Source organism: Sinomonas atrocyanea (genome assembly GCF_030811715.1).
GTDB lineage: Bacteria > Actinomycetota > Actinomycetes > Actinomycetales > Micrococcaceae > Sinomonas > Sinomonas atrocyanea_A.
Map to the genome: position 1 here is coordinate 1 of NZ_JAUSRH010000012.1, position 56,620 is coordinate 56,620.

A 56,620-nucleotide genomic window follows, 5' to 3' on the forward strand; every position below is an offset into this window, starting at 1 on the left:
ATCCGCACCACCACCGACGAAACCAGCGGCTAAACTGCCTGCACCCGTTCACTTTTCAAGCGCCGAAAGCGTCCAAGATTCAAGCGCCGCCGACACGGAACCTACCGCTTGCGCCGAGCGACCAGGAACACAACGACCAGGACCACGAACAGTGCTGTGAAGACCGCGACTAAGGCTCCGGCACTGATTCCCATCCGTCCTCCTTCCGAAGTCTCGCAAGACGACAGTATCGGAGATCATCGTTCGAACCTCGAGCCCCGCTGGGGAAGCGCGCGAGACAGGTCCTCGTCTACGCCGTCGCTGCATTCACGGTATGGAGGCCGCGCTGATTGGGCCGATGCCGGTGGCGGCACTGAGCGAGTCGAACGGCGTCGCCTCGCTGATACCCGAAGTCCCTCCCGATCTGCTTGTGCGGCGCGTCGCCCTTGGTGCAGCCACGGCACCTCGAATCCTCTCGAGTCAGGAGTGGACCGAACCTTCAGCCGGCCCTGTGGGCCTGAATCAAGCTGCTGTGGTCACGGGGCGCTGTCGGGCTGCGTGTCGGCCTCAGCCGGTGGCGGGGTTCTGGCCGGTGGGAACGTCGATGGCGGCGGCGGCCAGGACTGCGAGGCTTTCGGCGATGCTCAGCAGTGCTGCGATGCGGGCCTGTTCGAGGCGCCCGGCCGTTTCGATGGAGCTCGTCCTCTGGGTCTGGGAAGCCTCGAAGTAGGCGAACGCCAGCTCTAGTGGGTCGTGTGGGATGGGGTGCTCCTCTGATCGGTTCTGCCCTTCCGATACCCGCCCGGGTTCCCTTCAACCGGTCCGGACGGCCCCGGTCCGGCCCCGCGCCCCCTGCTGTGCGTCCCCGGGGTGCGGTAGGCGGCCGCGGCTCTCCGTCTCGCGGGATGGGTGGCGGGCGGGCTGGCCGGTGTCGGGACTTGCGCCACTGCCGCGGCGGGGGTGAGGGCTGCATCCTTGGAGTGGGCGCACACGCCCATGTTCCTTCCAGTGAGGGGAGGCCGGTGGTGGCTGATGCCGGGGGTGGGGAGGCTTCGCGGGCGAGGGTGTTCGTGTTCGAGGCCCATGACCTGACCCGGGAGGGCCTGGTGGGCCTGCTGGAGGAGGAGGGGTTCGAGGCGGTGGGCGCCTCGGGGAGGCCGGCCGAGGCGGTGGAGGCCATCGTTGCCCTGCGTCCGGATGCGTGCGTGCTCGGCCTGGGCCCCGGGGACTGGGGCGGCATCGGCGTCTGCCGGGCTGTCTGCGGCCTCGCCCCGGACATTCCCTGCATCATCCTGGCCACGCGCGATGACCCTGCGGCGGCGGCGGAGGCGTTCCGGGCCGGCGCGCGCGGGTACGTCCTCCAGGCGCTGCGGGGGGACGGGCTGGGCTCGGCGCTCCGCCGCGCCGTCGCCTCCCGCCGGTAGGCGGCGGCCGCTGCTGCGGTGCGCGGACCCGGCCCGCGCCGGGCGCTGGCCGGGCAGAGCGGCTCCGGCGTCGTCGAAGGAGCGTGCCGCAGCAGTCCCCGCCGTGCGTGCGGCGGCGACCATCGGGGGGATGGGCGCAGGGCGCCGGGCGGCGTAGAGTGAGGGAGGGCGACCGGCAAGCGTGCCTCTGGCTCCACCGCAGCTGATTGCGCCGGAGGGCGCGGGCAGCCTATAGAACGGTCAGCTCATCCTTGGAATCCCCAGCCTCTCCCCACCGTCCGGGGGCCCCGCACGCCGGGGCTGCCCCAGCGCGTCCCTGATCACCGGGATGGCCTTCCGGTCCGCGTCGCCCGGGGCGGCGGGGCGTGTGCCGGACACGGGGAGGCGGGGGCGCAGATGACGAGCAACTACGTCCGGGGCGCCTCGGTCACGGCCCTGGAGTCGCAGGCCGAGATCGGAGCCATGCTCGCAGGCTCGGGCGCCACCGGCTTCCGCTGCACCTGCGAGGACGGAAGGGCAGCGGTCGCCTTCGCGTGGGGGGCGCGCCGGTACCGGATGGTCCTGGACCTGCCGCGCGCGGCGGAGTTCGCCCTGCACGGGCACCCCACGGGCCCGAAGACGGCGCAGGAGAGCGGCCGGCAGCGCTGGCGTGCGCTCTCGGCACTGGTCCGGGCCAAGCTGGAGGCGGTGGACGCCGGCATCGTGGCCTTCGATGACGAGTTCCTCGCCTACGCCCTCGAGCACGGCGCAGGCATTGCGGACGGCGTCCAGCCGGCGCACTCCTCCGGGAAGGACGGGGCATGAACGAGCTCGAGGCCTCGCTGGTCATCAGGGCAGGGGCGGACCAGCTCATGGCCGCCTCGACCGACCCCCGCTCGGCCGAGGGGTACACCGCGGTGAAGGCGAACCTCTCCGCCGCTCTGGAGGACATCGCCGAAGCCCTGGGGAACTTCGAGTCCGGGGCCCCGCAGCCCAACCGCTCCACCGGCTGGACCCAGGACCTGCACCGGGTGGCGGACGACCTTGCCGAGCACTAGCATTCCGGGCCAGGCCGCCGGCAGCGCCGGCTGCCCCGATCCCGCCGCCCGGGGCCAGGACGCAGCGGAGGAACCCCACGCCGGTGCGGCCGCGGCTGCAGGAGGGGAGGGCGCGGGGGCCGGGGCGCTGTACGAGGAGATCCGCCGACGCCACCGCTGGCTCGAGGAGGGGATGGCAGCCAGTTCGTCCCTGCTCGCCGAGGACTCATCCTCCCCGGAGGGCGATCTGGAGGTGGTCGCCCAGCACGCACTGCGCGCCGCGGTCGCCGTCCTGGCCGTGATCGCATCGCCGGCAGGGGGGACGCTGCAGGTCCTCGCTCCAGCCGGGGCGCTCCTGTTGACCCCGGCCGAGGGCGTCCCCACCCCAGGCGGACTCCGGGCCCTCCAGGGGCGCGGGCAACCGGCGGTCCTGGACGACCCGGCACAGCTGTTCGGCTCCGCGGCCGCTCGGAAGCTGGGTCAGGTCCTCTCGTTCCCGCTCGGGCCTGGGAGGGCCGGGGAGAGGCTGGTGCTGCTCGCCCGCCCGGCCGGCAGCGGCCCCTTCACCGAGGCGGACCTGGCGTCGGGGGCGGGCTACGGCTCGCACGTCGGGCTGGCCCTGGACCTGGGGCTGGTCCAGCGCCGGCGCGAGGACGCGCTCCTGTCCACCGACCGCGACCGGATCGCCGCCGGGCTGAACGACCTCGTCATCCGGCGCCTGTTCGCCGCCGGGATGAGCATGCAGAACCTCGGCCGCGCCGCCCCCGACCCGGCCATCCGGGCAGGGATCGCCACGCTCACCGGCGAACTCGATGCGACGATCAGGGAGCTGCGCAGCACCGTCTACTCCCTCCGGCAGGGCCCCCGCGGCCAGGGCCTCGCGCACGCCCTGGTCGACGCCGTCCACGACGCCGTCCGGGGCACCGGCCTCGTCCCCAGGGTCAGCGTGGACGGCATTATCGGGGAACTGCCCCCAGCCTTGGCGCGGGGGATCCTGGCCATCGGACGGGAAGCCATCGGCGACGCCATCGCCCGCTCCGCGGCAGAGCTCACAGTGACCCTCACCGCCATCGACGGCGTCCTCGCGCTGACCGTGGAGGACGACGGCACAGCCGCCACCGCCGACCAGGACCGCAGAGCAGCACGCCTCGTCGAGCACGCAGCGGCCCTCGGCGGCACGGCCAGCACTGAAGGAGTCCCGGGCGGGGGCACCAGGGTCACCTCCACCGTGCCCCGGCGCTGACCGCACCAGCCAACCCTCTGCGGCTCCGACGCGCGCCGCTGTCGGCACGGGCTGCCGGCACGGGACCCGTAGCGGGGGGCCGGACCTCCCCAGCCCCGCACGGCCTGCCCAGGGGCGAGACGCGTTCCGGCGGCCCCGGCGGGGCCGGCCGTGGTGCGCTTCCCCCATCCATGCTGGACAGGGGCAGCAGCTGCTCCTAGCGTCGGAAGTGCACAGGCGGCCCCGCAGGGGCCGCCGACGTGGCGTGAGGGCCAGGAGCCCCTCGCGCCCCGTCCCCGCTCGCTCCGGTCAAGGAGGCCAGCCGCAGTGGACACCGCATCCCCCCACCCCCCAGCGCCCCAGCCCCCGCCCGGGAGCACGCCGGGCCCCCAGGCCCCGCAGCAGCCGACGAACCGGATCGGAGCGGCCGGCCGCGGCCCGGTCGAATACCTCAGCGTCGCCGACGCCCTGTCCCGCGCGGCGCTGGATCCCCGCGGACAGGTCCCGGCAGAACCGCAGGACCCGGCAGATGCCGCCCGCCCCGGCCCCGCACCATACGCGCCACCCCCCGCGGCGGGGGAGGCCCGCCGCTACCTCCGGGGCCCGTCATGGGCCATCGGACGCCCGCGCGGGATCCGGCCGCGGAGGGGCGACCCCCCAGGCCCCGGCGTCAGGGCGACCCGGGTGCGCCTGCGCAGTCCCCGCCGGACCCCTAGGCTCCCGGCGGGGGATCGATGGGCGCCGGCGCTGCACCGCCTCCGCCGCAGCGCGGCGCCGCTGCAGGCGTCCCGGGCGCGCCGCGCCCTCGCCGCCGCGCTCACCCGGGCCCTCGGACGAGGTGGCCTCCTCCTCCGGCTGCGGTCCGCCCGCCCGGCCCGGGACGGGACCGACGACCGCCGCGCCTGAACCCGTGTCCCCCGGCGCTCAGGGCGTCGGGCCTGTGGTCTTCCTCCCGCTCGGATTCGGGGCGGCCGGGGTGCCGGGGCGGTGGAGGTCGATGAGGGCCCGCGCCAGGCTGCGGGCGCGGGCGGCGGCCCGCTGGTCGCCTTCCATGGAGGCGACCATGGCACCCTTGGTGAGGATGTGGAAGGACCAGGCGAACCCGACGGGGTCCTCCAGCCCTGCCGCCTCCGCGAGGGCCGCGAGGCGGTCCCGGATGTCCGCGAGGTGCGCCATGGCCGCCCGGCCGAGGGGGTGGCCCGGACCGAACTCGATCACCACATGCAGGAACGTGTTGACCTCGTCCGCGCCGCGCGCGAACCACTCGTCCAGAACCGTGAACGCGGCCAGGATCGCATCGTCCGGGTTGTGCGCGTGGGCGATGGCCTCCTCGATCGCGTCGTGGCGCACTTGGTGCCAGCGGTCCATGTACGCCAGGACGAGGGCTTCCTTCGAGGGGAAGTGCCGGTAGAACGTCGCCTTGGCGACTCCGGAGTGGGCGATGATCTCGTCGACGCCGACGTCCCTGACCCCCCGCCTAGCGAAGAGCCCATAGGCGGCCTCAAGGATCCGCTCCCGGGCAGGCCTTCTCGCGGCGGCCCCTGAGGCCGGTGTCTCCTCTGTGCCCGTCATTGCCCCAGCATAGCCCTCTGGACAGACAGGTCTGTCTACCTATATAAACGTTCTGACGGAACAGACAGGTCTGTCTCGTTGAGAAGCGTAGACGTTGCCAGCATCAACACCGGCAGCCGCCGCAGGGCGGTGCAGAGAGGGTAGGTCGCTGTGAGTGAGTCAGCTGTGATGGAGCCCGAGTCGGCTGCGATGGAGTCCAGGGGCCAGTTGACGGTCCTGGCGGGCGGCCTGGCGGAAGAGCCCGCCGACGCGGTGCGCGAGGGCGCGGCCCGCAGCGGTGCCGCTGCGGGCGGTGCCGCGGACGCGGGGGCGCTGGTCGTGGAGCATCTGGGGCTGGCGGACGCCCTGGCGCGGCGGCACCGGGTGCCCGGGCATGATTTCGAGGACATCCGGCAGGTGGCGCGGATGGGCCTGGTGATGGCGGCGCAGCGTTACCGGGAGGGTGCCGGGCACGGGTTCGTGCAGTTCGCGGTGCCCACGATCTCGGGCACGATCAAGCGCTACCTGCGGGACCAGTCGTGGGTGGTGCGGCCGCCGAGGTCGCTGCAGGAGCTGCGGCTGGGGGTCAAGGAGGCCCGCGGCCGGCTGGTGCAGGAGCTGGGCCGGGAGCCGTCCCTGGCCGAGCTGGCCTCGGCGACCGGGGCCAGCGCCGAGCAGGTCGCCGAGGCCCGCTCGGTGGAGGCCGCGATGACCGCGGCCGCGATCGAGCCGCTGGACACCTCGGGGGAGGCCGACGGGGAGCGCACCGCGCACCTGGTCCCGGTCACCGACCCGGGGTTCGAGCAGGTCGAGCTGCGCCAGATGGTCGCGTGCGCGCTCGAGGGCGCGAGCGAGCAGGACCTGCGCCTGGTGAGGCTGCGGTTCGTGGAGGAGATGAGCCAGTCCGAGATCGCCGCCGAGCTCGGCGTGTCCCAGATGCAGGTCTCCCGCCTGCTGCGCAGGCTCCTGGACCGCATGCGCCGCAAGATGGCCGCCTGACACGCATTCCCGGTCGGGCTTCCCGACAGATGCGCCCGCGACGCTGGGCCCCAGACATCGGGGCAGCGGACGCAGCGCAGGCCGGTCATGCTTGAGCTGGGCGGACGACAGGTACATCCGGCGGGGGTCGATCGGGTGGACGCTGCCTTCAGCCCAGCTCGTTGAGGGATCCCTGACCGCACCTGATCCCCGAAATGGGGCTTGCCCGAGGTCGGTTCCGTGTTCAGAGCTCCCAATTGTGCTGCGGGCGTGGGCGAGGCTGTGGAAGTAGGTTTCTCGCAGCGTCGGCCCGGGTGCCGGCCGCCGGCCCCAGAGCGGAGGATGGACACGGCCGCCGTACCCCCGCGGATCCAGGGCTGGTCGCCTAGCATGCACACCATGGACAGCCCCATCGACCGCGTCGTCGGACAGGTCTTCATCCCGGTGCGTGACATGCGCCGCTCCGCAGAGTGGTACGCCCGGCTGCTCGGTTTCGAGCAAGGCGATCCCAGCCACGGGGGCACCATCTTCGACATCCCCACCGACGGTGGCACCCGGCTCGCTCTTGACGCCACCCAGCCGGACTTCATTCCGTCAGGGCCGCCGCGCTTCTTCTTCTGGACCGCGGACATGGCGGCAACGCTAGAGCACCTGCGACGCCTCGGGACCGTGGTCACCTCCGATGTGGAGGACATCGGGAGCGTCTTCTTCGTCCAGTTCGAAGACCCAGACGGGAACCCCCTCATGGTCTGCCAGCGCAAGCCATCGCAAGGGAGCGACCCTGTGGGCTGAACGGCCGTGTCCTCGTCGCATCCCCCAGCGCGGCTGGAGGTTCGAACTATGATCTCCGATACTGTCGTCTTGCGAGCATGCGCAAGGAGGAAAGATGGGAATCAGTGCCGGAGCCTTAGTCGCGGTGTTCACAGCACTGTTCGTGGTCCTGGTCGTAGTGTTCCTGATCGCTCGACGCAAGCGGTAGATTCCTCGGCGTTGGCAAGTCGATCGTCTACCGCTCGGCAAGGACGAAGCCCTGAGGGTGTCGTTCGCTCTCGCGTGGAGCTCGTTCTAGGCGTGCAACGATCCGGAACCCGAGGGCCTCGGCGGCGCCCGCGACGTCCTCAACTCGGTGGAGGAAAGCGCGCAGGTCGACCTCGTGTCCGTACGCGCGAGTGCTCGATCTTTCCCCCGTGCCCGACTGGAACCCGGCGAGCAGGACGCCGCCCGGCCTGAGGACCCTGCGGAGCTCGCTCAGTACGGCTTCGATCTCGTGCGGTGGCGTGTGAATGACGGAGTACCAGGCAAGCACCCCGTCAAACTCGGCGGCCGGGTAATCCAGATCAGCCAGCTCGCCCACGACGATCTTGAGGCCCGGATGGGTGGTGCGCGCCTGGGCGACCATAGCTGGCGACAAGTCGACACCTTGGAGCCGCAGCGACGGGCTCAGAGCCGTGAGATGGGCGAGCATCCTGCCCGCGCCGCAGCCGGCATCCAGAATGCTCGCGTTTGTGGAGAGCTGCGCGACGAAGTAATCGATCATCGCCAGGTCCAGCGGGGCTTCGTACAACGTGTCCGGCACCATCCGCGCATAGCTTGCCGCCACGGTGTCGTAGGTGCGGCGCGTCTGAGACTTAAGATCCTGGCCCATCTCGGAAACGCTAGCTCTCCTGTCCGGCGCAGTACCGGCGCGCAACGCGATCCTTTTCAGCACGCATTCAGGTCCGTCGGCCGCGACGCCGTGGTTCTGTGAGAGATCAGCCCTTTTGCGGGCTCCGCGGCGTCGGCCATTTCGTATACCCGAGCCTGCGTTTTGCGGCATAGGGCCTCAGGGCCAGAAGAGCCATAGCGACGCAAGCGACGCCTTGGGCTGCGAGAGCCGCGAACGGAATCCACACCAGCCAGGCGATCGCATGCTGCGGCGCCAAGACGAACGCGACGATCACCATGATCGCTGTGGTGACGATGAAAGACACGACAAGCGGTCGGACGCGCCTGAACCACACCCCAGCAGGGGGCTCGACGGGAAGCGTGTCCCATTCCTCTGGAGGTACAAACTTCAGTTCGGGCACCTGCTGATCCTTTCGCATCCGGGGTCCTGACCGGAAGGCCGAATCCGGTTCTCCTGTTGATCAAGCCGCCAGACCGACCTCTCCGATCGAATTCCCTCAGTGATCCTTTAGCGGGCCCGGCCTCCGGCCAAGTGCCGATTTCGCGTCTCCATCAGCGTCTGAAGGTAACGGGCTAGCACCAGCTTCTCGGCAAGACGCCCTATGGGGCCGAACGGTGCTACGAACTCGATCCGATCGAGCATCGTCGTCCCAGCTGGGTCTTCGCGGAACTCGTGGACATGCCGGAACCGCTTGAGCGGGCCTTTGACCTGCTCGTCTACGAAGTAGTCGGGCGGCTCCATCTGGGTGATCCGGCTCGTCATCTGAAGCGGAAGCCCGAAGTGCCAAGCTCTCCATGTGACCTCCTGACCCAATGAGATGAGCCCGGACGTCACCCCGGCGATCGCCTGCTCGCGAGACCGAGCCATCGAGTCCCGGTGGGCGTCGATGTTTCTGGCAAGGTCAAACAACTCTGACTTCGACATGCTTGTCCGTGTGATGCATTCGAAGTAGACGGCCGTGATCAGAGTATGGCCGCTGACGATCAGAGCCGGGTCAAGGAACCGCAGTTGCCGGTCCCCGAGCGGACGCTGGGCTTGGTCGGCGGGTCGATTCGTCGGCTTGCCGTTGCCGACACCGATGCGCTTGTCCGCGTGTTGGACGGCGAGTGACAGCTTCGATGCCACGAGGCGCTCCGGCTGGGGTGGCCCGTTTCGGTCAGGATGCAGGCGCGGGCGTGGGGCCCGCGACGATTCTCCTGTAGATGTCGGAGTCGTAGGTTGTGTGTCCGTGGTCGTCGGTGACGTAGAGCTCGAAGGCGAAGACGGTCTCGTCGTGCTCGAGTGTGAACTCGATGGCGGGGTTCGTTGAGGTGACCGTCCCTTGGGCGATGATCTTCCCGTACTTCTGCTGCGGGATGCTCAGTGCGGGGCCGTTCTGGGCGGGGTCGCGGATGAAGTACCGGACCGTGTACGGCCCTGAGGGCAGCGGCCGGAGAGTGGGGTAGAAGGTGAAGTGCCTTGTGCCGGGCGCGGTCTCGAGCGCGCGCCATTGGTATCCGGCCATGGCAGGGGTGAGGCTGTCGTCCAGGTCGCGGATGCCGGGGCGGTCGGTCTGGGCGTCGGCGCTGCGGGCCAGCCCGAGTGCCTTCGAGGCCGGGGCGAGGCCGAACCCCAGGCCGAGCCCGAGCCCGATCGAGACCACGGGGACCAGGACCGCGATGAGGACCGCGCGGCGGCGCAGGCCCTGGCCCACGGACTGCCGGTGGGCCCGGAGGTCTTCCGGCACGGCGCCCCAGTGCGTGCTCCTGGAATAGGGGCTGCTGGCCGCCCGCGCCCACGCCTCGATGTAGGCCGGGCGGGACGGCAGCGGGGCATGGGTCCCCCCGTCCGGGTTCCAGTAGGACAGGAACGGCAGCGGGACGTCCCGGAGCCGCCCGTACGCGTCTCTGACCGTGAAGGTCGGCACCATCCGGTACTGGACGCCCCCGCGAGCGGGGTACTGGTGCAGGTAGGGGTGGAAGTCCTCCAGCTGTGCCCGGTCCACCCGCCCCTGGGCGATGAACCCCTTGGTCACGGTGGCCGCGTCCGGGGCGAGGGTGACCCATTCGCCAGCGCGCCAGAGCAGGAGCGTGCCCACGAATGCCGAGGCCGCCGCCCCGGCGATGAGCAGGGACTCGGCCCAGCCCGGGATGACTGAGCTGTCGGCCTGGTTGACCATGATCGAGACCGCGACCGCCGCGACGGGGACGGCAAGGAGGACAGCCCCGAGGCAGGCTCCCGCCCAGGCCGGCATCCGCAGTGCCCGGATCTGGACCGGCAGGTCGTACTCCCGGAACTGGTCCCCCGGCCCCGGAACGAACACCGCTAGGCCCCCGTCCGCTCGCCCGCGGCCACTGCCCTCTGCCGGTCCACGATGCCCAGGCCCACGGCAACCGGAGACGGGGCAGCAGGGCGACAGGGCCGCGTGCCAGCCATCGGGCCGGGCGCGGCAGGCGTGGTCAGTTTCTCCGGATGCACTTGAATCCCCCCAGGGTCGATCAACTGCGGAACTCGGCAGGATCCGATCCGCTCACGCTCGAGCGGGATGGCCGCCCGGACCGATGCTCGCAGACGGTTGCCCCGCTGGACAGCCCTTTCGGCCGATTCCTTGGCGATTCCTCGCATTCCAGCGGTGACTCGGGCGCTGCTGTTGTCTACGATCGCCGGTACTGGCCGCAGGCGAGGACCTGCGGCCCGTGTCGGACTCTGGGGGGACAGTGGTGGGAGCAAGCGGCGGGTGGCCGCCGGAGGGCACACCTGTGAGCAGCTATTCGTCGTTGCCTCCGGGCTGGTACCCCGCGCCGGGGCGCCCGGGGCAGCTGCGGTGGTGGGACGGGCACGTCTGGGCAGATGCCCATCAGGCGCGGGCGTTCCCGGCAAGGACGGGAGTAAGGCCGCTGCTGCGTTCCGGGGCGTCCGTGTACAACTGGGCGATCTGGCTGGTCGCCCTCCTGCCCCTGGCCAGCGTCCTGCTCGCGCTGGCCTGGAAGCCGACGCTCAGCTACCGCACGGTCGTGAGCGGCGGCCGGAGCATCCGGATGCTCGAGCTGGGCTCGGTCTTCACGCCTGTGTACTTCCTGCTGCTCCTCGCCGGCCTCGTCGCCTACATGCTCTGCCTCTGGTCCGCGTACGTCGACTGGAAGAAGCTCACAGCCGAGGGGGTCGTGAGGCCCTTCCCCTGGGCATGGGCCTTCCTCACCCCGGCGCTGTACGTCATCGGCCGGTCACTGGTCGTGCGCAAAGTCGCCCGGCCACTCGGCCTCGCCCCCATCTGGGCAGTCCTCGCAACCGCAGCCCTCGCGGTCATCGTCGCCGCCATCAAGGCCGCCGAGATGTTCCCCGCAGCCGCCAACGCGATCCCCGCCTGATACGAGGCAGCAGAGGCCCGGTCAACGGCACACTCCCGCCCCGACTTCTTCGAGGACGGCGCAAGGGACCCGCGCTATCGGGGCAATCAGTGCACCGAAAAGCTCCAGCTCCTCAACGCCCTCGCCACGCCGTCGCAGCCGACGCTACCGGCCCTCAAGGCGACGCTTCCACGTTCCCAGGCCTGAGGACCATACCCCCTCGCGGCACCCGCGTACAGGCGCCTCCCAACCAGAGCAGCTCCATCATGCCGGGGCGCACAAGCCCCCATTGGGGAAGACAGCGAGTCACCCTGGAAGGCCGCTCGCGGGCGCAGGGCCAGCACCGCGGCCACCGTCGAGCCACCGACGCCATCGCCCGGCTGCGCCGCGACCCGCTGCACCGTTCGGTGCTCAGGCCCAGCTCTGCACAAGGTCAGGAGCCTCCATCAAATCCAGTGCGCTTCAATTCGCTAACCGAGGGCATACTACTTTCCGATTTTGGCGGTGCCGCAAGGCTCGGGCGAGCCGGATGCGCGTATACCCCGTGCGATGAGATGCGCGGTGAACGAACGACAAGCGCAACATCCGAGTCATTGGCCCAGCGGCCGCACCGCTCCCGAATTGAGCCCTCGCCCCAGTCCTGATTCCGGTCGCCGTTGGGGATATTGCCGATCTTGGTGACGTTGACATGGATGCGCAAGCCGGATGCTTGCGCTCAGAGCGGCGCACAGGCTCCTCGCTGACCCTGCCGATGCGGCAGACCCCGTAGATCCGGTCCCGCAGGAGTGAGGCGCGGGCAGTGGAGGGCGCCAGTCTGGTCCTGCCGTCGTGGATAAACCAAGACTGTGGCCCCGACGCAGGCGATGGAGGGCCTCGCCTGTCTCGACGACAGGCCGCTCCGATTGAAACGGGGACGACGTCCCTGAACACCGCTCTCAGACGAAGCAGGTGCGCTAGGCGTAATGAGCGGTGCGCCGTATCCTTCGCGGCAGGACTGATTCGCGGAAGAGAATGCCGGATGCACCAGGACAAACCCCGCCTGCGCAGGGCCGCCAGGTGGCCTTCGGGCCACTTCGTGTGGGCCTACGCCGACCGCCCCGAGTTCGAGGGGCGGGCGGCGTCCTTCCTCGCCGAGGGGCACGCTCGCGGGGAGCGCCAGATCGTCATCACCGACGACCCGCGCACGTCCCTCTGGCCGCGGGACCTCCTGCGCAGCGGCGACCTCATGGTCCTGGGCACCGAGGAAGCCTACGGCCACACATGGATCGTGGACCCCGTCTCCCTCGGCGCCGCCTTCGAGGCCCTCCTCGCCGACGCTCTGCACCTGGGCTACACGGGCCTGCGCGTCGCGGGCGACAACACGAGCCTGGCTCAGGGCCCCGACCGGCTCGCGGCGTGGCTCGACTGGGAGGACCGGGCGGACCGGCTCATGCGGTCCCGGCCCATCACCGGCCTCTGCGCGTTCGACCGGTCGCGGATCGCGCCGGCCTCCCTGCAGGCGCTCGTGGACTCCCACCGGGTGGCCATCCGGTCCCGGTGACCCGGGCGCGGGCAGCCGCGCCGAGCGCAGGCGACGCCGGGAGCGCGCGGTGCGCCCCGGCGTCGTGCGCGGGCCTAGGGGAGTGGCCTCAGCTGACCTTCTTGCCGATCGAGACCCCGAGGGAGGTCTTCAGCCCCGAGGAGGAGGCGCTCGTCCCGGAGCCCTTGGCCGCCGGCGCCGGATTGTGCTTCCGGCCCAGCAGGAAGTACGCGATTGGGCCGATCGTGTTGATGAAGCTCGCCGCGACCCACGCCCCCTTCGGACCGTTGACCTGGTCCTTCGGCCGCTTCGCGAGGTCCCGCAGCGCCGCGCCCTGGAGCGCGAACTGCACGAGGGCGCCCAGGACCACGCCGAAGCGCTGGCCGCCGCTGAGCTCTGACCACTTCTTCTTGTTCTTCTTGCGTCCCATTCCGCCAGTCTAGGGACCGGGCCGCGGGCGGGGGAGTGCCACGCGGATAGGATGAGCCGAGCAGCGGAGCCCGTGGACCGGCTCCGCCGTTCTACGCGATGAGGAGTACCGTGCCAGAGAAGAAGATCCGAGTAGCCATCGTGGGCGTGGGCAACTGCGCAGCCTCCCTCGTCCAGGGGGTGCAGTACTACCGCGACGCCGACCCCGCGGACACCGTCCCCGGCCTCATGCACGTCGAGTTCGGCGACTACCACGTCAGCGACCTCGAGTTCGTCGCGGCGTTCGACGTGGACGGCAAGAAGGTCGGGTTCGACCTCGCCGACGCGATCGGCGCTAGCGAGAACAACACCATCAAGATCGCCGACGTCCCGCCGACCGGCGTGACCGTCCAGCGCGGGCACACGCTCGACGGCCTCGGCAAGTACTACCTCGAGACCATCGAGGAGTCGCACGAGGAGCCGGTCGACGTGGTCGCCGCCCTCCGCGAGGCCCAGGTCGACGTCATGGTCTGCTACCTGCCGGTGGGCTCCGAGAAGGCCGCGAAGTTCTACGCCCAGTGCGCCATCGACGCCGGCGTGGCGTTCGTCAACGCCCTGCCCGTCTTCATCGCCGGCACCCCCGAGTGGGCCGAGAAGTTCCGCGCGGCCGGCGTGCCGATCGTGGGCGACGACATCAAGAGCCAGATCGGCGCCACCATCACCCACCGCGTCCTCGCGAAGCTGTTCGAGGACCGCGGCGTCACCGTGGACCGCACCTACCAGCTCAACGTGGGCGGCAACATGGACTTCAAGAACATGCTCGAGCGCGAGCGGCTCCAGTCCAAGAAGATCTCCAAGACCCAGGCCGTGACCTCCAACGTCGAGGCAGAGCTCGCCGAGCGCGACGTGCACATCGGCCCGTCCGACTACGTCCAGTGGCTCGACGACCGCAAGTGGGCGTTCGTGCGCCTCGAAGGCCGCAACTTCGGCGACGCGCCCGTCTCGCTCGAGTACAAGCTCGAGGTGTGGGACTCGCCCAACTCCGCTGGCGTGATCATCGACGCCGTGCGCGCGGCGAAGATCGCCCTCGACCGGGGCATCGGCGGCCCGCTCACCTCCCCGAGCGCCTACTTCATGAAGTCCCCGCCGGTGCAGAAGGCCGACGACATGGCCCGCGCCGACGTCGAGGCGTTCATCCGCGGCGAGCTCGAGCGCTAGGCCCCCGCCCCGAGGCGGGCGGACGACGGCGGGTGCGTGCCCGGCGTCGTCCGCCCGCCTTCGGCGTCTCCACGGCGTGTCCGACGCAGCGCTCCGTGCGAGCCTTGACGGCTGATGTGGCCCGGCGTACACCGGAGGGGTCGGTGGCGCACCCCGTCTCGGCGAGGCTGGGGGCGCGGGCGCGCCAAAGGTGGTCTCGGGCGCCCTCAAGGGAGAGATCCATGTCCACCACAGCCTTCAACGCCCTGCGCGAGAACGTGCGGGGGAGCGTGATCGAGCCGGATGACCCCGACTACGAGTCGGCGCGGCGCGTCTACAACGCGATGGCGGACAGGCGGCCCGCCGCCGTCCTCCGCGTCTCCCAGACGGCTGACGTCATCGCCGCCGTGCGGTTCGCCCGCGAGGCGGGCCTCCCGCTGGCGCTGAGGGGCGGCGGCCACAGTGCCCCGGGCTTCGGTACGGTCGACGACGGCCTCGTCCTCGACTTCTCGGGCCGCCGCGGCGTCTGGGTGGACCCCAGGGCCAAGCGCGCCCGCGCCGAGGCCGGGGCCACCTGGGGCGACTACAACCACGCGACGCACGCCTTCGGACTCGCCAGCACCGGCGGGATCGTCGGCTCGACCGGGGTCGCCGGGCTCACCCTGGGCGGTGGGATCGGGTACCTCTCGCGGAAGTACGGGCTCGCCTGCGACAACCTCGTCTCCGCCGACGTGGTGCTGGCCGACGGGACCTTCGTCCGGGCCAGCGCCGAGGAGAACGAGGACCTCTTCTGGGCGCTGCGCGGAGGCGGCGGGAACTTCGGCGTGGTGACCTCGTTCGAGTTCGGGCTGCACGTGCTGGACTCGGTGCACGTGGGCATCGTCGCCTTCCCGGCGGCCTCCGGGTTCGAGGTCGGCCAGTTCTACCGCGACTGGCTCGCTACCCAGCCCGAGGAGCTCGGTGCCTTCTTCGCCTACCACCAGGCCCCTCCGGTGCCGTTCATCCCCGAGGAGTGGCACGGCCGCCAGGTCTGCCTCATCGTGGGCATGTGGGCCGGCGACCCTGCCGAGGGGGACGCCCGGTGGCGTCCGGTGCTCGAGGCCGGCCCGGTGGTCGGCTCGCTCGTGGCGCGGATGCCCTACCCGTTCCTCAACGGGGCGTTCGACGAGGGCAACCCTCCCGGGCTCCAGGGCTACTGGAAGGGGGACTTCGCCCGCGAGCTCTCCGACGACATCCTGCGCGTGGCCCACGAGTTCGGCGCCACCGTCCCGAGCCTCGCGACCGCCAACCACTTCTACCCGATCGACGGCGCAGTGCAGCGCGTGGCGCCGGATGCGACCGCGTTCCCGTATCGCTCGGTGGGCTTCTCTCCCGTGATCGCGGGCCAGTGGGAGAGCCCTGCGGACAACGAGGCCAACATCGCCTGGGTCCGCAGCTACTGGGCCGCACTCCACCAGTTCACCGAGCCCGCCGGCTACATCAACTTCCAGGACGCCGATGACCAGGCACGGGTCGAGGTCAACTACGCCGCGAACTATCGGCGCCTGGCCGAGGTAAAGACGAAGTACGACCCGGACAACTTCTTCCGCGTGAACCAGAACATCAAGCCAGTGCTCCTCGGGCAGGCCGCGCCGGAGCCCGAGGCGACTCCGGCCTGAGCCCGGCGCGAAAGGCGGGCAGACGACGGCGGGTGCGCGCCCGGCGTCGTCCGCCCGCCTCTATCTCTGGCCCGGTTCGGGCGGCGCGAGCCGGCTCGGCCCCGACATGGTCGGCCCGTAGTGCAGGATCGAGCGGCTCGCCTGCGCGAGCGCCACGAGGCGCAGCACGAGCTGGCGGTTCATGTGCATCCCGACGGCCGCGCGGGAGACGAGGTCCTCGAGGTCTCCGGCTCCGTCCACGTCGGCCACGTCCGCGGCGGCGATGAGGTCCGCGGCCTCGGCGTAGGCGCTGAGCACGCTCTCCGGCACGGGTGCGCCGAGGCGCTCCATGGCCTCGAGGTGGTCGTCCAGGGCCGCGCGCGCCCCCGTGGGCAGGTCCGGCCAGCCGCGCTCGCGGACGATGCGGGTGCCTGCCTCGGTCCGGCCGGGCTGCGGCGTGCCCAGCCCCAGGACCACGGAGCGGAGGGTCTTCATCACCTCGATGCGGTCCTCGCCGCCGTCGATGAGGTCCACGATGGCCCGCACCGTCGCCACGCTGAGGCCCAGGCCCTTGCGGAGCACGCGGATGGTGCCGAGCCTGCGCACATGCGGGTCGCCGTAGTCGGCCAGAGTGGCGTTCACGGTCCGGCCAGCGGGCAGGAGGCCCTCGCGGAGGTAGAACTTGATCGTCGCGGCCGGGGTCCCGGTCCGCGCGGCGAGCTCGGCCAGCTTCATCGGGCCTCCTTCCTGGGGGCGCTGCGGAGAGCGGATTGGATAGCTGCGTGCCCCACCACTCTCTAGGTGGCGCCTCCGAACATAACCCCACTATTTTGAATAACTGAGGCCCGCGGGCCGAGGGAGCGTTGCATGGCAACCATGGGGGGCGCTCTCTCGGACCCGGGTCCGCACAACTCATGGCCAACTCTCGCATTTTACATGTAAAATAACCTCATACGAGAAGCTACAGCGTCATGGGGGCGAAGTGGACAACGCGATGTGGCGGATCCTTTCGAGGCAGATCGCCGGGATCGACGAGCCGAGGCAGCTGGACGACAACGAGTTCGCAGCGCTCGTCGCCCGGCTCGAGGCCTTCGTGGGGGAGCACGGACGCATCCCCCAGCGCGCCGCCAAGGACCCGGACGAGGCGCGACTGGGCCTGTGGATCGAGGCGCAGCGGCGCGCCGACCACGGCGGCCGGCTCTGCGACGAGCGCCGCACCCGGCTCGAGGACCTCCTCGGCCCGCGGTGGTTCTCGCGGAGCTGAGCGGCTCTTCGGGGCCCGTGGCTGGGGGCTTGGGTTTGGGGCGCGTGTTTCGGGGGCGTGTTTCGGGGCCGGTCAGAACAGCCCGGTGACCCGGCCCTCGTCGTCGAGGTCCATGCGCAGCGCGGCCGGCTCCTTCGGCAGCCCCGGCATGGTCATGAGGGAGCCCGTCACGGCGACGATGAACCCGGCGCCCGTGCGCGGCCACAGCTCGCGCACATGCACGGTGAAGTCCTCGGGCGCGCCGAGGAGGGACGGGTCGTCGGAGAACGAGTACTGCGTCTTCGCCATGCACACCGGCAGGCCGTCCCAGCCGTTGTCGTGGATCTGCCGCAGCGTCCGCGTGGCCTGGTCCGAGAACTCGACGCCGGCGCCGCGGTAGACCTCGCGCACCACCGTGGCGATCTTCTCTTCGACGCCCATCTCGAGGGGGTAGAGGTGCCTGAGCGTCCCCGGCGACTCGAGCGCGGCGAGCACCTCGCGCGCGAGGTCGTCGCCGCCGTCGCCCCCGCCGCCCCGGCCCCACACCTCCGCCACCGCGGCGCGGACGCCCGCCTCGCGGCACCGGCGCACGACGGCGTCGAGCTCCTCGGGCGAGTCCGTCCCGAACCGATTCACGGCCACCACGGGCTCGAGACCGAACTTCCGCACGTTCTCCACGTGCCGGGCGAGGTTCACGAACCCGCGCTCGAGGGCCTCGACGTCCGGTGCGGTGAGCGCGTCCTTGGGCACGCCGCCGTGCATCTTGAGCGCCCGCACGGTCGCGACCACCACGACCGCGGAGGGCGCCACGTCCGCGTACCGGGCCTTGATGTCCATGAACTTCTCGGCCCCCAGGTCCGCGCCGAACCCGGCCTCGGTGACCACCACGTCGGCGAGCCGGCGCGCCGTCGTCGTCGCGAGGGCCGAGTTGCAGCCGTGGGCGATGTTCGCGAACGGGCCGCCGTGGACCAGCGCGGGGGTGCCGGCGATGGTCTGGACGAGATTGGGCTTGATCGCGTCCTTCAGGAGCATGGCCATGACCCCGGCCGCGCCGAGGTCCGCGACCGTGAGGGGCCTGCGCCCGTAGGTGTAGCCGAACGTGATGCGGCCCAGGCGGTCCTTGAGGTCCGCCGCCGAGGACGCGAGGCAGAACACGGCCATGACCTCCGAGGCGACGGTGATGTCGAAGCCGGCCTCGCGCGGGACGCCCTGGGCCGGGCCGCCAAGGCCGATCACGATCTCGCGCAGGGCGCGGTCGTTCATGTCCATGACGCGCCGGAACGCGACGCGGCGCGGGTCGATGTCCAGGGCGTTGCCCTGGAAGATGTGGTTGTCGATCAGGGCGCACAGGGCGTTGTTCGCGGCCGTGATGGCGTGGAAGTCGCCGGTGAAGTGGAGGTTGATGTCCTCCATCGGCAGCACCTGGGACAGACCGCCGCCCGTGGCTCCGCCCTTCATGCCGAGGATCGGGCCAAGGCTGGGCTCGCGGATCGCGATCATGGTGCGCCTGCCCGCGCGGGCGAGGGCGTCCGCGAGGCCGACCGTGAGCGTCGACTTGCCCTCGCCGGCCGGGGTGGGGGAGATCGCCGTGACCAGGACGACCTGTCCGCGCCGGTCCTCGGCGCCCAGCCGGGAGAGGTCGATCTTGGCCTTGTGGCGCCCGTACAGCTCGAGCGCCTCCTCGGGGATGCCCGCCTCCGCGGCGATCTCGACGATGGGCCTGAGCGTCGCGGCCCGCGCGATCTCGAGGTCGGAGCGGACGAGGGGGCCCTTGGCGCTGGCGCTGGGCGACGGTGCCGTAGCGGTCATGGCGCCACCCTACCCCGCAGGCGCCGACCTTGAGCGGAGCCCAGCGAGGTCACCCCGTGGGGCGCCGAGGTCACCCCGTGGGGTGGCGAGGTCACCCGGTGGGTGCGTGAGGTCCCCTGGTGGGGTGGCGAGGTCCCCTAGTGGGGTGGCGGTGGCGAGGTCACCCGGTGGGGGCGCGAGGTCGCCCCGGCGCACGACGTCGCGTGGTCGCCTCGGGCGAGCCAGACGCGGAAGCCGACCGCTCGCCGTCGTGCGCGGAGCCAACCCGCGCTCTCCTCGAGCCGAGTGTGCAGACAACGCGGGTGACGGGCCGCAGAACCCGCACCGTCCGCACACTCGCGCCGGACACCGCACCGCACGGGGTGACTTCGCGCCCCCACGGGGTGACTTCGCGCGCCTGCGGGGTGACTTCGGCGGTCAGGGGAGGCGGAGGGCCGCCAGCTCGTGCAGGGCCGTGCGGTAGGCGGCGCGGGTGCCCTCGGCGGTCTGCTCCCAGCCGAAGCGCTCCGCGTAGATCGAGGCCGCCCGGCCGAGGTCGCCGCGGGTCTCCGGGTCGTCGTGCAGCTGCTCGAGGACAGCGGCCCACGCGGACGGCTCGTGGCCGTCCACGAGGAAGCCCGTCCGGCCGTCGCACACGGCGCGGGTGAGGCCGCCGACCCGCGCGGCGACCACCGGGGTCCCGCAGGCCTGGGCCTCGAGCGCCACGAGCCCGAACGACTCCGAGAAGCTCGGCATCGCCACGGCGTCGGCGGCCCGGTACCACTCCGCGAGCTCGTCCGCGGGCACCGGCGGGAGGCGGTGGACCACGCCTCCGACCCCCTCGCTGCGCGCGAGGAGGTCCAGGTCGAGCCCCGCCGAGCCGCTCGGCGCGCCGATGATCGTGAGGCGCAGGGGGATGTCCGGGCGCCTGCGCCGGAGCTCCGCCGCCGCCGCGACCAGGATCTGCGGGCCCTTGAGCCGCTGGATCCTGCCCGCGAAGAGCACATGGAACTCCCCGGCGCCGATCCCGCGGCCGCGCCTCGACCGGCCGCGGAAGGCAGGGCGGAACACGCCCAGATCCACCCCAGGGGAGACTACGTCGATGCGGTCGTCGTCCACGTCGTAGTGCCGGACCAGCTCGTCCCGCTCGGCCGGGGTGTTGGCCGTGAACCGCGCCGCCTCGTCCGCCAGGCGCTGCTCCCCGCGCTCGCGGTTGCTCGGCTCGGGCACGTCGCCGGCGGCCAGATGCTGGTTCTTGACCCGGGCCATGGTGTGCATCGTGTGCACGAGCGGCACGCCGAGGCCGCCCGAGACCTCCAGCCCAGCGAGGCCCGAGACCCAGTAGTGGCTGTGCACGATCCGCGGGAGGGGGCCCCCGGCGGCGGCCGCGTCCGTGATCCTCGCGAGCACGGCGGCGGCGAACTCCTCCACGAGCGGCGGCATCTGCTCCTTGGCCAGGCGGCGCAGCGGCCCGGCGGGCACGTGGTGCACGCGCACGCCCGGCACGAGGTCCACCGCGGCCGGCTGCCCGGGGGCGGTGGCCCGGGTATAGATGTCCACCCCGACGCCGCCGGCGGCCAGGGCGCGCGCGAGCTGGGCGACGTAGACGTTCATCCCGCCCGCGTCCCCGGCGCCCGGCTGCTCCAGGGGGGACGTGTGGAGGGAGATCATCGCCACGCGGTCACGGTGCTGCACGTCCCCTAGGCTACGTGGCCCGCGCCGGGACGCCCGAGCCGGCCCGGCGGCGTCGTGCGCCCCGAGTAGACTCGAATGGTGACCTCCGAGCCCACCACCGCCCCTTCCGCCATGCCCAGCACCCGCCTCCCGGAGCGCGCCGCCGTGATCGACCTCGACGCGATCCGCCACAACGTCGCGGTCATCCGCAAGGTCGCGGAGCCGGCCCGGGTCATGGCCGTGGTGAAGGCCGACGGCTACGGGCACGGGGCTGTCCCCGTGGCGCGGGCGGCGCTCGCGGCCGGAGCCTCGTGGCTCGGCGTCGCGCACATCAGCGAGGCCCTCGCCCTCCGCGCGGCCGGCATCGACGCGCCGATCCTGGCCTGGCTGCACACCCCGGACTCCAACTTCTCCGCCGCCGTCGCCGCCGGGATCGACCTGGGCTGCTCCGGCTGGGAGCTCGAGGCCATCGTGGCCGCGGCCCGCGAGCAGGAGCGCCCCGCCCGCGTGCACCTCAAGATCGACACGGGCCTGGGCCGCAACGGCGTCACCGCCGACCGGTGGGAGGCCGTGGTCGGCGAGGCTGTCGACTACCAGGACGAGGGCCTGCTGCGCGTGGCCGGCGTCTTCAGCCACCTCGCCGTGGCCGACGAGCCCGAGCGCCCCGAGACCGACGCGCAGCTGGACGCGTTCCGCGAGGCCGTGGCCCTCGCCGAGGACGCCGGGTGCGACCTCGACGTCCGCCACATCGCCAACTCGCCCGCGATCTTCTCCCGCCCGGACGCCCACTTCGACCTCGTGCGCGCGGGCATCTCGATCTACGGACTCTCCCCGTTCGCCGACCAGACCTCCGCGGACCTGCGCCTGCGCCCGGCCATGACCCTGCGCGCCACCCTCTCCCAGGCCAAGCGCGTCCCGGCCGAGCAGGGCGTGAGCTACGGGCTCACCTACCGCACCGCGTCTGCCGGCGCGCTCGGCCTGGTCCCGCTCGGCTACGCCGACGGCGTCCCCCGCACCTCCGACCGCGGCCCCGTCCGGATCGCCGGGCGCACCTACCCCGTGGCCGGCCGGGTGGCCATGGACCAGATCGTCGTGGACCTCGGCGCCTCCGCCGACCCGGCTGAGCTCGCCGGCGCGGAGGCCGTCCTGTTCGGCTCCGGCGCCGACGGCGGCCCCACCGCCGACGACTGGGCCCGCGCCACCGGCACCATCAACTACGAGATCGTCACGCGCATCAGCCAGCGCGTCCCGCGCGTCTACGTCGGGGAGGGCGCATGAGCGCCGCCCCGGAGAGCGGCGCCCCGGAGTGGGAGGCCGCGTTCGCGCCGGCCTCGGCGGAGGAGACCCAGGCCCTCGGCGCGGCCCTCGGCGGCGTGCTCGGCGCGGGCGACCTCGTGGTCCTCACCGGCGAGCTCGGCGCCGGGAAGACGACCTTCACCCAGGGGCTCGGCGAGGGCCTCGGCGTCCGGCCGGGCATCATCTCCCCGACCTTCGTCCTCGTGCGGATCCACCCGAACCTGATCCACGGCCCCCGCCCCGGCGGCCCCGACCTCGTCCACGTCGACGCCTACCGGCTCAGCGGACACGGCGAGGTCACCGACCTGGACCTCGAGAACTGGGCCGACTCCGCCGTGACCGTCGTCGAGTGGGGCCGCGGGCTCGTCGAGGACCTCTCCGACAGCCGCCTCGACATCGAGCTGCGCCGGCCGCACGCTGCGCCATCCGCTGCGGGCGCCACGGGCGGCGCGCCCACCCTCGACTTCGACACGGAGGACGACGACGAGCCCCGCCTCATCGTGATCCGCGCCTATGGCCCCCGCTGGGCACAGCACCCCAACGTGCAGTGGCCCGCCGTCGAACGCGTTGATCCCGCAGCGCTCGACGCCGCAGCGGCTGAAGGCGCCGCGGCCGACACAGCCGAGACCGGCACCATGGAGGAGGGCCGGTGATCATCCTCGCCATCGACACCTCCGCGGTCGCCTCGGCGGCGCTCATCCGCTGCCACGAGCCGCTCGCCCCCGAGGCCGCCGGCTCCGCGGTGCTGGCCTCCTTCGCAACGGAGGACACCCGCTCCCACGCCGAGGTCCTCGCCCCCGGGATCCGGGCCCTCCTGGCCGAGCAGGAGCTCGCCGGGGCGGACATCGCCCGGATCGTCGTGGGCGTCGGCCCGGGCCCCTTCACCGGCCTCCGCTCCGGGATCGCGACGGCCCGCGCGCTCGCCTTCGCCTGGAACGTGCCTCTGGACGGGGTGATGAGCCTCGACGCCCTGGCCTGGGACGCCGTCGAAGCCGGCGCCCCGGCGGACGGGTTCACTGTGGCGATCGACGCCCGCCGGCGCGAGCTCTACTGGGCCCAGTACGCCGCCGACGGCGCCCTCGTGGACGGCCCCCACGTCACCGCGCCCCAGCAGCTGCCCAGCCTCCCCGCGTACGGCGCCGGCGCCGGCCTCTACCGGTGGCAGCTCGAGGACGCCGGAGCCGCCGTCGACGACGCCTTCGCGCAGGCCCAGCCCACCGCGGCCTCGCTCGGCCTCGTCGCGGCCGCCCGCCTCGCCGCCGGCACGCCCCTGCTGGACACCACACCGCTGTACCTGCGCGAGTCCGACGCCCAGGTCCCGGGCCCCCGGAAGCGCGCCCTGTGAGCGGCGAGATGCCCGCCCGGCTGCCGGCCGGCGTCGTGCTCCGCGACATGACCGAAGCCGACGTGCCCGCCGTCCACGCCCTCGAGCGGGCGCTGTTCCCGGTCGACGCGTGGCCCGAGCAGATGTTCCGCGACGAGCTCAGCCAGCCCGAGACGCGCCGCTACTACGTCGCCGAGGAGGCGGCGCCGGAGGGGAACCGGATCGTCGCGTACGCCGGGCTCCTGTGCGTCCAGCCGATCGCGGACGTCCAGACCATCGCCGTGGTGCCCGAGCGGGAGGGCCGCGGCATCGGCTCCGCCGTCCTCGCCGAGCTCATCGCCGAGGCCCGGCGCCGCGGCGCCCACGACGTGCTGCTCGAGGTCCGCGCCGACAACCCCCGCGCGCAGGCCCTCTACCGCCGCTTCGGCTTCGCCCAGATCCACGTGCGCCGGCGCTACTACCGCGACGGCGCCGACGCGCTCATCATGCAGCTGCCGCTGCGGGCCGGCGAACCGGCCGCACCGGCGGGAGGGGAGACGGAATGAACCGCCAGGAGCCGCTCGTCCTGGGCATCGAGTCCTCGTGCGACGAGACCGGGGTGGGGATCGTGCGCGGCACCACGCTGCTCGCCAACACCGTCTCCTCCTCGATGGACGAGCACGTCCGCTTCGGTGGGGTGATCCCCGAGATCGCCTCGCGCGCCCACCTCGACGCCCTGGTCCCGACGCTCCGCGAGGCCCTCGACACCGCTGGCGTGACCCTCGAGGAGATCGACGCGCTCGCCGTCACCACCGGCCCCGGCCTCGCCGGCGCCCTCATGGTGGGCGTGTGCGGCGCGAAGGCGCTCGCGGTCGCCACCGGCAAGCCCCTCTACGCCGTGAACCACCTCGTGGCCCATGTGGGCGTGGGGCTGCTCGACGACGGCGTCTACGAGGGCGAGCTGCCCCCGCACCTCGGCGCCCTGCTCGTCTCGGGCGGCCACACCGAGGTGCTGCGGGTGCGCAACATCGCGGGCGACGTGGAGCTCCTGGGCTCGACGATCGACGATGCCGCCGGCGAGGCCTATGACAAGGTCGCACGGCTGCTGGGCCTCGGCTACCCAGGCGGCCCCGTGATCGACAGGCTCGCGCGCGAGGGCAACCCCAAGGCCATCCGCTTCCCGCGCGGGCTCACCCAGCCCAAGTACATGGGCACGGCCGAGGCGCCGGGCCCGCACCGCTACGACTGGTCGTTCTCCGGGCTCAAGACGGCCGTGGCGCGGTGCGTCGAGCAGTTCCAAGCCGCCGGGGAGCCTGTGCCGGTCGCGGACATCGCCGCCTCGTTCCAGGAGGCCGTGGTGGACGTCATCACATCCAAGGCCATCCTGGCCTGCCGCGAGCAGGGGATCCAGAACCTGCTCCTGGGCGGAGGCGTGGCCGCGAACTCGCGCCTGCGCGAGCTCACCCGGCAGCGGTGCGAGGAGGCCGGGATCTCCCTGGCCGTGCCCCGGTTCTCGCTGTGCACGGACAACGGGGCCATGGTCGCGGCGCTCGCGGCCCGGGTGATCATGGACGGCGGCGAGCCCAGCGGGCTCGAGGTCGCGCCCGAGTCCTCGCTGCCGGTCACCACGGTCACCGCGCGGTAGCCGCCCCGGGCGTCCCGGCGGGCATATCGACACAACTCGGCGCCGAAACGGCCGTCCGGGGCCCCATCGGAGGCGTGAGTTGTGTCGAAATGCCCGCGGCCCGCTGTCCACATAGCCGAGACGGCAGCCCGGGCCCGCGCGTGATCCGGGCCATGCTGTGCCCATGAGCGGACCTTTGGAGGTACTGGCAGCGGCCGGGGGCAGCGCGTCCTTCGCGGAACTGCGGCGCAGCTGCGGCCGGCGCGCGCTCGAACGCGCCGTCGAAGACGGAGAAGTCGTCCGGGCCGGCCACGGCGCCTACGCTCTGGCCTTCGTCGCGGCCTCCCACCGGATCGCGCTCGAGTGCGGAGCAGTGCTCTACGGCCGGTCGGCGGCGCTCGCCCTTGGCATTGGGGTGCTGCACCGACCGCGGCCTGTGGAGCTCGCGGTGGCGCGCGGCATCAAGGTCCGGCCCCGTCCAAGTGCCGCGATCGTCACCCGCCTCCTGCCGCCCCAGGACCTCTGGCACGTGGGCATGGTGTCCGCGACGTCCCCCACCCGCACGGTGCTCGACTGCGCGGCCGCCCTGCCCTTCGCCGAGGGCCTCGCCATCGCCGACTCCGCGCTCCGGCGAGGGCTCGTCACCCCGGAGGGGCTGGAGGCCGCGGCCGCGACGTGGACCGGGCGGAACCGGCAGGCTCAGCGCCGGGTCCTTGAGCACATGGATGCCAGGGCCGCGAACCCGTTCGAATCCGGGCTCCGGGCGGCCTGCCTCGAGGCAGGTGTGGTCCTCCGCCCGCAGATGAGGATCATGACTGCGGGCGGGCCCTACGTGGTGGACCTCGGCAGCGAGGACACTCCCGTGGTCACGGAGGCGGACAGCTTCGAGTGGCACGGCGGCCGCGAGAACCTGCACCGTGACTGCACGCGGTACAACGAACTGGTGCGGGCCGGACGGGTCGTCCTGCGGTTCTCGTGGGAGCACATCATGGGGCACAGGGCATGGGTCGGTGCTGTCGTGGCCGACGTGACCCGGGCATATCGACACAAGTCAGCCCGGAAGCGGGCCGGAATGGGGCCGTTCGCCGCGTGAGTTGTGTCGAAATGCCCGCTACCGGCGCGCGCGCCAGACCAGCAGCCCCTCCACGAGCGCATACACGGCCGCCGCGGCCGCGACCCACAGGGCCGCCTGCCCGTGGGAGGTCGCGGCGAGCACCACGACCACGATCACGAGCAGGAAGACGATCCGCGCGGGGGAGCGCCGCTGGGGGCGGTCGCTCACGCGTAGCCCTCGCGCATGAGGCGGGCCTCCTCGAGCACCACCGCGCGCAGGTCCCCGCCATGGGCCTCCGCGACCCGCCGCTGGCGCTGGTACCCGGCCCCGCGCGTGATGATGCCCTCGATCCCGCGCAGCTCCTTGGTGCAGCCCAGGTCCTCGGCGATGGGCGCGAGCCGCTCGAGCGTCTCGGCCAGGTGCTCCGTGACGAGCCGCTCGTTGCCCTCGGCGTCGAGGATGATGATCGCGTCGAGGCCGTAGCGGGCCGCACGCCACTTGTTCTCCTGCACGTGCCACGGCGGCATCGTGGGGATCTGCTCCCCGGCGTCCAGCGACCGGGAGGCCTCCTCGACGAGGCACTGCGTGAGCGCCCCGATGGCGCCGATCTCCTCGAGCGTGGAGAGCCCGTCGCAGACGCGCATCTCGATCGTGCCCAGCCGCGGGACGGGGCGGATGTCCCACCGGATCTCGCTGATGAGGTCGATCACGCCGGTCTTGAGCATGTCGCCGACGTAGTGCTCGAAACCGGCCCAGTCCGGGAACTGGAACGGCAGCCCCGCGGTGGGCAGCTGCTGGAACATGAGGGCGCGCTGCGACGCGTACCCGGTGTCCTCCCCACTCCAGAAGGGGCTCGAGGCGGAGAGCGCCTGGAAGTGGGGGAAGTAGTTCACGAGGGCGTCGAGGACGGGCATGGCCTTGTCCCGCCGGTCCAGGCCCACGTGCACGTGGACCCCGTAGATCACCATCTGCCGCCCCCACCACTGCGTGCGGTCGATCAGCTTGGCGTAGCGCTCCTTGTCCGTCACCGGCTGGAGCCGCGGCTGGCTGAACGGGTGGCTCCCGGCGGAGAACAGCTCGACCCCGACCCGGTCGGTGATGCTCCGCACCGCCGCGAGGGACTCGCCCAGGTCCGCCACGGCGTCCCCGACGGTGCTGTGCACGCCGGTCACGAGCTCCACCGTGTTGAGCAGCAGCTCCTGGTGGATGCGGGGCGTGTCGCCGAACAGCTCGGGGCGCTCGGCCGTCAGCCGCTCGAGGATCTGGGGCGCGAGCGAGACCAGCTCGCCGCCATGCTTGTCCACGAGGGCCATCTCCCATTCGAGTCCGATGGTGGACTGCTCGGACGGCGCGAAGTCGATCTCCAGTGTGGGACCCCCGGGGGTGAGGCCGGCGGCGCCGGCTGGCTGTGCACAAGTGGTCCAAGTCTACGGGTCGTCAGGCCCGGGCGAGGATGGAGTCCGTCCTTGCTGCATCGGGCAGGCAGCCGTAACCGAGCCCGCGCCCGGGCCCGAGCCGGGAGGCGATGAAGGCCTCGGCCACGGCCGGCTCGCCGTCGAGCAGGAGGGTCGCCTGCAGGGCGAGGGCGAGCGTCTCGGCCAGCCGTCGCGCCCACGCCTGGGCCTCGGCGGGCTCGCGGGCGGCGTCGGCCATGAGGGCGAGGGCCTGCTCGAGGTGGGCGTCGAGGGCGGGATGGGCGCCGCGGTGGAGCTCGAGCTCCTCGGCGAGCGCCTCGGCCGAGTCGGGCTCGCGCCCCAGGGCGCGCAGCACGTCGAGCGCCACGACGTTGCCGGACCCCTCCCAGATCGCCATGACCGGCTGCTCCCGGTACCGCATGGCCAGCGGGAAGTCCTCGGTGTACCCGTTGCCGCCGAGGCACTCGAGGGCCTCGGCGGCGTGGGCCGGCCCGCGCTGGCACACCCAGTACTTGCCGATCGCGGTCGCGATCCGGGCGAACGCCCGCTCGCGCCGCGCGCCTTCCGTTGCTGCCGGGCTGGGGACGGACGACGGCGCGTCCCCACCGGCGGCGGCCGATCGCGCCGGCGGCGACCACACGGCGTCGTCCGCGGCCGCGAGCCGCAGCCCCAGCGCCACCGCGGCCTCGTACTCGAGGGCGAGGTCGGCGAGGACGGCGGACATCGCGGGCTGGTCGACGAGGCGGCGGCCGAATGCCCGGCGGTGCCGCGCGTGCCAGAGCGCCTCGGCGACCGCCTGCCGCATGCCCGCGGCGGTGCCCAGGATGCAGTCGAGGCGCGTCTCGTGGACCATGCCGAGGATGGTGGGCACCCCGCGCCCGGGCTCGCCGATCCGCCAGCCGAGCGTGTCCTCAAACTCGACCTCGGCGGAGGCATTGGCCCGGTTGCCGAGCTTGGACTTCAGGCGCACGAGCCGGAACGGGTTGCGTGCCCCGTCCTCGAGCACGCGCGGGACGAGGAAGCAGGAGATCCCCTCCTGCTCCCGGGACTGCTCGCGGGCGAGCACGAGGAACGCATCGCTCATGGGCGCCGAGCAGAACCATTTGGCTCCGGTCAGCAGCGCGGTGCCGTTGCCGGCGTCGCGCGCGGAGGTGGTGAGGGCGCGCACGTCCGAGCCGCCCTGCCGCTCCGTCATCGCCATCCCCACGAGGGCTCCCGGCTTGCGGCCGGCCGGCAGGAGCCGCGGCTCGTAGCCGTCGCCGTAGAGGCAGGGGAGCCAGACGCGGGCGACGTCGGGCTCCCTCGCCAGGGCGGGAACGGCGGCGTGGGTCATCGAGACCGGGCAGGCGTGGCCGGGCTCGACCTGGGCGAAGAGCATGAACACCGCGGCCCGGGCCACGTGGGCGCCGGGGCGTGGGTCGGCCCACGCCGCGGTGTGGGCTCCGTGGGCCACTGCGTCGGCGAGGACATGGTGGTAGGCCGGGTGGTACTCGACCTCGTCCCGCCGCGCGCCGTACCGGTCGAGGGCGTGGAGGACGGGCGGGCACGCGTTGGCCAGGCGCGCGTTCTCGGCGAACTGCTCGGAGCCGACGAGCCGCCCCACCGCGGCCAGCTCGCCCGAGGCCCAGCTAGCGCCGAAGCGGCGGACGCCGTCGACCAGCGCGGCGTTGGCGGAGAACTCGTCGACCCCGAGCCGCGGGGGCGCCTGGTTGGCGGCGTCCGCGGCCCCGTCGGTGTGCTGCATCCTCCCATTGCACACCGGGGAATGCGCGGGGGCCAGAGTCCGTTATTGACAACGACTCTCATCAAACGGTTGGAAGGAGCATCATGAAGGTCCGCAACTCGCTGCGTGCGCTGAAGAAGGTCCCCGGGGCGCAGGTGGTGCGCCGCCGGGGCAGGACGTTCGTCATCAACAAGAGGAGCCCTCGGCTCACGGCGCGCCAGGGCTGATCCGCCCGCGCGCGGGAGGTCGGCACGGCACTAGCCTTGTGCCGTGCCGATCCTCAACAAAGACATGACGCTGTGCATCTCCCTCTCGGCCCGGCCGAGCAACAACGGGACGCGCTTCCACAACTACCTCTACGACGCGCTCGGGCTGAACTGGATCTACAAGGCGTTCGCACCGACGGACCTGGCCCAGGCGATCGCCGGCGTGCGGGGGCTCGGCATCCGCGGCTGTGCCGTCTCGATGCCGTACAAGGAGGACGTGATCGCGCTCGTGGACCGGATGGACCCCTCCGCCGCGGCGATCGACTCGGTCAACACGATCGTCAACGACTCGGGCGTGCTCACGGCCTACAACACGGACTACTCCGCGATCGCGCAGCTGATAGCGCGCAACGGGCTGGACCCGGCCTGGTCCGTCCTGCTGCGCGGCTCCGGCGGCATGGCCAAGGCGACCGCCGCGGCGTTCCGCGATGCCGGCTTCACGGACGTGACGATCGTGGCCCGCAACGAGGCGGCGGGCCGCGGGCTGGCCGATCTGTACGGCTTCACCTGGGTCCCGGAGCTGGGAGACCGGACCGCGGACATCCTCGTCAACGTCACCCCGATCGGCATGGCGGGTGGCCCCGAGGCCGAGGCGCTGTCCTTCCCGGGTGCGGCGGTCGACGCCGCGCGCGTCGTCTTCGACGTCGTGGCCCTCCCAGCGGAGACGCCGCTCATCAAGGCCGGCCGCGCCGCGGGGAAGACCGTCATCTCCGGGGCCGAGGTCATGACGATCCAGGCGCTCGAGCAGTTCGTGCTCTACACCGGCATGCGCCCGACCGACGAGCAGGTGCGCGCGGCCGAGGAGTTCATGCGCGCCCAGTAGCGCTGAGGGGTCATGTCCCTAGCTTGAGGGGTCATATCTCTATGGGACATGACCCCTCAACGCTGGGACATGACCCCTCAACGCTGGGACATGACCCCTCAACGGGGCTCAGGCGGGCTCGACGACGGCTGCCACGCGGTCGTCGCCGATGCGCGTGAGCACGAGCGTGGCCTTGGCCGTGGCCCCCTTGCGCTGGCCCGTCAGGAGCACCCGGCGCAGCTCCTCGGGCGTGACGGACGCGCCGCGCTTCTTGATGTCCAGGACGCCGATGCCCTGCTCGCGCACCCAGGCGCGCAGCGCCTTGACGTTGTAGGGCCGGACCTCGAGCACCCGGTAGGCCTTCGCGAACGGCGTCTGCACGAGCTGCGGCGCGCAGATGTAGGCGATGTGCGGGTCCACGAGCGCCCCGCCGAGGCGCTCAGCGAGCTCGGCGACGAGCCCCGCCCGGATCACGGCACCATCGGGCTCGTAGAGGAAGCCTTCCAGCGGGCCGATCCGCGGCTCGGCCCCGGCGCCGAAGTCCGTCTCGGCGACGAGCTCCGCCGCGCCGCCGTCCCCCAGGACGAGGGCGGCCCTGCGCACACTGGGCCGCTTGAGCGCGTTGAAGTAGAGGCCGACCTCCGCGACATCCCCCTGCACCGAGACCCACTGGGCCTCGCAGCCGGCGGGCACGGACCCGTGCGGCAGGCCAGGGCCCAGCTTGACTCCCACGGGCAGGCCGCGGCCGGCGAGCCCCTCGACGAAGCTCAGCGGCGGCGAGAACTCCTCCGGGTCCCACAGGCGGGTGGTGCCGGAGGTCGACGTCGACCGCCGGGCGGGGTCGAGCCAGACCCCGTCGATCCCCGCGAGGTCGACGGACTGGGCGTCGGCGTGCACGACCCGGGCCTGCGGGAACGGCATGAGGTTCATCGTGGCGCACGCGGCGGTGGTCTCGTCGAGCTCCACCGCTGTGACCTCGAGGTCAAGGGACGCCATCGCCATCGCGTCCGCGCCGAGGCCGCACCCGAGGTCCGCGACACGCCGAACGCCGGCATCGACGAACCGCCGGGCGTGGCGGGCCGCGACCGAGAGCCGGGTGGCCTGCTCGAGCCCGGCCCGGGTGAAGAGCATGCTCGAGGCGAACTCGCCGAACTTCGCGGCGGCCCGGGCCCGCAGCCGGGCCTGGGAGAGGACGGCCGAGACGAGCTCGGGGGAGTGGCCCGACTTGCGGAGCCGGCCGCTGATCGCCAGCGCGTCCTCCTCGCGGTAGGGGCCGAGCGAGTTGAGCAGCGCCCACCCCTCGGGTGTCAGCAGAGGTGCCAGCTGGTCCGGGGCGTGTCTGTCGTCGGGCATGCCATCCAGCGTAGTGCGCCGCGTGCCGGGGCCTCATTGGTTAGGCTGGTGGGCATGGAGACCAGCCCCAGCGTCGACCCCGTTCCAGCTCGACCGGAGCCGGCAGGCCTCCTCCCGCGGCTGAGGCCCTATGCGCGCCCCGTGCTCATCGCGGGCATCGTCATCACGGTGGTCGCTGCGGTGCTGCTCGTCGTGGTGATGGGTCTGGACGCCTTCAACGCCACCGTCTACTCGGTGGGCGGCAAGAACATCAGCGACGCCACCGACGAGGCGCAGTCGCTGCGGGACCAGTTCCTCGGGGTCAAGATCGGCGCGATCATCGGCCTCGTCGTGGGCGGCCTCGCGCTCATCGCCTCGATCGCCGTCATGTACGCCACGCGCGGCCTCGACGCCGACGACGAGGGCGACGACCTCGGCTACGACGAGCTCGCGGGCGAGTAGGTTCCGGCCCCTCCCGACACCAGTTGGCACTCGCCTTGACCGAGTGCCAGCGCGCTCACTAGAGTCGCCAGTAGCACTCGGCGGTGCCGAGTGCTAACCCTGTCAGGCACGCTCCCGGCACCCGCGACGACGGTTGCTTGCCCGGCTCACCATCCGTGACCCGTTGATGTAAAGGAGAGATCCGTGTCGGTCTCCATCAAGCCCCTCGAGGATCGCATTGTCGTCAAGCCGCTCGAGGCCGAGCAGACCACCGCGTCCGGCCTCGTGATTCCGGACACCGCGAAGGAGAAGCCGCAGGAGGGCGAGGTCGTCGCTGTCGGCCCCGGCCGCGTCGATGACAACGGCAACCGCGTGCCGGTGGACGTCACCGTCGGCGACGTCGTCCTCTACTCCAAGTACGGCGGCACCGAGGTCAAGACGGGCGGTGCCGAGTACCTCGTGCTCTCGGCCCGCGACGTCCTGGCGATCGTCGTCAAGTAACGCTCCCGCGCTGCGCCCCGGCCGCCCCCTGCGGCCGGGGTGTCGTGCTTGATCCAGACACACAGGAGTAGCGAATGGCTAAGCAGCTCGCATTCAGCGACGCCGCGCGCAAGGCCCTCGAGACGGGCGTCGACAAGCTCGCCGACACCGTCAAGGTGACCCTCGGCCCGCGCGGCCGCAACGTGGTCCTCGACAAGAAGTGGGGCGCCCCCACCATCACGAACGACGGCGTGACGATCGCCCGTGAGGTCGAGCTCGACGACCCGTACGAGAACCTCGGCGCCCAGCTCGCCAAGGAGGTCGCCACCAAGACCAACGACGTCGCCGGCGACGGCACGACGACGGCGACCGTCCTCGCCCAGGCCCTCGTCAAGGAGGGCCTGCGCAACGTGGCCGCCGGCGCGGCCCCGGGCGAGGTCAAGCGCGGCATCGAGGTGGCCGTCGAGGCCGTCGCCGCCCGCCTGAAGGAGAACGCCCGCGAGGTCTCCGGCCGCCACGTCGCGAACGTCGCGGCGATCTCGGCCCAGTCCGAGGAGATCGGCGACCTGCTCGCCGAGGCCTTCGACAAGGTGGGCCAGGACGGCGTCATCACCATCGAGGAAGCCTCCACCACCCAGACCGAGCTCGTGCTCACCGAGGGCATGCAGTTCGACAAGGGCTACCTCTCGCCGTACTTCGTCACGGACGCGGAGCGCCAGGAGGCCGTCCTCGAGGACGCGCTCATCCTCATCCACCAGGGCAAGATCTCCTCGCTGCAGGACTTCCTGCCGCTGCTCGAGAAGGTCCTCTCCGCCTCGAAGCCGCTGTTCGTCATCGCCGAGGACGTGGACGGCGAGGCCCTCTCGACGCTCATCGTCAACCGCCTCCGCGGCACCCTGAGCGTCGTGGCCGTCAAGGCACCGGGCTTCGGCGACCGCCGCAAGGCCATGCTCCAGGACATCGCGACCCTCACGGGCGCGCAGGTCGTCTCCCCGGAGGTCGGCCTGTCCCTGGACCAGGTGGGCCTCGAGCAGCTCGGCACCGCGCGCCGCATCACCGTCACGAAGGACAACACGACCCTCGTCGACGGCGCCGGCACGGCCGAGGACGTGCAGGCCCGCGTCGCGCAGCTGCGCGCCGAGCTCGCCCGCACGGACTCCGACTGGGACCGCGAGAAGCTCCAGGAGCGCCTCGCCAAGCTCGCCGGCGGCATCGGCGTGATCAAGGTCGGCGCGGCCACCGAGGTCGAGCTCAAGGAGAAGAAGCACCGCATCGAGGACGCCGTGTCCTCGACCCGCGCGGCCCTCGAGGAGGGCATCGTGGCCGGCGGCGGCTCGGCGCTCGTGCACGCCGTGCGCGTGCTCGACGAGGACGCGGACGTCAAGGCCCTCGAGGGCGACGCCGCGGTGGGCGTCGGGATCGTGCGCCGCGCGCTCGTCCAGCCGCTGCGCTGGATCGCCCAGAACGCCGGGCACGACGGCTACGTCGTCGCCGCGCGCGTGGCCGAGGCCGAGGTGAACCACGGCTTCAACGCCAAGACGGGCGAGTACGAGGACCTCCTCGCGGCCGGCATCATCGACCCGGTCAAGGTGACCCGCTCCGCACTGCGGAACGCCGCCTCGATCGCGGCCCTCGTCCTGACCACGGAGACCCTCGTGGCGGACAAGCCGGCCGAGGACGAGGACGCCCACGCGGGCCACAGCCACTGAGGCTGAACCTCCCGCCCAGGCGAGCACGACGGCGGCCGCGCCCCTCCCGCACGAGGGGCGCGGCCGCCGTCGTGCGTCCGGAAAGGCCCCGCCCGGGCGGGCGCTTTCATAAGGAGCGGCAACGCCGCTCACAGGGAACGCACAGGTCGGCGGGGCGCAATGGAGGGGCAGGAAAATCGGCTGACGAGAAGGAGTGGGGCTGGCGTGGTGGCCGAAGGACACAGGCAGGCAAGTGGGGGGCGTGTCTTCCGACCCGAGATCCAGGGCCTGAGGGCGGTCGCCGTGGCGCTCGTGGTGCTCTACCACGTGTGGCTCGGGCGCGTCTCGGGCGGGGTCGACGTGTTCCTCATGGTCTCCGCGTTCCTCATGACCGGCCAGTTCGTGGCCCGGCACCGCCGCGGCGAGCGCACCCACCTGCTCAAGCACTGGCTGCACGTGTTCCGGCGCCTCCTGCCCGCGGCGGCCGTGACCATCGCCGGCACCGTCATCGCCGCCGTCATCTTCCTTCCCGCGACCCGGTGGGGAGACATGCTCCGGGAGGGCGCGGCGTCCCTCGGCTACGTGGAGAACTGGCTCCTGCAGAGCGACGCCGTGGACTACTATGCCCAGGACCACTCCCTCGCGAGCCCCTTCCAGCACTTCTGGTCCCTCTCCATCCAGGGCCAGATCTTCATCCTCTTCCCGCTCGTCTTCGTGGCGCTCGGCGCGCTCGCACGACGCCGGGGCCTCGCCTACGAGAAGGTCCTCACCGTGGGCTTCGCGGCGGTCTTCGCCGCCTCCTTCGCGTTCTCGGTCTGGTTCACCGCGACCGACCAGGTGCAGGCGTACTTCTCCCTGCCGGCCCGCATCTGGGAGTTCGCGCTCGGCAGCCTCCTCGCCCTCGCGGTCGACAGGGTGCGCGTCGGGCGGCGCGCGGCGCTCGTGATGGGCTGGGGCGGCGTGGCCTCGATCGTGGCCTGCGGGCTCGTCCTCGACGTCCAGGGCCTCTTCCCCGGCGCGATTGCCCTGTGGCCCACGCTCTCCGCGGCAGCGGTGATCCTCGCGGCCCAGCACGGCGGCCGCTTCGGCGTGCACCAGGTCCTCGCCTCGAAGCCGCTGCGCAAGCTCGGCGACATCTCCTACGGCCTGTACCTGTGGCACTGGCCCGTGCTCGTCATCGCCCTCACGTGGCGCCAGCGCGAGGAGGCCGGCTGGCTCCTCGGAACCCTGGCCGTCCTCGTCTCGGTGGTGCTCGCGTGGGCAACGATCCGGTTCGTGGACACCCCCTGGCGTGCGTGGCGCTGGCCCGAGCTGCGGCTGCGCAACGGCTTCGCCGGGGCGGCCGCATGCGTGCTCGTCGGCGTCGCGCCCATCGCCGCGGTGCAGGGCACCGTGCAGACCACCACCGCCCAGGTCGAGGCGCGCGCCGCCGTGGACAACCCGGGGGCCGAGGCCCTCGACCCCGACTACGACGACAAGGCCCCGTCCACCGCGAGCCTGATCCCGGTGGCCCAGAAGGTCCCCACCGACTGGTACGGGCTGCCCAAGAAGTGCTCGAGCGACCTCAAGGTCCCCGACTCCCTCGCGCCCATCTGCGGCATGAACGCGGTGGCGGCCAGCGAGGCCAAGACCATCGTGGTGGTCGGCGACTCCCACGCCGAGCAGTGGATGGCCGCCCTCGAGCCGGTCGCCGCGCAGCGCGGGGAACGCGTCGTCTCCCTCCTCAAGGGCGGCTGCGTCTACGCTCCGACCACCAAGTCGGGCAACCCCGACTGCGACGCGTTCAACGCCTCCGTGGCCGCCTACCTCGCGGCGAACCCGCCGGGAACGGTGTTCATGGTCGGCACGGTGGCGGCGGCGTCGTCGCCCGCGGAGGTCCTCTCGCCGGGACTCGATGCGGTCGTCGCGGCACTGACCGCGAAGGGCTCGACCGTGGTCGCGCTCCGTGACAACCCCCGCTTCACGTTCAACATGGCCGACTGCGTGGCCCGCAACGGCGCGTCGTCCCCGAAGTGCAGCCTCCCGCAGTCGTCGCTGCTCGCGCCGAAGAATCCGCTCACCGCCTTCGCGGCCGCGCACCCCAAGCACTTCGTGCAGATCGACATGACCGACCTGCTGTGTCCGCGCGGGGCGTGCCCCGGAGTCATCGGCAACACGTACGTCTACCTCGACGACAACCACGTCACGAGGACCTACTCCGCATCGATGGCCACGATCCTCGGGCAGCGTCTTTCAGCGGCGGCCCTTTCATGATATTTGAGGGCCTCGTCTAGACTGGGGGCTTCCGCCCAACCCTGAGGAGGCCCTCGACGTGACGCCCGCGCGCCCTGACACCCTGGACCCGGTCCGTCAGCCGGAGGGGTCCCCGGGGACCGCGCGCTCGGCGCGGCGCGGGTTCCGGCCCGAGATCCAGGGCCTGAGGGCCGTCGCGCTCGGCCTCGTCGTCGCGTACCACGTGTGGCTCGGACGTGTCTCCGGGGGAGTGGACGTGTTCCTGCTCGTCTCCGCCTTCCTCATGACCGGGCAGTTCCTCGACCGGCACCGGCGCGGCGTGCGGGTGGGGCTCGTGAAGCGCTGGATCCACACCTTCCGCCGCCTGCTGCCCCCTGCGGTGGTCACGATCATCGGCACCGTGGTGGCCGTGCTCGCGTTCCTGCCGCCCACGCGCCTCGGACCTGTGCTCGAGCAGGCCTGGGCGTCCCTGGGCTATGTGGAGAACTTCGTCCTGCAGCGGGACGCGGTGGACTACTACGCCGGCGACCACGCCCTCGCGAGCCCGTTCCAGCACTTCTGGTCGCTCTCGATCCAGGGCCAGGTCTTCATCGTCTTCCCGGTGATCTTCGTGGTGGTCTCGGGCCTGTGCCGGGCCCGCGCGCTGGACTACTGGGGCGTGCTGCTGAAGGTGTTCGGGGTCATCTTCGTCTGCTCGCTCGCCTATTCGGTCTACTTCACGGCCGTGTCCCAGTCGGAGGCGTACTTCGACACGTTCGCCCGCCTGTGGGAGTTCGCCCTGGGCGCGCTCGTGGCCCTCGTAGCGCAGCGGGTCGACCTCCCGGCGCGCGTGGCCGCGATCGCCGGCTGGATCGGCCTCGCCGGAATCGTCACCTGCGGGCTCATCCTGCGGGTGGACGGCATGTTCCCCGGCGCCGCCGCCCTGTGGCCCACGCTTTCGGCCTCCGCCGTGATCCTCGCCGCCGACTCGGGCGGCCGGGCCGGCGTCCACCGGCTCCTGGACACCCCGCCGCTGCGCAAGCTCGGCGACATCTCCTACAGCCTGTACCTGTGGCACTGGCCGGTCCTCGTCATCGCCCTCGCCGTCTCCGGCAAGGAGCGGATGGGCTGGCTCTCTGGCAGCGCTGCGATCGCCGGCTCGCTCGTCCTGGCGTACCTGACCACCCGTTTCATCGACCGTCCGTGGCGGGCCTGGGCGTGGCCGGAGAAGAACCGGCGCCGGGGCCTGCTCTCGCTCGCCGCGTGCGGGGCCGCCGTCGCGGTCCTCGTGGGCAGCGTGCAGATCTCCCTCGACGCGGCGAACCACCGTGCCCTCGCCAATGCCTCGCGGGACAACCCCGGCGCTGCCGTGCTGGTGCCCGGCTACAACGGCCACCCGGACCCGAAGGCGCAGATCCTCCCGGCGGCGGACCAGCTCCCGTCCGACTGGGCCGGCCTGCCCGATCCCTGCGACGACGACCTCGGGCTCTCCGATGCGCTCCGGGACAACGGCTGCAGCCAGATCGGCGGCTCCGGCGCCTCCAAGACGGTGCTCGTCGTGGGCAACTCGCACGCCCAGCAGTGGCTCGGCGCCCTCAAGCCCATAGCCCAGCAGCGCAACTGGCGCATGTACCAGCTCCTCAAGGGCGGCTGCCAGTTCCAGCCGCCGCGCGGCGACGACGGGGACGAGTGCGACCAGTTCAACGGCGCGGTGCTCCAGCAGATCGCCCAGCACAAGCCGGACGCCGTGGTCCTCGTCGGTACGGCCGCGGCGCCGTCGAGTCCCAAGGAGACCACCACACCGGGCCTGGCGGACCTGCTGAAGACCTTCGCGGCCCAGGACGTCGACGTCATCGCGCTGCGGGACAACCCGCGGTTCACGTTCAACATGGCGGACTGTGTGGCCGGCTCCGACCCGGGCTCCTGCAGCGTGCCCATCTCGCAGGCCCTCGCGCCCGAGGACCCGCTCGCCCCGCTCGCCAAGACGTTCACCAAGGGCTTCCATCCGATCGACATGACGGACATGCTCTGCCCGCAGGGCCAGTGCGAGGGGGTGATCGGGAACGTGTACGTGTACCTGGACGACAACCACATCAGCGCGACGTACTCGGCCTCGATGTCCTCCATCCTGGACCAGCGCATCTCCCGCGCGACCGGCTGGTCCTAGGGCCCCCACCGGCGCGGCCGGGTGTGGGATTCCTCACCCGGGGCGCCCCTCGGAATACCCGCTGACGCGGCGGAAGTTTACGATAGAACCCACCGCAGCAGACCAGTCCCGTAAGCACTGGCTGGTCATCAGCGCACCCCTGCAATGCCCAACCGGCACACGGCCAAGGAGCACTCATGACCACGCCCACCCCAGCCCACGATCCGTTCGGCTTCCTCGGCCTCACGTATGACGACGTCCTGCTCCTGCCCGGCCCGACGGACGTCATCCCGTCCGAGGCGGACACCTCGACGCGCCTGACCCGGCGCATCCGGCTCGGCATGCCCATCCTCTCCGCCGCCATGGACACGGTCACGGAGTCGCGCATGGCCATCAGCCTCGCCCGCCAGGGCGGCATCGGCATCCTGCACCGCAACCTCTCGATCCAGGACCAGGCGGACCAGGTTGACCAGGTCAAGCGCAGCGAATCCGGGATGATCACCCGCCCCGTCACCGTGGGCCCCGAGGCCACCCTGCGCGAGCTCGACGACCTCTGCGCGCACTACCGCGTCTCCGGCCTCCCCGTGGTCGACGAGCACCGCAAGCTGCTCGGCATCATCACCAACCGCGACACCCGCTTCATCCCGCAGGACCAGTTCGCGGCCCGCAAGGTCCACGAGGTCATGACCCCCATGCCGCTCGTGACCGCCAAGGTCGGCGTGGGCCGCGACGAGGTCATCGGCCTCCTCGGCAAGCACCGCATCGAGAAGCTCCCGCTCGTGGACGAGATGGGCATCCTGCAGGGCCTCATCACCGTCAAGGACTTCGAGAAGGCGGACCAGTACCCGAACGCCACCAAGGACGACGCCGGCCGCCTCCGCGTCGGCGCGGCCGTCGGCTTCTTCGGGGACGGCTACGAGCGCGCCATGGCCCTCGTCGAGGCCGGCGTGGACGTCCTCGTGGTGGACACGGCCAACGGCCACTCGCAGGGCGTGCTCGACATGATCGCCCGGCTCAAGAAGGACCCCGCCGCCGCCCACGTGGACGTGATCGGCGGCCAGGCCGCGACCCGCGAGGGCGCCCAGGCGCTCGTCGACGCGGGCGCGGACGCGATCAAGGTCGGCGTCGGCCCCGGCTCGATCTGCACCACCCGCGTCGTCGCCGGCGTCGGCGTCCCCCAGATCACCGCGATCTACGAGTCCTCGAAGGCCGCGATGCCGGCCGGCGTGCCGCTCATCGCCGACGGCGGGCTCCAGCACTCGGGCGACATCGGCAAGGCCATCGTCGCCGGCGCCGACTCGGTCATGCTCGGCTCCCTCCTCGCCGGCACCGCCGAGGCCCCGGGGGACCTCGTGTTCATGAACGGCAAGCAGTTCAAGGCGTACCGCGGCATGGGCTCGCTCGGCGCGATGCAGACGCGCGGGAAGAACACCTCGTACTCCAAGGACCGCTACTTCCAGGCCGACGTCCCCACCGACGAGAAGCTCATCCCCGAGGGCATCGAGGGCCAGGTCCCGTACCGCGGCCCGCTCTCGGCCGTGGCCCACCAGCTCATCGGCGGCCTGCGCCAGACCATGTTCTACGTCGGAGCCCACACCATCGACGAGCTCAAGGCCAAGGGCAAGTTCGTCCGCATCACCTCGGCCGGGCTCAAGGAGAGCCACCCGCACGACATCATGATGACCGTCGAGGCGCCCAACTACCGCCGGTAGCCCCACCGGGCACCCGGGCCGACCGACGACGACGGCGGCCCTCCCCACCCGTGGGGAGGGCCGCCGTCGTGCGTCGCGGCGACGCGGGGCGCGCGGGGGAGTTGTCCCCATCGAGACCCGCGCCGAGCGGCGCTAGTGTGGGGCGGGCGGGGGCCGAGCGGCCGCCGGCGGGAGAGGGGAACGCAGGTGGCGATCACACAGGGGGCCAACCCCGATCAGCTGCGCACGCTGGCACAGCGCTTCAGCAGGGCCGGCCAGCAGCTGGCCGGGATCGGGAATACGGTCCAGGGGCTCTCCCGGACCGAGGCCTGGAAGGGCAGCGACGCGGAGGAGTTCCGGGCCGCGTGGAACCGCGGCACCAGGCCGCAGCTCACCGCCGTGGGCCGGCTCCTCGAGGAGGCCGCGCGGACGCTGCGCGAGAACGCCGCCGCGCAGGAGTCGACGAGCGAGGCCGGCACTGGGTCGATGCACGCCCAGGGCGCCGGGCCCGGCCTGCCCACCGGCCCCGGCGCCCCCGGCAGCGGGCCGGGCGCCGGCCCCGACGGGCGCAACTGGGTGGACGGGGCGATCTCCGACGTCGCCGCGGCCCAGGCCTGGCCGCCGTACGGAGCGGTCTCGACTGCCGTCTCGGGCGCCGGGTTCGCCGGGGACATGCTCGTCTCGAGGATGGCCGACGCCGGCCTCGTCACCTCCAAGGGCGGCCAGCTCGCCGAGGTCGGCTACATCAGGGGCATGCAGACGGTGAACGGGGTCCGCCTCGCGGGCCAGGGCGCGAGCGTGCTCGGCATCATCGGCGGCGGGGCCCAGCTCTACGACGGCATCACGAGCCACAACACCTACGAGGCGGTCGACGGCGGCATCACCGCGGTGCTCTCGACCGGCGCCCTCGTGGGCGGCCCCGCCGCACCGGCCTTCGCCGCGGCCGGACTCGTGTGGGGCGGCGCGGGCCTCCTCGCGAGCTCGCTGGGCTATTCGAGCACCTCCGAGATGTTCACGGACGCCGGCAAGGCGGTCTACAACGCGGGCAAGGACGCCGTGGAGGGCGTCGTGGACGCGGGCTCGAAGGCCGTGGATGCCGTCGCGGACGGGGCGAAGAAGGTCTGGGGATGGCTCGGCGGATAGGCGCCCGCGGCGGCACGGGCGGGGCGGATAGGCTGCACTGGGGACCAGGGACGAGGCAAGGGAACGCATCATGAACGAGACGACGACCGCGGGCCAGGCGCCCGCATCCGGCACGGCGGGGCAGGACGCATCGGTGCTGCTGACGGACCACGAGATCCTTGCGCTCCTCTCCTTCGGGAACGGGCCGGGCACGGCCATGTCCCGGAGGATCTTCCGGCTGGAGGCCTTCGAGGACAACGCGCTCCTGACCCAGGCGGGCACCACCACGCTCGTGGTGCGCGGTCTGGCCGAGGTCGACGGTGAGGACCTGGTGCTCAAGGAGCCCGTCGCCACCATCGGCGCCATCCTGCTCGCCGCCGACGAATGGCTCGAGATCGCGCTCGTGACCCCGGCCGCCGAGAGCGTCGTGTTCGGCGTCGGCGCCCCCGGCGGGGCGCTCATGGTGAACCTGGACCGGCGCGGGACCCAGCGGTTCTACCCCGCCGAGCCGGGCGATGGCCTCCTCCGCGGCGCGCTCGCCGTGGCCAGGGACTACCTCCAGACGGCCCCGGACGGGCTTCCCGCCGCAGTGTCCATCACCCGCCATGTGGCCGGCGCCGAGCCGCGCGCCGCGCACCTCAAGGCCGCCGAGGACGGCACGTTCGAGCTCGCCGTCGGCCTCGGCGACCAGCCGCCCGCGCGCACCGTCGCCGCCCCCGCGTGCTTCGACGAGTTCGCCGCGGCCCTCGGCGCGTGAGCTACGTGGACCGCGGACGCCAGCCGCTCGACTACTGGCTCGACCCGCAGCTGGGGTCCGCCAACCCGGAGTCGCCCACCGCCCTGCGCATCATGGCCGCGAACCACGGCCAGCGGCAGGGCACCGTGGGGGTCCTGTGGGTCCTCGCGGTCGCGGGCGTCCTCGGCGGCGCCGTGCTCCTCATCGCGGGCGCCGCGGGGGGCGGCACCGCGGTCCTCGTGGCCGGCCTCGCCCTCGGCGCGCTCGCCGCCGGGCTCCGCGCGCGCTGGTCACGCCATCCTCTGCGCACCAAGCTCCCCGCCGTGACCAGGGCCCCGCAGACCATGGCCGCGGCGTGGGCCCTGTGGGGCGGAGCGGGCGCGGTGATCGCGGTGCTCGCCCTCGTGGCCGTCCTGCGGCAGCCCGGCTTCGAGCCCACCCCTGGGTCAGTGGCGGCCCTCGCCGCGGCGATCGTCGTCCCGCTCGCCGTGCTCGCCGCGGTCCTGTTCATCCCCGCGTACCGCAACGAGCACGCCCGCGAGGACTTCAGGGCCCTCCTCGCGCGCCGGCCCGACCTGCGGGCGGGCCTCGAGCAGATGGCCGCCGAGTGGTCCGATCCGCGCTGGCCGTTCGGCCCGCTGTAGGGGCCGGGGGACCGGCGGCCGCGGTCCAGTAGGCTTGGAGCCGTGACTTACGAGATCGAAATCGGCCGTGGCAAGCGCGGGCGCCGCGCCTACTCCCTCGATGACATCGCCATCGTGGCGAACCGCCGGACCCGTGACCCCGAGGACGTCTCGGTCTCGTGGCAGATCGACGCCTACCAGTTCGAGATGCCGGTCATCGCCGCGCCGATGGACTCGGTGATGTCCCCGTCCTCGGCCATCACGCTCGGCAAGCTCGGCGGCCTCGGCGTCCTGGACCTCGAGGGCCTCTGGACCCGCTACGAGGACCCCCAGCCTGTCCTGGAGGAGATCGCCGGCCTCGAGGGCGAGCCGTCGAGCCCCGCCGTCACCCGCCGGCTCCAGGAGCTCTACGCCGTCCCGGTCCAGCCCGAGCTGATCACGGCCCGGCTCGCGCAGATCCGCGAGTCCGGCGTGACCGTGGCCGGATCGCTCACCCCCTCGGGCACGCTCGAGCACTACAAGACGGTCATCGCCGCGGGCGTCGACCTCTTCGTGATCCGCGGCACCACGGTCTCCGCCGAGCACGTCTCCAAGAACCAGGAGCCGCTCAACCTCAAGAAGTTCATCTACGAGCTGGACGTGCCGGTGATCGTGGGCGGCGCTGCCGGCTACACGCCCGCGCTGCACCTCATGCGCACCGGCGCGGCCGGCGTCCTCGTCGGCTTCGGGGGAGGGGCGACGACGACCACCCGCCGCGCGCTCGGCATCCACTCCCCGCTGGCCTCGGCGATCAGCGACGTCGCCGCCGCCCGCCGCGACTACATGGACGAGTCCGGCGGCCGCTACGTGCACGTGATCGCCGACGGCGGCATGGGCACCTCGGGCGACATCGTCAAGGCCATCGCCATGGGTGCGGACGCGGTCATGCTCGGCTCCGCCCTCGCCCGCGCCGAGGAGGCCCCCGGCCGCGGCTGGCACTGGGGCGCCGAGGCCCACCACCCCGAGACGCCGCGCGGCGAGCGGGTCAACGTCGGCACGGTCGGGCCCATGGAGGAGGTCCTCTTCGGCCCGGGCCACCACGCCGACGGCACGAGCAACCTGGTCGGCATGCTGCGCCGCTCCATGGCCACCTCCGGCTACTCGGACCTGAAGGAATTCCAGCGCGTCGACGTCGTCGTCGCGCCCCAGCGCTGAGGCCCGGGGGCCCCGGCGCGGGCCTCCGGAGCGGCCTGCTCGGCCCCTGACGATCCTTGACGGGCGCGCCTAGACTCGGAACCAGGCAGGTTCCGCAGAGGCGTCCTGGCGGCAGGGCGGCCTCGCCGAGGCGAAGGGGCACGATGATGACCGCACAGCTCAGCCCGGAATACCGGGAGGCCTCACTCTCCCGGCTCAAGGAGTCCGTCCAGCCCGGGCGCGAGCTCGACATCCTGGTAGTCGGCGGCGGCGTGGTCGGCACCGGCTCGGCGCTCGACGCGGCGACGCGCGGGCTCGAGGTCGGGATCGTCGAGACCCGGGACTGGGCCTCCGGAACCTCCTCCCGCTCCTCGAAGCTCATCCACGGCGGCCTGCGGTACCTCGAGATGCTGGACTTCCGCCTCGTCCAGGAGGCCCTGCAGGAGCGGGGCCTCCTGCTCCAGCGGATCGCGCCGCACCTCGTGCACCCCGTCCCGTTCCTGTACCCGCTCACCCGGCGCTTCTGGGAGCGGCCCTACGTGGGCACGGGCATGGTCCTCTACGACACACTCGGGCTCACGCGGCACGGCACGGGGCTGCCCATCCACAAGCACCTGTTCCGGCGCGGCACGCTCCGGGCGGCCCCGAGTCTGCGCGAGGACGCCATGATCGGCGCCGTCCGCTACTACGACGCCCAGGTCGACGATGCCCGCATGGTCGCCGGACTCGTGCGGACCGCGGCGCAGTACGGGGCGCATGCCGCCAACCGGGTGGCGGTCGTGGACTTCCTGCGCGAGGGCGAGCGGGTCGTCGGGGCGCGCATGAGGGACCAGGAGACCGGCACCGAGTTCGAGGTCCGGGCCAAGCAGGTCATCAACGCCACCGGGGTGTGGACCGACGAGACCCAGGGGATGGTCACCGACCGGGGCCAGCTCAAGGTGCGGGCGTCCAAGGGCGTCCACCTCGTGGTGCCCCGGGACCGGTTCCAGTCCACCGTGGGGCTGATCCTGCGCACGGAGAAGTCGGTCCTGTTCGTCATCCCGTGGGGCCGGCACTGGATCATCGGCACCACGGACACCGACTGGAAGCTCGAGAAGGCCCATCCCGCGGCGTCCAGCCGCGACATCGACTACATCCTCGAGCACGTCAACCGGGTCCTGAAGCGACCCCTCACGCGGGAGGACGTCGAGGGCGTCTACGCCGGGCTCCGGCCGCTGCTGGCGGGGGAGAGCGAGTCCACGACCAAGCTGAGCCGGGAACACGTCGTCGCCCATCCGGTGCCCGGCCTCGTGGTCGTGGCGGGCGGCAAGTACACGACCTACCGGGTCATGGCCAAGGACGCGGTGGACGAGGCGACCCGTGCGATGGACGAGCGCATCGCCCCCTCGTGCACGGACAGGGTCCCGCTCGTGGGGGCCGAGGGGTACCGGGCGGTCTGGAACCGGCGGCACCGCCTCGCTGACAGGTCCGGCGTGCACGTGGCCCGGGTCGAGCACCTCCTGCGCCGCTTCGGCTCGCTCACGGAGGAGGTCCTCGCGCTCGTGAAGGAACGCCCCGAGCTCGCCGAGCCCATGCCGGGAGCCGACGACTACCTCCGCGCGGAGGCCGTGTACGCCACCACCCACGAGGGTGCCCGGCACGTCGAGGACGTCCTGACCCGCCGCACCCGCATCTCGATCGAGGCGTGGGACCGCGGGGTCTCCGCGGCGCCGGTGGTCGCGGACCTCATGGCCCCGATCCTCGGCTGGAGCCAGACCCAGCGGGACAACGAGGTGGCGCACTACCTCGCCCGCGTCGAGGCCGAGCGGCTGAGCCAGCAGCAGCCGGACGACGAGTCCGCGGAGGCCGCGCGCATGGGTGCGGAAGACATCGTCCCGGTAAAGTAGCGGCCATGCCCCTGCCCGGTTCGTTCGACCGCTACGACGCCCAGCTGACCACCCCGGGCCTGGTGATCCTGGAGATGGTCGCCGACAGCCGGGCCGACGCCACGCGCCAGCTCGCCGGCAGGCTCGCCGCCGAGGGCCGGATCGACGACCTCGAGGCCTTCCTCGCCGACGTGGCCGCCCGCGAGCACCAGCTCGCCACCGGCCTGCCCGGCGGGATCGGCCTGCCGCATGCGCGCAGCGAGCACGTCCGGCAGCCCTCGATCGCCGTGGGCATCACCAAGTACGGGCACGCCCTCGACTTCGGGGCGATGGACGGCCCGGCCTACGTGGTCCTGCTGATCGCGACGCCGGCCGCCTCCTTCTCCGAGCACCTCGAGGTCCTCGCGACGATGGCGCGCTCGCTGTCCAAGGAGGGCTTCCGCGACTCGCTCCGCCGCGCGAACGATCCGGACATCATCGCCGAGCTCGTCAACTCGGCGCTCCTCTTCGCCGACCCCTGAGACGTCGTGCCGCCCCTCGTGCCGCCCGCCGGGCGGGGACTGGCGGCGTTTACGTTTTCTACAACTTGTCGGAGTACCGTTAACGGGTGCTCCGAACTGCCCTCAAGCCCCAGTGGATCGCGGCGCTCGTGGGAGCGCTCGTGGTGTCCTGGGTGTTCGTGCTCCTGAGCCAGTGGCAGTTCTCCCGCTCCGTCTCCGAGGCGCCGCCCGCGCCGCGCACCATCGAGGACGTCAGGCCGCTCACCGGCGTCCTGCGCCCGGGCGAGGTCTTCCCGGCTCCGGCCGCGGACCAGATGGTCACCTTCCACGGCGCCTACGACCCGCGCCGGCAGGTGCTCGTGCGGGACCGGCTGCAGAACGGGCAGAAGGGCTGGTGGGTGGTCACAGCCTTCGCGGTCGAGGGCGCGCCTGCCGTGGGCGGAGAGCACGGCGCCGTCATCCCGGTGGCCCGGGGATGGATCGCCTCGCCGCAGGACGCCGCCCCGCCTCCCCCCGGCCAGCTCACCCTCACCGGACGCCTCGAGCCGTCCGAGGCGCCCCAGGCGGCGCAGGACGCGGCGGCAGGCCAGATCGCGACCCTCTCGGTCGCCCAGCTCATCAACATCTGGGACGTGCCCAGCTACACGGGGTTCGTCGGCGTCACCAAGGAGGTCACGCCGTCGGGCGCCGAGGCGGCGGCGGCCCCCGGGCTCCAACCGCTGAGCATCGAGGCGCAGCCGATCGAGCAGCCCGTGAACTGGCTGAACATCTTCTACGCCGTCGAGTGGGTCGTCTTCGCCGGCTTCTCCATCTTCCTGTGGTGGAGGCTCGTGCGGGACGACTACGAGCGCACCCAGGACGCCCTCGCCGACGCCGAAGCCGCCGGAGCCGCGGCCGGCGACGACACTGCCACCGGCGACGACACCGCCACCGATGAAAAGTCCACCCCGGGCGCCGCGAAGGCGCCCTCCGAGACCGGAGGAAACCGTGATTGACCCCAAGCCCGCTCTGGGCCGCGCTGCCGGGCAGCGGAGGTTCGGAGGCACCGTTGCGCAGATCCGCTCTGCCCTGAAGCTCTACCGGGTCGCGGCGTACATCACCGGCACGATGCTCCTTCTGCTCTGCGCCGAGATGATCGCACGGTACGCCTTCGGCCAGTTCCTGTACGCCGGCGGCTCGGATGCCTTCACGGGCAAGCCGTTCGGGTTCGGCTTCGCCGATGCCGAGCCCGCAGGCGTCGTGGGCGGTGCGAACCTCTCGATCACCATCCTGATCGTGCACGGGTGGATGTACGTGATCTACCTCATCTCGAACTTCCGCCTGTGGTCGCTCATGCGGTGGCCCTTCCCGCGGTTCATCCTCATGGCCCTCGGCGGTGTGGTGCCGTTCCTGAGCTTCATCGTCGAACGCCGCATGCACGCCGAGGCCGAGCGCGACCTCGAGTCGCACCCCGACGCCGGCCAGCGCTACTGACGGCACCCGGGAGCGGCACCCGGGAATGACGGCGCCCGGGACTGAGGCGGAGGCCACACAGGCCCGGGAACGGGCCGCCTGGTCCGGTACCCTTGATGGGTGACTACAGCTTCCCAGACCTCGGCGGAGGAGCACGGCGTCCAGACCTCCCACAGGCCGGTCCTGGTGGTGGACTACGGCGCACAGTACGCGCAGCTGATTGCGCGCCGCGTCCGCGAGGCGAACGTGTACTCGGAGATCGTGCCGCACACCTTCACCACCGAGCAGATCCTCGCCAAGAACCCCGCCGCCATCATCCTCTCCGGCGGCCCCTCGAGCGTGTACGCCGAGGGGGCGCCGAGCGTCGGAGCAGACCTGTTCGAGGCCGGGGTCCCGGCGTTCGGCATCTGCTACGGGTTCCAGGCCATGGCCAACGCCCTCGGCGGAGTGGTGGCCCGCACTGGCCTGCGCGAGTATGGGGCCACGGTGACCACCTCGGTCGGCGAGCCGCACTCCCTCCTGAGCGGCGTTCCCGCGACGCAGAACACGTGGATGAGCCACGGTGACTCCGTCCAGAGCGCGCCCGAAGGCTTCGAGGTGCTCGCGACCACGGCCGGTGCCCCGGTGGCTGCGTTCGTCAACCCGGAGAAGGCCCTCGGCGGCGTCCAGTGGCATCCGGAGGTCAAGCACTCCGACTTCGGCCAGAAGGTCCTCGAGAACTTCCTGTTCGAGGTCGCCGGGCTCGAGCCCAACTGGACCACGGGCAATATCGTCGAGGAGCAGGTCGAGCGGATCCGCGCCCAGGTCGGCGACGCCCGCGTCATCTGCGGCCTCTCCGGTGGCGTCGACTCCGCCGTCGCTGCCGCACTCGTCCAGCGCGCGGTCGGCGACCAGCTCACCTGCGTGTTCGTGGACCACGGCCTGCTCCGCGAGGGCGAGGCCGAGCAGGTCGAGCGGGACTTCGTCGCCGCGACCGGCGTCAAGCTCTACGTCGCCAACGAGCAGGAGCGGTTCCTGAGCGCGCTCGCCGGGGTCACCGACCCTGAGCAGAAGCGCAAGATCATCGGCCGCGAGTTCATCCGCGCGTTCGAGGAGGCCGAGCGGGCCATCATCAAGGAGGCGCAGGCGGCCGGGGAGCAGATCAAGTTCCTCGTCCAGGGCACCCTCTACCCGGACGTCGTCGAGTCCGGCGGCGGCGAGGGCGCGGCGAACATCAAGAGCCACCACAACGTGGGCGGCCTCCCCGAGGATCTCCGCTTCGAGCTCGTCGAGCCGCTGCGAACCCTCTTCAAGGACGAGGTCCGCGCGGTCGGCCGCCAGCTCGGGCTCCCCGAGGAGATCGTCGGACGCCAGCCCTTCCCCGGGCCCGGCCTCGGCATCCGCATCGTCGGCGAGGTCACCGCTGAGCGCCTCGAGCTGCTGCGCAAGGCGGACGCCATCGGCCGCGCCGAGCTGACCGCCGCTGGCCTCGACAACGAGGTGTGGCAGATGCCCGTGGTGCTCCTCGCCGACGTGCGGAGCGTCGGCGTCCAGGGCGACGGCCGCACTTACGGCCACCCGATCGTGCTGCGGCCGGTCTCGAGCGAGGACGCCATGACGGCCGACTGGTCGCGCCTGCCGTTCGATCTGCTCGCCAAGATCTCCAACCGCATCACCAACGAGGTCGACGGAGTCAACCGCGTGGTCCTCGACGTCACCAGCAAGCCGCCGGGCACCATCGAGTGGGAGTAGGCAGGAGCGCTGCCTCCTGTTCGGCGCCGGCCGGTACCCCTGTGGGGTGCCGGCCGGCGCCGATTTGGGCTCCGACAGCGTTGCACCCATGGGAGGACGGGTTGACAGGCTAACCTCGAAGCTATGCCGAGATGGTCCACAGGCAAACGAGCCAGCGCCCTTGCAGCTGCTGCCGACGAGCGCGAAGAGAGCGAAGACGTGCCCGAGACGACGTCCCCCGAGGAGGAGGCGCGTCTTGAGGCGTGGCTCTCCGCGCTGCCCGGCGTCACCGGACCTGACACGATGCTCGGGTACTTCCCGGGGGCGGACGGCAGCATCGACCTCACCCGGGCGCACGCCTCCGGGCTCGCGCAGCTCCTCGCTGGCCGCCGCACCCGCCTCTCGACGCTCCTGCGCGAGCGGCAGGACTACACCCGGGCCGCCCGCGCGGCACGGAATCTGCGGGCGAAGTCCCACGAGCTCGCGAACGAGCGCGGCGTGGACGCCGGCCACCTCGCCGCCGGGCTCGCCACCTGGACCTCCGCTGTCGGCGGCAAGCCCCGGCGCGTGAGCGCGCCCGTGCTGCTGGCCGCCGTGGCCCTCACCGTCCGGCCCGAGCAGGACGACTTCGAGCTCAAGCTCACAGAGCAGGCCCGGATCAACCCGGCCCTCGTGCGGCACCTGCGCTCGATCCACCGCATCGACGTCGACGCGTCCGCCATCGAGAAGCTCGCCTACAGCACCGCCCGGCTCGATCCCCAGCCGGTGCTCGACCGGGTTCGCACCCTCATCGCCCCCATCGCTGGCGCGCAGGTGGAGTCCCGGCTCCTCGTCTCGACGTTCGCCGACCTGGAGGAGTCCCTCGAGGACCCCTCCATCAGCGCCGCGCACCCCGTCCTCGCCGCCCTGGCCTCCACCTCCGGATCGGTGCACCCTGCTCCCGAACCGCTCGACGACTCGCGCTTCAAGCCCCTTGACGAGCGCGACCCCGAGGAGGAGTTCCTCGTCCTCGATGCCGACGCGGACCAGCAGCTCGTCGTCGACGCCGTGCGCGCCGGGGACTCGCTCGTGGTCGAGGCCCCGCCGGGAACCGGCCAGACCCAGACTGCTGTGAACGCGCTCGCGACCCTCGTCGACGCCGGCCGCTCCGTGCTGGTCATCGCCGAGCGGCGCGCGAGCCTCGCCGAGCTGCACCGCCGCTGCGAAGAGCTCGGGCTCGGTTCCCTCGCGCTGCAGCTGGGCGCCACAGTCACCCCGGGACAGCTGCGCCAGCAGGTCGTGCGCTCGATCGTCCGCAACGAGAAGTCGCAGGAGCCACGCCTCCAGGGCGTCTACCGGGTCCTGCGGGAGCGGCGCCACCAGCTCATGGACCACGTGGCCTCCCTCCACAACGTGCGCGAGCGCTGGGGTTGCTCCCCGTACGAGGCGATGCAGTCCCTCGCCGCCCTCACCTCGCTCCACCCTGCCCCCGCCACCACCGTGCGGCTCAAGCGCAGCGTCCTGGACAGCATCAAGGACCGCGCGGGACTCAGCGCACGGCTCCGCCGGGCGGCCGAGCTCGGCAGCTTCAGCCGCGCCGCCGCCGAGAGCCCCTGGCACGGGGCCCGGCTCGTCACGCGCCGCGAGACGGAGGAGGCCCGCGAGCTGGCCGCCCGGCTCGCCACCGAGGTCCCCGCGCTCGAGGAGCGCATGAATGCCGTGGCCGAGCACGCCGCGATCCGGCTCGAGAGGACCGTGGGGGGATGGGGCCGCCAGCTCGAGCTCCTCGTTGCCGTCCGCGAGAGCCTGGACAAGTTCACCCCCGACATCTTCGACCGCCCCGTGATGGACCTCATCGCCGCGACGGCGCCCGCCGCGTGGCGGCGTGAGCGGGGCATCGAGGTCACGGCGCTGCAGCGCTCGCGCCTTCGCAGGGTCGCCAAGGAATACGTGCGCCCCGGTGTGCACCTGGCAGACCTGCACAGCTCCCTCGTGCTCGTCCAGTCCCAGCGCGAGGCCTGGTCCGCCTGCGCTGTGTCGCAGCGGCATCCCTCGGTCCCCTCCGGCCTCGCCGAGCTCCGCGAGGCCTACGTGGCGGCGGAACGCGGACTGCGGCGCCTCGGGGCCATCGTGGCGCCCACCAGGCTCGGCGGGCGCCTGCTCGAGACGGACATCGCCGAGCTGCGGACCCGACTGGACGAGCTGGCGGAGGACTCTCCGATCCTGCGTTCCCTCCCGGAGCGGACGCTCCTCGAGGACGAGCTGCGCGAGCACGGGCTCACGGACCTCCTGGCAGACCTGACCGAGCGCGAGGCCGCGCCGGCCGTCGTCGCCGCCGAGCTCGAGCTCGCGTGGTGGCAGTCCGTCCTCGAGGCGATGATCAGCGGCGACGACTACCTCGCGATGTCCGACGGCGAGCAGCTGCGCCGGGCCGAGTCGGAGTTCGCCCGCGCAGACCGCGCGCACATCGCCAGCGGCGCCTCGAGGCTGCGCTGGCGGCTCGCCCGGGAGTGGGGCGACGCCATCGAGCGCCACCCCCGCGAGGCGGAGTCGCTGCGGGCCATCCTCAAGGACGGCCGGATCAGCCTCGCAGCGCTCGAGCGCCAGTCGCCACGGCTCATCCGCCCGCTCGTGCCGGTGTGGATGTGCAGCCCCTACGCCCTCGCCGCGGCGCTGCCGCGGGACCGCCGGTTCGATGCCGTCCTGCTGCTCGACGCCGACTCGATGCCCCTGCGGGCGGCCCTGCCGGGCATCGGCCGTGGGCGCCAGATCATCGCCTTCGGTGACCCGCAGGTGGCCAACCCCCGCCCCTTCTCGGTCTCGGTCGAGCAGCAGGCAGGTCAGCCGCTCGCCCCCTCGGTGGACAGCGCCCTGACCGCGCTCTCCCGCGTCCTGCCGTCCGTGCGCCTGCGCACGACCTACAGGTCGGTGGACGAGGACCTGGACCTGCAGCTGAGCCGCCGCTTCTACTCCGGCCGCCTCCGGCGCCTGCCCGACGGGCCGAGCGTGACTGGCCTGGACCGGCCGTTCCTCCTCGAGTACCTGCCGGACGGCACCGGGCTGCCCAGCGGTGAGGACGGCGGGGTCGAGTCGGTCGCCGCGGAGGTCAACAGGGTGGTCGACCTCGTCTTCGACCACGCGCGGCACCGCCCGGGCGTGTCCCTGGCCGTCGTGACGGCCAGCGCCCACCACGCCGCCCGGGTGGGGGAGGCGATCCGGCTCCAGATGGCGAACCATCCCGACCTCGTGGCCTTCTTCAGCGGCGGCACGGAGCCCTTCCGCGTGGTCCACATCGACCGGGCCGGCGGCCTCGTCCGGGACCACGTGATCTTTTCCCTGGGGTTCGGCCGGACCCCGCACGGGCGCGCCATGCACCACTTCGGTCCGCTGAGCGAGCCCGGCGGCCGGCGGCGCTTCGCCCTCGCCATGAGCCGGGCGCGGCACAGCATGCACGTGCTGAGCTGCTTCCAGCCGTCCGAGCTCGACGTGACCCGCCTGAGCGAGGGTGCCTCGGACTTCTACGAGCTGCTGGACCGGGAGCTCGGGGGCAACACCGAGCTCGGTACTCCGGCCACGCGCGCCGCGGCGAGCGCCGAGGCGCTGGGGGCAGACCCGCTCGTCACGGACCTGGGGGACCGGCTGAGTTCCCGCGGGGCCCGCGTGTGGCACCACTACGACGGTGCGGTGGACATGGCGGCCGCGATCGACCCGGTGCTGACGATCGGCCGCGAGGACCACGAGACGAGCATTCCCGTGGCCGTCGAGTCCGACGGCACGGCCCGGTACCGCTCCATGAGCGTGCGCGAGCGCACGCGCCAGCGCCCCGAGCTCCTCGGGAGCCTGGGCTGGAAGCACTTCACGCTCTGGACCATCGAGGTCTTCACGGACCCGAGTGGCTGCGCGGAGATGATCGCCGGTGAGCTCGGCCTCGCAACGGACGCGGACGAGACCGGCACGGCGGGGTTCCTCGACGGTGCCTGGGGCGGCGGGCACGACGGGATCCGCAGCCGGAGGGAGAGCGAGGGGAACATCGCCATGGCGGAGCATCGCGGGGCGCACGGCCCCGACCGCGGGAGCCGCGCGGAGAGTGCCGACGGCGGCCACGGGCTCGCGGAGCCGGTCGGCTCCGGGCCGGACACGCCCGGCCTCGAGGACACGAGTCCGGACACCCTCGGCTCGTGGTTCCCCGACAGCGGCTCCACCGATCCGGACAGTGGGCCCGGCGAGGAAACTGTGGACCCCGACGAAGGCGCCTCGGAGACGGGCGGAGTGCGCAGTGCCGAGGCCGAGGGTGAAGACGCCGGCCCCCACGGCGAGGAGGACGTCGCGGACGCGGCGCCCGCCGTCGGGGAGCACTCGGATGCCGGAGAGCTCCGCCGTCCGCGCGGGGCCCGGCGCGTCACGGTTCCCGGCACCGGTCCCGCTGAGGCGGACGAGCCGGAGCAGCCGGCCGTCCAGCGGCCCTACGAGCCCGTGACGCGCCGCAGCGCCGAACGTGCGCGCGAGAGGTGGCTCAAGGAGCAGAGGCCTCCCCACTGGGGCTGAGCCGTCGGCGGCCACGGCCCGCATCAGCGCGGCCCGGCCTCGACGAGCGTGAAGAACACCTTCCCGCGGGCCGAGGCGCCCGCGACGCGGAGTGCTTGGTCCGGGCGTGCCGCCACGACGAGCAGGCCCTCCGCGTCCTGGGATCCGAGCCATGGCCCGGCCGAGCCCGCGCCGCCCGGGGCGCCGGCCCAGAGGACGGGGACCTGGGCCGCGAGCGTCGTGCCCGTGCCGGGGCCGCCGGCGTCCGCTGCCAGCATCACGTCGACAAGCTGCCCCGGCCGCAGGAGCTGGAGCGAGGCCGGGTCTGCGACCCTGACCGGGACCGCGGCGGTGCCCTGAGCGGTCCCCGCGAGGAGTCCCGGCCCCACGAGCCCGGCGTCGGTGATGGCCTCGCCGCCGCGCACGGGGCCCGCGAGGCGCTGCCCCACGAGTCTGGAGGGGTCCGAAGAGGCGCCCTGCGGCACGGCGTCGGCGGGAAGACGGGCAACTCGCAGGTCGCCTCCGGACACGGTGGCCCCGCCGGCGAGGTCCCGCGCGGCGACGGCAACGGGAGCCATGGCCGCCGAGGGTGGCGTGAGCTCGTGCACGGCGGCCCCCGCGGCCAGGCACAGGAGCACTGCGGCGAGCGTGCGGCGGCGCCGGTCGAGGAAGCGGCGCAGGGGGCTGCGCGGGACGGAGGCCCACGGCCGAGCTGATGCGGGCGGGCGCTTCGGTGCGGGGCTGCGGCTCATGCTGCCACGCTAGGGTGGCAGCGCCGGCCGGGCCCTGGGGAGGGTGCCTATGTGGACGACGCGCGGAGCGCGCCGCCTGTGGAGGAGAAGAAGGTCAGTGGGCGGCGGCCGCGGGGGCCGGCTTGGTGTCCTTCGGCGTGGACTCCTTGGCCGTCGAGGCGGCCGGAGTGCTGCTGGAGCTGCCTCCGCGGGAATCCGTGCGGTAGAAGCCAGAGCCCTTGAAGACGACGCCGACGGTGTTGAACTTCTTGCGCAGCGTGCCGCCGCACTCGGGGCAGACCGTGAGCGAGGCATCGCTGAACGACTGGACCGTCTCGAAGGCGTGGTCGCAGTCTTTGCAGGCGTAGGCGTAAGTAGGCACAGGAACTCCTTCTGGACAGGGCAGAGGCCGCGGCACCGACCGGCACGGCGCCCCAACTCTGGGAGCGTCGGTCCGGTTGGCAGTCACGGGCCTCGAGTGCTAATTCTAACAGGCCCCCGTGGGCGCCTATTCCGTGGTCTGGCCCGCGCCGCCGAGGTCCACGATCCCGCCAGGCGTGACGGCTGCGTCCACGCGGCGGTCCAGCGCATCGGCCGGGACCTCGCCCGAGGCGAGCACCTCGCGGTCGTACACCACGGCCGCGGTGGGGAGCCGGGCCCCGAGCGCCGCCGCGAGCGCGAGGAATCGGTCGTAGTACCCGCCGCCCTGTCCGAGGCGGCGCCCGGCGGTGTCCAGGGCGGTGGCGGGGAGCAGGATCCCGCAGACCGCGGGGCGGCCGGGATCGCCGGCGAGGACCTGCTCGGCCTCCACCACGTCGCCCACCGGCTCCTGGACCGGGGCGTAGCGGCTGCGCGCGAACTCGATGCCCGGGCGCCACTCGACCCACCCGAGCTGCCGCTCGGGCAGGCAGATCGGGAGCATCAGGCGGAACCCGTCGGCGTGCAGGCTGTCGAGGAGGTCCGCAGTCGGCGGCTCCACGCCGACCCCCAGATACGCCGTCAGCACCGCCCCCGCGGGCAGGGTCCGGCGCGCCCACGCGAGGCCGTGCCCGGCGATCAGGGGGGCCGCGGCGGCCACGTCGGCGGGCGCGAGCGCGCGCCGCGCCGACCAGATCCGGGCCCGCAGGGAGGACTTGAGCTCGGCGGTGTCCATGCCGCGACTCTATCCGTGCATGTCCCGTACTCGTATAGAGTGTGCCTCGTGTCTACCTCCAGAGCTGTCAGGAAAGCCGTCATCCCTGTCGCCGGTCTCGGGACTCGGTTCCTGCCGGTGACCAAGGCCATGCCCAAGGAGATGCTCCCCGTCGTCGACAAGCCCGCGATCCAGTACGTGGTTGAGGAAGCGGTGTCGGTGGGCCTCGAGGACATCCTGATGATCACGGGCCGCAACAAGCGCGCGCTCGAGGACCACTTCGACCGCGTCCCCTCGCTCGAGTCCGCGCTCGAGGCCAAGGGCGACCGCAAGAAGCTCGCCGCCATCCAGGAGTCCAACAACCTCGGCGACATCCACTACGTCCGCCAGGGCGACCCGAAGGGCCTCGGACACGCCGTCCTGTGCGCCGAGCGCCACGTGGGCAACGAGCCCTTCGCCGTGCTCCTCGGCGACGACCTCATCGACGAGCGGGACGAGCTCCTGGGCGAGATGATCCGGGTCCAGCAGGCCACCGGCGGCTCCGTCGTGGCGCTCATGGAGGTCCCGCGCGAGACGATCTCCTCGTACGGCTGCGCCGACGTCACCGAGGTCGAGGGCGAGAGCTACGTCCAGGTCCACGGGCTCGTCGAGAAGCCCGCGCCCGAGGATGCACCCTCGAACCTCGCCATCATCGGCCGCTACGTGCTCCACCCCGCCGTCTTCGACGTGCTGCGCAGCACCGAGCCCGGCCGCGGCGACGAGATCCAGCTCACCGACGCCCTCCAGACCCTCGCCCGGCGCGAGGGCGAGGGCGGCGGCGTGTACGGCGTGGTCTTCCGCGGCCGCCGCTACGACACCGGCGACAAGCTCTCCTACCTCAAGGCCGTCGTGACCCTTGCCTGCGACCGCGACGAGTTCGGCGCGGACCTGCGCTCGTGGCTCGCGGACTTCGTGGCCGAGGGCGCGGACGCGG

At 72.5% G+C, this 56,620-nt stretch carries 52 protein-coding genes (1 of these 52 cut by a window edge); 36 read left to right on the top strand and 16 right to left on the bottom strand.

The features are described from left to right. Positions 1–1,049: 1,049 nt before the first annotated feature. The 4 genes from J2W21_RS15790 (at position 1,050) to J2W21_RS15805 (ending at position 3,662) form a co-directional block, all read left to right on the top strand. Entirely contained in the window at positions 1,050–1,403 is a 354-nt protein-coding gene (locus J2W21_RS15790) for a response regulator (protein WP_307115467.1), read from the top strand. Between the two features lie 396 nt (positions 1,404–1,799). Beyond that, positions 1,800–2,207 (top strand): hypothetical protein, encoded by a 408-nt coding sequence (locus J2W21_RS15795; RefSeq protein ID WP_307115468.1) that lies wholly within the window; start codon positions 1,800–1,802, stop codon positions 2,205–2,207. Further along, positions 2,204–2,440, top strand: a complete 237-nt coding sequence (locus tag J2W21_RS15800) for a hypothetical protein (RefSeq protein WP_307115469.1) — start codon at positions 2,204–2,206, stop codon at positions 2,438–2,440. The genes J2W21_RS15795 and J2W21_RS15800 overlap by 4 nt, the downstream gene beginning before the upstream one ends. Continuing rightward, on the top strand, positions 2,427–3,662 hold the full coding sequence (locus tag J2W21_RS15805) for a sensor histidine kinase (protein ID WP_307115470.1): 1,236 nt from the start codon (positions 2,427–2,429) through the stop codon (positions 3,660–3,662). Before J2W21_RS15800 ends, J2W21_RS15805 begins: the two co-directional genes overlap by 14 nt. Positions 3,663–4,565: 903 nt before the next feature. On the opposite strand, the gene J2W21_RS15810 is transcribed toward J2W21_RS15805, so the two are convergent. Then, positions 4,566–5,213: a TetR/AcrR family transcriptional regulator gene (locus J2W21_RS15810; RefSeq protein ID WP_307115471.1), complete on the bottom strand. Its 648-nt coding sequence runs from the start codon at positions 5,211–5,213 to the stop codon at positions 4,566–4,568. 150 nt (positions 5,214–5,363) lie between these two features. Here J2W21_RS15810 and J2W21_RS15815 point away from each other — a divergent pair, with 150 nt between their 5' ends. Together J2W21_RS15815 and J2W21_RS15820 are read left to right on the top strand one after the other, a co-directional pair. After that, entirely contained in the window at positions 5,364–6,191 is an 828-nt protein-coding gene (locus tag J2W21_RS15815; RefSeq protein WP_307115472.1) for a sigma-70 family RNA polymerase sigma factor, read from the top strand. Between the two features lie 378 nt (positions 6,192–6,569). Next, entirely contained in the window at positions 6,570–6,962 is a 393-nt protein-coding gene (locus tag J2W21_RS15820) for a VOC family protein (RefSeq protein ID WP_307115473.1), read from the top strand. Positions 6,963–7,176: 214 nt separating this feature from the next. On the opposite strand, the gene J2W21_RS15825 is transcribed toward J2W21_RS15820, so the two are convergent. From J2W21_RS15825 to J2W21_RS15840, 4 genes are all read right to left on the bottom strand, one after another. Further along, positions 7,177–7,815, bottom strand: coding sequence for a class I SAM-dependent DNA methyltransferase (locus J2W21_RS15825; protein ID WP_307115474.1), 639 nt, complete (start codon positions 7,813–7,815; stop codon positions 7,177–7,179). A gap of 106 nt (positions 7,816–7,921) precedes the next feature. Further along, a complete protein-coding gene (locus tag J2W21_RS15830) occupies positions 7,922–8,236 on the bottom strand; it encodes a hypothetical protein (protein ID WP_307115475.1) in 315 nt (104 codons plus the stop codon). Positions 8,237–8,343: 107 nt separating this feature from the next. Beyond that, positions 8,344–8,961: an SRPBCC family protein gene (locus tag J2W21_RS15835; RefSeq protein ID WP_307115476.1), complete on the bottom strand. Its 618-nt coding sequence runs from the start codon at positions 8,959–8,961 to the stop codon at positions 8,344–8,346. 31 nt (positions 8,962–8,992) lie between these two features. After that, on the bottom strand, positions 8,993–10,138 hold the full coding sequence (locus J2W21_RS15840; protein ID WP_307115477.1) for a hypothetical protein: 1,146 nt from the start codon (positions 10,136–10,138) through the stop codon (positions 8,993–8,995). A gap of 436 nt (positions 10,139–10,574) precedes the next feature. Here J2W21_RS15840 and J2W21_RS15845 point away from each other — a divergent pair, with 436 nt between their 5' ends. After that, a complete protein-coding gene (locus J2W21_RS15845) occupies positions 10,575–11,183 on the top strand; it encodes a DUF2510 domain-containing protein (RefSeq protein WP_307115478.1) in 609 nt (202 codons plus the stop codon). Between the two features lie 997 nt (positions 11,184–12,180). Further along, positions 12,181–12,702 (top strand): MEDS domain-containing protein, encoded by a 522-nt coding sequence (locus tag J2W21_RS15850; RefSeq protein ID WP_307115479.1) that lies wholly within the window; start codon positions 12,181–12,183, stop codon positions 12,700–12,702. Between the two features lie 88 nt (positions 12,703–12,790). On the opposite strand, the gene J2W21_RS15855 is transcribed toward J2W21_RS15850, so the two are convergent. Beyond that, the gene (locus J2W21_RS15855) at positions 12,791–13,111 is read right to left on the bottom strand and encodes a PLD nuclease N-terminal domain-containing protein (protein WP_307115480.1); all 321 of its coding nucleotides are present in this window, start codon (positions 13,109–13,111) and stop codon (positions 12,791–12,793) included. A gap of 98 nt (positions 13,112–13,209) precedes the next feature. Here J2W21_RS15855 and J2W21_RS15860 point away from each other — a divergent pair, with 98 nt between their 5' ends. Both J2W21_RS15860 and J2W21_RS15865 read left to right on the top strand, forming a co-directional pair. Further along, positions 13,210–14,307 carry an inositol-3-phosphate synthase gene (locus J2W21_RS15860; protein ID WP_307115481.1) on the top strand — a complete coding sequence of 366 codons (1,098 nt, stop codon included), beginning with the start codon at positions 13,210–13,212 and terminating at the stop codon, positions 14,305–14,307. 221 nt (positions 14,308–14,528) lie between these two features. Beyond that, positions 14,529–15,944 carry an FAD-binding oxidoreductase gene (locus J2W21_RS15865; RefSeq protein ID WP_307115482.1) on the top strand — a complete coding sequence of 472 codons (1,416 nt, stop codon included), beginning with the start codon at positions 14,529–14,531 and terminating at the stop codon, positions 15,942–15,944. A 60-nt stretch (positions 15,945–16,004) separates the two neighbouring features. Here the strand turns inward: J2W21_RS15865 and J2W21_RS15870 are convergent, their stop codons facing one another. Next, positions 16,005–16,658: a MerR family transcriptional regulator gene (locus J2W21_RS15870; RefSeq protein ID WP_307115483.1), complete on the bottom strand. Its 654-nt coding sequence runs from the start codon at positions 16,656–16,658 to the stop codon at positions 16,005–16,007. 247 nt (positions 16,659–16,905) lie between these two features. Here J2W21_RS15870 and J2W21_RS15875 point away from each other — a divergent pair, with 247 nt between their 5' ends. Continuing rightward, entirely contained in the window at positions 16,906–17,187 is a 282-nt protein-coding gene (locus J2W21_RS15875; protein ID WP_307115484.1) for a helicase associated domain-containing protein, read from the top strand. 72 nt (positions 17,188–17,259) lie between these two features. On the opposite strand, the gene J2W21_RS15880 is transcribed toward J2W21_RS15875, so the two are convergent. Continuing rightward, positions 17,260–18,975 carry a formate--tetrahydrofolate ligase gene (locus tag J2W21_RS15880; protein ID WP_307115485.1) on the bottom strand — a complete coding sequence of 572 codons (1,716 nt, stop codon included), beginning with the start codon at positions 18,973–18,975 and terminating at the stop codon, positions 17,260–17,262. 417 nt (positions 18,976–19,392) lie between these two features. Further along, the gene (mshA, locus tag J2W21_RS15885; protein ID WP_307115591.1) at positions 19,393–20,625 is read right to left on the bottom strand and encodes a D-inositol-3-phosphate glycosyltransferase; all 1,233 of its coding nucleotides are present in this window, start codon (positions 20,623–20,625) and stop codon (positions 19,393–19,395) included. 135 nt (positions 20,626–20,760) lie between these two features. Between mshA and alr the strand changes: the two genes are divergently transcribed. The 6 genes from alr (at position 20,761) to J2W21_RS15915 (ending at position 25,944) form a co-directional block, all read left to right on the top strand. Next, positions 20,761–21,906: an alanine racemase gene (gene alr, locus J2W21_RS15890; protein ID WP_307115592.1), complete on the top strand. Its 1,146-nt coding sequence runs from the start codon at positions 20,761–20,763 to the stop codon at positions 21,904–21,906. Further along, the gene (gene tsaE, locus J2W21_RS15895; RefSeq protein WP_307115486.1) at positions 21,903–22,577 is read left to right on the top strand and encodes a tRNA (adenosine(37)-N6)-threonylcarbamoyltransferase complex ATPase subunit type 1 TsaE; all 675 of its coding nucleotides are present in this window, start codon (positions 21,903–21,905) and stop codon (positions 22,575–22,577) included. Before alr ends, tsaE begins: the two co-directional genes overlap by 4 nt. Further along, entirely contained in the window at positions 22,574–23,269 is a 696-nt protein-coding gene (tsaB, locus tag J2W21_RS15900) for a tRNA (adenosine(37)-N6)-threonylcarbamoyltransferase complex dimerization subunit type 1 TsaB (RefSeq protein ID WP_307115487.1), read from the top strand. Before tsaE ends, tsaB begins: the two co-directional genes overlap by 4 nt. An 8-nt stretch (positions 23,270–23,277) precedes the next feature. Next, positions 23,278–23,793, top strand: a complete 516-nt coding sequence (gene rimI, locus J2W21_RS15905; RefSeq protein WP_307115593.1) for a ribosomal protein S18-alanine N-acetyltransferase — start codon at positions 23,278–23,280, stop codon at positions 23,791–23,793. Continuing rightward, complete coding sequence (gene tsaD / locus J2W21_RS15910; protein ID WP_307115488.1) at positions 23,790–24,872, top strand: tRNA (adenosine(37)-N6)-threonylcarbamoyltransferase complex transferase subunit TsaD; 1,083 nt, start codon at positions 23,790–23,792, stop codon at positions 24,870–24,872. The genes rimI and tsaD overlap by 4 nt, the downstream gene beginning before the upstream one ends. 163 nt (positions 24,873–25,035) lie before the next feature. Next, positions 25,036–25,944, top strand: a complete 909-nt coding sequence (locus tag J2W21_RS15915; protein ID WP_307115489.1) for a hypothetical protein — start codon at positions 25,036–25,038, stop codon at positions 25,942–25,944. An 18-nt stretch (positions 25,945–25,962) separates the two neighbouring features. Here J2W21_RS15915 and J2W21_RS15920 read toward each other — a convergent pair whose 3' ends face one another. From J2W21_RS15920 to J2W21_RS15930, 3 genes are all read right to left on the bottom strand, one after another. Beyond that, positions 25,963–26,133: a hypothetical protein gene (locus tag J2W21_RS15920; RefSeq protein WP_307115490.1), complete on the bottom strand. Its 171-nt coding sequence runs from the start codon at positions 26,131–26,133 to the stop codon at positions 25,963–25,965. Further along, on the bottom strand, positions 26,130–27,272 hold the full coding sequence (locus tag J2W21_RS15925) for a glutamate--cysteine ligase (RefSeq protein WP_307115594.1): 1,143 nt from the start codon (positions 27,270–27,272) through the stop codon (positions 26,130–26,132). The genes J2W21_RS15920 and J2W21_RS15925 overlap by 4 nt, the downstream gene beginning before the upstream one ends. Positions 27,273–27,342: 70 nt before the next feature. Next, positions 27,343–29,064: an acyl-CoA dehydrogenase family protein gene (locus J2W21_RS15930; protein WP_307115491.1), complete on the bottom strand. Its 1,722-nt coding sequence runs from the start codon at positions 29,062–29,064 to the stop codon at positions 27,343–27,345. A gap of 83 nt (positions 29,065–29,147) precedes the next feature. Here J2W21_RS15930 and J2W21_RS15935 point away from each other — a divergent pair, with 83 nt between their 5' ends. Together J2W21_RS15935 and J2W21_RS15940 are read left to right on the top strand one after the other, a co-directional pair. Continuing rightward, positions 29,148–29,270: a ribosomal protein bL36 gene (locus J2W21_RS15935; RefSeq protein WP_307115492.1), complete on the top strand. Its 123-nt coding sequence runs from the start codon at positions 29,148–29,150 to the stop codon at positions 29,268–29,270. A gap of 43 nt (positions 29,271–29,313) precedes the next feature. Beyond that, the gene (locus J2W21_RS15940) at positions 29,314–30,132 is read left to right on the top strand and encodes a shikimate 5-dehydrogenase (RefSeq protein ID WP_307115493.1); all 819 of its coding nucleotides are present in this window, start codon (positions 29,314–29,316) and stop codon (positions 30,130–30,132) included. Between the two features lie 108 nt (positions 30,133–30,240). On the opposite strand, the gene J2W21_RS15945 is transcribed toward J2W21_RS15940, so the two are convergent. Further along, positions 30,241–31,464, bottom strand: a complete 1,224-nt coding sequence (locus J2W21_RS15945; RefSeq protein ID WP_307115494.1) for a class I SAM-dependent methyltransferase — start codon at positions 31,462–31,464, stop codon at positions 30,241–30,243. A 54-nt stretch (positions 31,465–31,518) separates the two neighbouring features. Here J2W21_RS15945 and J2W21_RS15950 point away from each other — a divergent pair, with 54 nt between their 5' ends. The 16 genes from J2W21_RS15950 to J2W21_RS16025 all read left to right on the top strand — a co-directional run bounded on the left by J2W21_RS15950 (position 31,519) and on the right by J2W21_RS16025 (position 53,805). Next, positions 31,519–31,905: a hypothetical protein gene (locus tag J2W21_RS15950; RefSeq protein WP_307115495.1), complete on the top strand. Its 387-nt coding sequence runs from the start codon at positions 31,519–31,521 to the stop codon at positions 31,903–31,905. 183 nt (positions 31,906–32,088) lie between these two features. Continuing rightward, positions 32,089–32,385: a co-chaperone GroES gene (groES, locus tag J2W21_RS15955; protein ID WP_066499141.1), complete on the top strand. Its 297-nt coding sequence runs from the start codon at positions 32,089–32,091 to the stop codon at positions 32,383–32,385. A gap of 74 nt (positions 32,386–32,459) precedes the next feature. Continuing rightward, positions 32,460–34,073 carry a chaperonin GroEL gene (gene groL, locus J2W21_RS15960; protein WP_307115496.1) on the top strand — a complete coding sequence of 538 codons (1,614 nt, stop codon included), beginning with the start codon at positions 32,460–32,462 and terminating at the stop codon, positions 34,071–34,073. A gap of 207 nt (positions 34,074–34,280) precedes the next feature. Continuing rightward, positions 34,281–36,305 carry an acyltransferase family protein gene (locus tag J2W21_RS15965; protein WP_307115497.1) on the top strand — a complete coding sequence of 675 codons (2,025 nt, stop codon included), beginning with the start codon at positions 34,281–34,283 and terminating at the stop codon, positions 36,303–36,305. 58 nt (positions 36,306–36,363) lie between these two features. Next, positions 36,364–38,430, top strand: coding sequence for an acyltransferase family protein (locus J2W21_RS15970; RefSeq protein WP_307115498.1), 2,067 nt, complete (start codon positions 36,364–36,366; stop codon positions 38,428–38,430). A 176-nt stretch (positions 38,431–38,606) separates the two neighbouring features. Next, positions 38,607–40,121, top strand: coding sequence for an IMP dehydrogenase (gene guaB, locus J2W21_RS15975; protein ID WP_307115499.1), 1,515 nt, complete (start codon positions 38,607–38,609; stop codon positions 40,119–40,121). Positions 40,122–40,307: 186 nt separating this feature from the next. Beyond that, complete coding sequence (locus tag J2W21_RS15980; RefSeq protein WP_307115500.1) at positions 40,308–41,243, top strand: WXG100 family type VII secretion target; 936 nt, start codon at positions 40,308–40,310, stop codon at positions 41,241–41,243. 70 nt (positions 41,244–41,313) lie between these two features. Then, positions 41,314–41,979 (top strand): hypothetical protein, encoded by a 666-nt coding sequence (locus J2W21_RS15985; RefSeq protein ID WP_307115501.1) that lies wholly within the window; start codon positions 41,314–41,316, stop codon positions 41,977–41,979. Then, positions 41,976–42,602, top strand: a complete 627-nt coding sequence (locus J2W21_RS15990) for a hypothetical protein (protein WP_307115502.1) — start codon at positions 41,976–41,978, stop codon at positions 42,600–42,602. Before J2W21_RS15985 ends, J2W21_RS15990 begins: the two co-directional genes overlap by 4 nt. A 42-nt stretch (positions 42,603–42,644) precedes the next feature. Beyond that, on the top strand, positions 42,645–43,775 hold the full coding sequence (locus J2W21_RS15995; RefSeq protein WP_307115503.1) for a GuaB3 family IMP dehydrogenase-related protein: 1,131 nt from the start codon (positions 42,645–42,647) through the stop codon (positions 43,773–43,775). A 143-nt stretch (positions 43,776–43,918) separates the two neighbouring features. Further along, on the top strand, positions 43,919–45,640 hold the full coding sequence (locus J2W21_RS16000; RefSeq protein WP_373423120.1) for a glycerol-3-phosphate dehydrogenase/oxidase: 1,722 nt from the start codon (positions 43,919–43,921) through the stop codon (positions 45,638–45,640). 5 nt (positions 45,641–45,645) lie between these two features. After that, positions 45,646–46,140: a PTS sugar transporter subunit IIA gene (locus J2W21_RS16005; protein WP_307115505.1), complete on the top strand. Its 495-nt coding sequence runs from the start codon at positions 45,646–45,648 to the stop codon at positions 46,138–46,140. An 86-nt stretch (positions 46,141–46,226) separates the two neighbouring features. Beyond that, positions 46,227–47,114, top strand: a complete 888-nt coding sequence (locus tag J2W21_RS16010; RefSeq protein ID WP_307115506.1) for an SURF1 family protein — start codon at positions 46,227–46,229, stop codon at positions 47,112–47,114. After that, complete coding sequence (locus tag J2W21_RS16015) at positions 47,107–47,592, top strand: DUF3817 domain-containing protein (RefSeq protein WP_307115507.1); 486 nt, start codon at positions 47,107–47,109, stop codon at positions 47,590–47,592. Before J2W21_RS16010 ends, J2W21_RS16015 begins: the two co-directional genes overlap by 8 nt. A 99-nt stretch (positions 47,593–47,691) precedes the next feature. Further along, positions 47,692–49,302, top strand: a complete 1,611-nt coding sequence (guaA, locus tag J2W21_RS16020; RefSeq protein ID WP_307115508.1) for a glutamine-hydrolyzing GMP synthase — start codon at positions 47,692–47,694, stop codon at positions 49,300–49,302. A gap of 123 nt (positions 49,303–49,425) precedes the next feature. After that, entirely contained in the window at positions 49,426–53,805 is a 4,380-nt protein-coding gene (locus J2W21_RS16025; protein WP_307115509.1) for a DUF4011 domain-containing protein, read from the top strand. Between the two features lie 23 nt (positions 53,806–53,828). Here J2W21_RS16025 and J2W21_RS16030 read toward each other — a convergent pair whose 3' ends face one another. The 3 genes from J2W21_RS16030 to J2W21_RS16040 all read right to left on the bottom strand — a co-directional run bounded on the left by J2W21_RS16030 (position 53,829) and on the right by J2W21_RS16040 (position 55,668). After that, complete coding sequence (locus tag J2W21_RS16030) at positions 53,829–54,536, bottom strand: RcpC/CpaB family pilus assembly protein (RefSeq protein WP_307115510.1); 708 nt, start codon at positions 54,534–54,536, stop codon at positions 53,829–53,831. 94 nt (positions 54,537–54,630) lie between these two features. Continuing rightward, the gene (locus J2W21_RS16035) at positions 54,631–54,897 is read right to left on the bottom strand and encodes an FmdB family zinc ribbon protein (RefSeq protein WP_307115511.1); all 267 of its coding nucleotides are present in this window, start codon (positions 54,895–54,897) and stop codon (positions 54,631–54,633) included. A gap of 126 nt (positions 54,898–55,023) precedes the next feature. Further along, positions 55,024–55,668 (bottom strand): 5-formyltetrahydrofolate cyclo-ligase, encoded by a 645-nt coding sequence (locus J2W21_RS16040; protein WP_307115512.1) that lies wholly within the window; start codon positions 55,666–55,668, stop codon positions 55,024–55,026. Positions 55,669–55,716: 48 nt separating this feature from the next. On the opposite strand from J2W21_RS16040, the gene galU reads away from it, so the two are divergent. Then, positions 55,717–56,620, top strand: partial view of a UTP--glucose-1-phosphate uridylyltransferase GalU gene (galU, locus tag J2W21_RS16045; protein ID WP_307115513.1) — the 5' portion only. 17 nt of this gene lie beyond the right edge of the window; 904 of the gene's 921 nt are visible here — the first part of the coding sequence; the start codon lies at positions 55,717–55,719; its stop codon lies off the right edge, out of view.

Bases quoted from the DNA above. Each gene is read 5' to 3' on its own strand.
- J2W21_RS15935 (WP_307115492.1), top strand. From the start codon at position 29,148: ATGAAGGTCCGCAACTCGCTGCGTGCGCTGAAGAAGGTCCCCGGGGCG.
- J2W21_RS15860 (WP_307115481.1), top strand. From the start codon at position 13,210: ATGAGGAGTACCGTGCCAGAGAAGAAGATCCGAGTAGCCATCGTGGGC.
- alr (WP_307115592.1), top strand. From the start codon at position 20,761: ATGCCCAGCACCCGCCTCCCGGAGCGCGCCGCCGTGATCGACCTCGAC.
- J2W21_RS15855 (WP_307115480.1), bottom strand. From the start codon at position 13,111: ATGGGACGCAAGAAGAACAAGAAGAAGTGGTCAGAGCTCAGCGGCGGC.
- groL (WP_307115496.1), top strand. From the start codon at position 32,460: ATGGCTAAGCAGCTCGCATTCAGCGACGCCGCGCGCAAGGCCCTCGAG.
- J2W21_RS15945 (WP_307115494.1), bottom strand. From the start codon at position 31,464: ATGCCCGACGACAGACACGCCCCGGACCAGCTGGCACCTCTGCTGACA.
- J2W21_RS16030 (WP_307115510.1), bottom strand. From the start codon at position 54,536: ATGAGCCGCAGCCCCGCACCGAAGCGCCCGCCCGCATCAGCTCGGCCG.
- tsaD (WP_307115488.1), top strand. From the start codon at position 23,790: ATGAACCGCCAGGAGCCGCTCGTCCTGGGCATCGAGTCCTCGTGCGAC.
- J2W21_RS16025 (WP_307115509.1), top strand. From the start codon at position 49,426: ATGCCGAGATGGTCCACAGGCAAACGAGCCAGCGCCCTTGCAGCTGCT.
- J2W21_RS15915 (WP_307115489.1), top strand. From the start codon at position 25,036: ATGAGCGGACCTTTGGAGGTACTGGCAGCGGCCGGGGGCAGCGCGTCC.
- rimI (WP_307115593.1), top strand. From the start codon at position 23,278: ATGCCCGCCCGGCTGCCGGCCGGCGTCGTGCTCCGCGACATGACCGAA.
- J2W21_RS16000 (WP_373423120.1), top strand. From the start codon at position 43,919: ATGATGACCGCACAGCTCAGCCCGGAATACCGGGAGGCCTCACTCTCC.
- J2W21_RS15870 (WP_307115483.1), bottom strand. From the start codon at position 16,658: ATGAAGCTGGCCGAGCTCGCCGCGCGGACCGGGACCCCGGCCGCGACG.
- J2W21_RS15950 (WP_307115495.1), top strand. From the start codon at position 31,519: ATGGAGACCAGCCCCAGCGTCGACCCCGTTCCAGCTCGACCGGAGCCG.
- tsaE (WP_307115486.1), top strand. From the start codon at position 21,903: ATGAGCGCCGCCCCGGAGAGCGGCGCCCCGGAGTGGGAGGCCGCGTTC.
- J2W21_RS15850 (WP_307115479.1), top strand. From the start codon at position 12,181: ATGCACCAGGACAAACCCCGCCTGCGCAGGGCCGCCAGGTGGCCTTCG.
- J2W21_RS15810 (WP_307115471.1), bottom strand. From the start codon at position 5,213: ATGACGGGCACAGAGGAGACACCGGCCTCAGGGGCCGCCGCGAGAAGG.
- guaB (WP_307115499.1), top strand. From the start codon at position 38,607: ATGACCACGCCCACCCCAGCCCACGATCCGTTCGGCTTCCTCGGCCTC.
- J2W21_RS15825 (WP_307115474.1), bottom strand. From the start codon at position 7,815: ATGGGCCAGGATCTTAAGTCTCAGACGCGCCGCACCTACGACACCGTG.
- J2W21_RS15795 (WP_307115468.1), top strand. From the start codon at position 1,800: ATGACGAGCAACTACGTCCGGGGCGCCTCGGTCACGGCCCTGGAGTCG.
- J2W21_RS16040 (WP_307115512.1), bottom strand. From the start codon at position 55,668: ATGGACACCGCCGAGCTCAAGTCCTCCCTGCGGGCCCGGATCTGGTCG.
- mshA (WP_307115591.1), bottom strand. From the start codon at position 20,625: ATGATCTCCCTCCACACGTCCCCCCTGGAGCAGCCGGGCGCCGGGGAC.
- J2W21_RS15985 (WP_307115501.1), top strand. From the start codon at position 41,314: ATGAACGAGACGACGACCGCGGGCCAGGCGCCCGCATCCGGCACGGCG.
- J2W21_RS15865 (WP_307115482.1), top strand. From the start codon at position 14,529: ATGTCCACCACAGCCTTCAACGCCCTGCGCGAGAACGTGCGGGGGAGC.
- J2W21_RS15800 (WP_307115469.1), top strand. From the start codon at position 2,204: ATGAACGAGCTCGAGGCCTCGCTGGTCATCAGGGCAGGGGCGGACCAG.
- J2W21_RS15820 (WP_307115473.1), top strand. From the start codon at position 6,570: ATGGACAGCCCCATCGACCGCGTCGTCGGACAGGTCTTCATCCCGGTG.
- J2W21_RS16005 (WP_307115505.1), top strand. From the start codon at position 45,646: ATGCCCCTGCCCGGTTCGTTCGACCGCTACGACGCCCAGCTGACCACC.
- J2W21_RS15880 (WP_307115485.1), bottom strand. From the start codon at position 18,975: ATGACCGCTACGGCACCGTCGCCCAGCGCCAGCGCCAAGGGCCCCCTC.
- J2W21_RS15930 (WP_307115491.1), bottom strand. From the start codon at position 29,064: ATGCAGCACACCGACGGGGCCGCGGACGCCGCCAACCAGGCGCCCCCG.